The sequence below is a fragment of the Nocardioides sp. cx-173 genome (genome assembly GCF_021117365.1).
In the GTDB taxonomy this organism is placed as follows: domain Bacteria; phylum Actinomycetota; class Actinomycetes; order Propionibacteriales; family Nocardioidaceae; genus Nocardioides.
In genome coordinates, this window is sequence record NZ_CP088262.1 from 3,629,959 (window position 1) to 3,685,065 (window position 55,107).

Annotated in this window: 59 protein-coding genes (2 of these 59 cut by a window edge); 35 read left to right on the forward strand and 24 right to left on the reverse strand. The window is 71.3% G+C overall.

What is annotated here, in order from left to right:
- From LQ940_RS17740 to LQ940_RS17795, 12 genes are all read left to right on the forward strand, one after another.
- Window positions 1–83 carry the 3' portion of a PTS sugar transporter subunit IIB gene (locus tag LQ940_RS17740; protein WP_231244229.1) on the forward strand. 193 nt of this gene lie to the left of the window's left edge, so only the last 83 of its 276 coding nucleotides appear in the window; its start codon lies off the left edge, out of view; its stop codon occupies window positions 81–83.
- Window positions 84–152: 69 nt separating this feature from the next.
- Entirely contained in the window at window positions 153–1,547 is a 1,395-nt protein-coding gene (locus tag LQ940_RS17745) for a PTS galactitol transporter subunit IIC (RefSeq protein ID WP_231244230.1), read from the forward strand.
- Entirely contained in the window at window positions 1,544–2,026 is a 483-nt protein-coding gene (locus LQ940_RS17750) for a PTS sugar transporter subunit IIA (protein ID WP_231244231.1), read from the forward strand. The genes LQ940_RS17745 and LQ940_RS17750 overlap by 4 nt, the downstream gene beginning before the upstream one ends.
- A 149-nt stretch (window positions 2,027–2,175) precedes the next feature.
- Window positions 2,176–3,174: a sugar-binding transcriptional regulator gene (locus tag LQ940_RS17755; RefSeq protein WP_231244232.1), complete on the forward strand. Its 999-nt coding sequence runs from the start codon at window positions 2,176–2,178 to the stop codon at window positions 3,172–3,174.
- The gene (locus LQ940_RS17760) at window positions 3,171–3,575 is read left to right on the forward strand and encodes a transcriptional regulator GutM (protein ID WP_231244233.1); all 405 of its coding nucleotides are present in this window, start codon (window positions 3,171–3,173) and stop codon (window positions 3,573–3,575) included. The genes LQ940_RS17755 and LQ940_RS17760 overlap by 4 nt, the downstream gene beginning before the upstream one ends.
- A 147-nt stretch (window positions 3,576–3,722) precedes the next feature.
- On the forward strand, window positions 3,723–4,343 hold the full coding sequence (srlA, locus tag LQ940_RS17765) for a PTS glucitol/sorbitol transporter subunit IIC (RefSeq protein ID WP_231244234.1): 621 nt from the start codon (window positions 3,723–3,725) through the stop codon (window positions 4,341–4,343).
- Entirely contained in the window at window positions 4,340–4,924 is a 585-nt protein-coding gene (locus LQ940_RS17770) for a protein-N(pi)-phosphohistidine--sugar phosphotransferase (RefSeq protein ID WP_269214945.1), read from the forward strand. Before srlA ends, LQ940_RS17770 begins: the two co-directional genes overlap by 4 nt.
- Window positions 4,925–5,047: 123 nt before the next feature.
- The gene (locus LQ940_RS17775; RefSeq protein WP_231244235.1) at window positions 5,048–5,419 is read left to right on the forward strand and encodes a hypothetical protein; all 372 of its coding nucleotides are present in this window, start codon (window positions 5,048–5,050) and stop codon (window positions 5,417–5,419) included.
- A complete protein-coding gene (locus LQ940_RS17780) occupies window positions 5,416–5,835 on the forward strand; it encodes a PTS glucitol/sorbitol transporter subunit IIA (RefSeq protein ID WP_231244236.1) in 420 nt (139 codons plus the stop codon). The genes LQ940_RS17775 and LQ940_RS17780 overlap by 4 nt, the downstream gene beginning before the upstream one ends.
- Window positions 5,832–7,160 carry an NAD(P)H-dependent oxidoreductase gene (locus tag LQ940_RS17785; protein WP_231244237.1) on the forward strand — a complete coding sequence of 443 codons (1,329 nt, stop codon included), beginning with the start codon at window positions 5,832–5,834 and terminating at the stop codon, window positions 7,158–7,160. Before LQ940_RS17780 ends, LQ940_RS17785 begins: the two co-directional genes overlap by 4 nt.
- 49 nt (window positions 7,161–7,209) lie before the next feature.
- Window positions 7,210–8,016, forward strand: coding sequence for an IspD/TarI family cytidylyltransferase (locus LQ940_RS17790; protein WP_231244238.1), 807 nt, complete (start codon window positions 7,210–7,212; stop codon window positions 8,014–8,016).
- On the forward strand, window positions 8,013–8,321 hold the full coding sequence (locus LQ940_RS17795) for a hypothetical protein (protein ID WP_231244239.1): 309 nt from the start codon (window positions 8,013–8,015) through the stop codon (window positions 8,319–8,321). Before LQ940_RS17790 ends, LQ940_RS17795 begins: the two co-directional genes overlap by 4 nt.
- Here LQ940_RS17795 and LQ940_RS17800 read toward each other — a convergent pair.
- The 3 genes from LQ940_RS17800 to LQ940_RS17810 are packed head-to-tail and all read right to left on the reverse strand — an operon-like array spanning window position 8,308 to window position 10,085.
- Window positions 8,308–8,988 (reverse strand): 2-C-methyl-D-erythritol 4-phosphate cytidylyltransferase, encoded by a 681-nt coding sequence (locus LQ940_RS17800; RefSeq protein ID WP_231244240.1) that lies wholly within the window; start codon window positions 8,986–8,988, stop codon window positions 8,308–8,310. The genes LQ940_RS17795 and LQ940_RS17800 overlap by 14 nt on opposite strands.
- Before the next feature lie 45 nt (window positions 8,989–9,033).
- Complete coding sequence (locus LQ940_RS17805) at window positions 9,034–9,540, reverse strand: hypothetical protein (protein WP_231244241.1); 507 nt, start codon at window positions 9,538–9,540, stop codon at window positions 9,034–9,036.
- Between the two features lie 59 nt (window positions 9,541–9,599).
- A complete protein-coding gene (locus tag LQ940_RS17810) occupies window positions 9,600–10,085 on the reverse strand; it encodes a CarD family transcriptional regulator (RefSeq protein WP_231244242.1) in 486 nt (161 codons plus the stop codon).
- A gap of 208 nt (window positions 10,086–10,293) precedes the next feature.
- Between LQ940_RS17810 and LQ940_RS17815 the strand changes: the two genes are divergently transcribed.
- From LQ940_RS17815 to LQ940_RS17825, 3 genes are all read left to right on the forward strand, one after another.
- A complete protein-coding gene (locus tag LQ940_RS17815) occupies window positions 10,294–11,190 on the forward strand; it encodes a UbiA family prenyltransferase (protein WP_231244243.1) in 897 nt (298 codons plus the stop codon).
- 72 nt (window positions 11,191–11,262) lie between these two features.
- The gene (locus LQ940_RS17820; RefSeq protein ID WP_231244244.1) at window positions 11,263–11,907 is read left to right on the forward strand and encodes a hypothetical protein; all 645 of its coding nucleotides are present in this window, start codon (window positions 11,263–11,265) and stop codon (window positions 11,905–11,907) included.
- Window positions 11,907–12,650, forward strand: a complete 744-nt coding sequence (locus LQ940_RS17825) for a phosphoglyceromutase (protein ID WP_231244245.1) — start codon at window positions 11,907–11,909, stop codon at window positions 12,648–12,650. The genes LQ940_RS17820 and LQ940_RS17825 overlap by 1 nt, the downstream gene beginning before the upstream one ends.
- Window positions 12,651–12,723: 73 nt before the next feature.
- Here the strand turns inward: LQ940_RS17825 and phoU are convergent, their stop codons facing one another.
- Window positions 12,724–13,392, reverse strand: a complete 669-nt coding sequence (gene phoU / locus LQ940_RS17830; RefSeq protein WP_231244246.1) for a phosphate signaling complex protein PhoU — start codon at window positions 13,390–13,392, stop codon at window positions 12,724–12,726.
- A gap of 122 nt (window positions 13,393–13,514) precedes the next feature.
- Between phoU and LQ940_RS17835 the strand changes: the two genes are divergently transcribed.
- The 3 genes from LQ940_RS17835 (at window position 13,515) to LQ940_RS17845 (ending at window position 16,495) form a co-directional block, all read left to right on the forward strand.
- Window positions 13,515–14,672, forward strand: coding sequence for a sensor histidine kinase (locus LQ940_RS17835; protein ID WP_231244247.1), 1,158 nt, complete (start codon window positions 13,515–13,517; stop codon window positions 14,670–14,672).
- The gene (locus LQ940_RS17840; protein ID WP_231244248.1) at window positions 14,669–15,346 is read left to right on the forward strand and encodes a response regulator transcription factor; all 678 of its coding nucleotides are present in this window, start codon (window positions 14,669–14,671) and stop codon (window positions 15,344–15,346) included. Before LQ940_RS17835 ends, LQ940_RS17840 begins: the two co-directional genes overlap by 4 nt.
- Before the next feature lie 201 nt (window positions 15,347–15,547).
- Complete coding sequence (locus tag LQ940_RS17845; protein ID WP_231244249.1) at window positions 15,548–16,495, forward strand: DMT family transporter; 948 nt, start codon at window positions 15,548–15,550, stop codon at window positions 16,493–16,495.
- A 27-nt stretch (window positions 16,496–16,522) separates the two neighbouring features.
- Here the strand turns inward: LQ940_RS17845 and LQ940_RS17850 are convergent, their stop codons facing one another.
- The 3 genes from LQ940_RS17850 to LQ940_RS17860 form a co-directional block, all read right to left on the reverse strand.
- Window positions 16,523–17,080 (reverse strand): YbjN domain-containing protein, encoded by a 558-nt coding sequence (locus LQ940_RS17850; RefSeq protein WP_231244250.1) that lies wholly within the window; start codon window positions 17,078–17,080, stop codon window positions 16,523–16,525.
- Window positions 17,077–18,336 carry a D-inositol-3-phosphate glycosyltransferase gene (gene mshA, locus LQ940_RS17855; RefSeq protein WP_231244251.1) on the reverse strand — a complete coding sequence of 420 codons (1,260 nt, stop codon included), beginning with the start codon at window positions 18,334–18,336 and terminating at the stop codon, window positions 17,077–17,079. Before mshA ends, LQ940_RS17850 begins: the two co-directional genes overlap by 4 nt.
- A 114-nt stretch (window positions 18,337–18,450) precedes the next feature.
- Window positions 18,451–18,798, reverse strand: a complete 348-nt coding sequence (locus tag LQ940_RS17860) for a hypothetical protein (protein ID WP_231244252.1) — start codon at window positions 18,796–18,798, stop codon at window positions 18,451–18,453.
- A gap of 47 nt (window positions 18,799–18,845) precedes the next feature.
- Between LQ940_RS17860 and LQ940_RS17865 the strand changes: the two genes are divergently transcribed.
- Together LQ940_RS17865 and LQ940_RS17870 are read left to right on the forward strand one after the other, a co-directional pair.
- Window positions 18,846–19,598 carry an SDR family oxidoreductase gene (locus LQ940_RS17865; protein WP_231244254.1) on the forward strand — a complete coding sequence of 251 codons (753 nt, stop codon included), beginning with the start codon at window positions 18,846–18,848 and terminating at the stop codon, window positions 19,596–19,598.
- Window positions 19,599–19,643: 45 nt separating this feature from the next.
- Window positions 19,644–20,333, forward strand: coding sequence for an aspartate/glutamate racemase family protein (locus tag LQ940_RS17870; RefSeq protein ID WP_231244255.1), 690 nt, complete (start codon window positions 19,644–19,646; stop codon window positions 20,331–20,333).
- Window positions 20,334–20,339: 6 nt separating this feature from the next.
- Here the strand turns inward: LQ940_RS17870 and LQ940_RS17875 are convergent, their stop codons facing one another.
- The 3 genes from LQ940_RS17875 to LQ940_RS17885 form a co-directional block, all read right to left on the reverse strand.
- Complete coding sequence (locus LQ940_RS17875; RefSeq protein WP_231244256.1) at window positions 20,340–21,674, reverse strand: protealysin inhibitor emfourin; 1,335 nt, start codon at window positions 21,672–21,674, stop codon at window positions 20,340–20,342.
- A 122-nt stretch (window positions 21,675–21,796) separates the two neighbouring features.
- Window positions 21,797–24,187 carry a phosphoenolpyruvate synthase gene (gene ppsA, locus LQ940_RS17880; protein ID WP_231244257.1) on the reverse strand — a complete coding sequence of 797 codons (2,391 nt, stop codon included), beginning with the start codon at window positions 24,185–24,187 and terminating at the stop codon, window positions 21,797–21,799.
- Window positions 24,184–25,068, reverse strand: coding sequence for a pyruvate, water dikinase regulatory protein (locus tag LQ940_RS17885; protein ID WP_231244258.1), 885 nt, complete (start codon window positions 25,066–25,068; stop codon window positions 24,184–24,186). Before LQ940_RS17885 ends, ppsA begins: the two co-directional genes overlap by 4 nt.
- Before the next feature lie 184 nt (window positions 25,069–25,252).
- Between LQ940_RS17885 and typA the strand changes: the two genes are divergently transcribed.
- From typA to LQ940_RS17930, 9 genes are all read left to right on the forward strand, one after another.
- On the forward strand, window positions 25,253–27,139 hold the full coding sequence (gene typA / locus LQ940_RS17890) for a translational GTPase TypA (RefSeq protein WP_231244260.1): 1,887 nt from the start codon (window positions 25,253–25,255) through the stop codon (window positions 27,137–27,139).
- Between the two features lie 21 nt (window positions 27,140–27,160).
- The gene (locus LQ940_RS17895) at window positions 27,161–29,125 is read left to right on the forward strand and encodes an MFS transporter (RefSeq protein ID WP_231244261.1); all 1,965 of its coding nucleotides are present in this window, start codon (window positions 27,161–27,163) and stop codon (window positions 29,123–29,125) included.
- A 151-nt stretch (window positions 29,126–29,276) separates the two neighbouring features.
- The gene (locus LQ940_RS17900) at window positions 29,277–30,704 is read left to right on the forward strand and encodes an MFS transporter (protein ID WP_231244262.1); all 1,428 of its coding nucleotides are present in this window, start codon (window positions 29,277–29,279) and stop codon (window positions 30,702–30,704) included.
- A 519-nt stretch (window positions 30,705–31,223) separates the two neighbouring features.
- Window positions 31,224–32,543, forward strand: a complete 1,320-nt coding sequence (locus tag LQ940_RS17905) for an ABC transporter substrate-binding protein (protein ID WP_231245159.1) — start codon at window positions 31,224–31,226, stop codon at window positions 32,541–32,543.
- Window positions 32,544–32,574: 31 nt separating this feature from the next.
- Window positions 32,575–33,567: a carbohydrate ABC transporter permease gene (locus tag LQ940_RS17910; protein WP_231245158.1), complete on the forward strand. Its 993-nt coding sequence runs from the start codon at window positions 32,575–32,577 to the stop codon at window positions 33,565–33,567.
- The gene (locus LQ940_RS17915; RefSeq protein ID WP_231245157.1) at window positions 33,564–34,382 is read left to right on the forward strand and encodes a carbohydrate ABC transporter permease; all 819 of its coding nucleotides are present in this window, start codon (window positions 33,564–33,566) and stop codon (window positions 34,380–34,382) included. The genes LQ940_RS17910 and LQ940_RS17915 overlap by 4 nt, the downstream gene beginning before the upstream one ends.
- Window positions 34,379–35,845, forward strand: coding sequence for a GH1 family beta-glucosidase (locus tag LQ940_RS17920; RefSeq protein WP_231245156.1), 1,467 nt, complete (start codon window positions 34,379–34,381; stop codon window positions 35,843–35,845). The genes LQ940_RS17915 and LQ940_RS17920 overlap by 4 nt, the downstream gene beginning before the upstream one ends.
- Before the next feature lie 19 nt (window positions 35,846–35,864).
- Window positions 35,865–36,902 (forward strand): LacI family DNA-binding transcriptional regulator, encoded by a 1,038-nt coding sequence (locus tag LQ940_RS17925; RefSeq protein WP_231245155.1) that lies wholly within the window; start codon window positions 35,865–35,867, stop codon window positions 36,900–36,902.
- A 50-nt stretch (window positions 36,903–36,952) separates the two neighbouring features.
- Window positions 36,953–37,957 carry a TIGR03617 family F420-dependent LLM class oxidoreductase gene (locus tag LQ940_RS17930; protein WP_231245154.1) on the forward strand — a complete coding sequence of 335 codons (1,005 nt, stop codon included), beginning with the start codon at window positions 36,953–36,955 and terminating at the stop codon, window positions 37,955–37,957.
- A 16-nt stretch (window positions 37,958–37,973) separates the two neighbouring features.
- On the opposite strand, the gene LQ940_RS17935 is transcribed toward LQ940_RS17930, so the two are convergent.
- Window positions 37,974–38,339: a DUF1622 domain-containing protein gene (locus LQ940_RS17935; protein ID WP_231245153.1), complete on the reverse strand. Its 366-nt coding sequence runs from the start codon at window positions 38,337–38,339 to the stop codon at window positions 37,974–37,976.
- A 115-nt stretch (window positions 38,340–38,454) separates the two neighbouring features.
- Between LQ940_RS17935 and LQ940_RS17940 the strand changes: the two genes are divergently transcribed.
- Window positions 38,455–38,952, forward strand: a complete 498-nt coding sequence (locus LQ940_RS17940) for a thioesterase family protein (protein WP_231245152.1) — start codon at window positions 38,455–38,457, stop codon at window positions 38,950–38,952.
- Here the strand turns inward: LQ940_RS17940 and LQ940_RS17945 are convergent.
- The 5 genes from LQ940_RS17945 to LQ940_RS17965 form a co-directional block, all read right to left on the reverse strand.
- On the reverse strand, window positions 38,949–39,524 hold the full coding sequence (locus LQ940_RS17945; RefSeq protein ID WP_231245151.1) for a rhomboid family intramembrane serine protease: 576 nt from the start codon (window positions 39,522–39,524) through the stop codon (window positions 38,949–38,951). The two genes, LQ940_RS17940 and LQ940_RS17945, sit on opposite strands and share 4 nt — an antisense overlap.
- The gene (locus LQ940_RS17950; protein WP_231245150.1) at window positions 39,521–40,402 is read right to left on the reverse strand and encodes an LLM class flavin-dependent oxidoreductase; all 882 of its coding nucleotides are present in this window, start codon (window positions 40,400–40,402) and stop codon (window positions 39,521–39,523) included. The genes LQ940_RS17945 and LQ940_RS17950 overlap by 4 nt, the downstream gene beginning before the upstream one ends.
- Before the next feature lie 34 nt (window positions 40,403–40,436).
- Window positions 40,437–41,789 carry an MFS transporter gene (locus tag LQ940_RS17955; protein ID WP_231245149.1) on the reverse strand — a complete coding sequence of 451 codons (1,353 nt, stop codon included), beginning with the start codon at window positions 41,787–41,789 and terminating at the stop codon, window positions 40,437–40,439.
- Window positions 41,790–41,810: 21 nt separating this feature from the next.
- Window positions 41,811–42,311 (reverse strand): hypothetical protein, encoded by a 501-nt coding sequence (locus tag LQ940_RS17960; RefSeq protein WP_231245148.1) that lies wholly within the window; start codon window positions 42,309–42,311, stop codon window positions 41,811–41,813.
- Between the two features lie 72 nt (window positions 42,312–42,383).
- Window positions 42,384–43,154, reverse strand: a complete 771-nt coding sequence (locus LQ940_RS17965; protein WP_231245147.1) for an enoyl-CoA hydratase-related protein — start codon at window positions 43,152–43,154, stop codon at window positions 42,384–42,386.
- Between the two features lie 249 nt (window positions 43,155–43,403).
- Here LQ940_RS17965 and LQ940_RS17970 point away from each other — a divergent pair, with 249 nt between their 5' ends.
- Window positions 43,404–43,703, forward strand: coding sequence for a GIY-YIG nuclease family protein (locus LQ940_RS17970; protein WP_231245146.1), 300 nt, complete (start codon window positions 43,404–43,406; stop codon window positions 43,701–43,703).
- 91 nt (window positions 43,704–43,794) lie between these two features.
- Here the strand turns inward: LQ940_RS17970 and LQ940_RS17975 are convergent, their stop codons facing one another.
- From LQ940_RS17975 to LQ940_RS18005, 7 genes are all read right to left on the reverse strand, one after another.
- Entirely contained in the window at window positions 43,795–44,481 is a 687-nt protein-coding gene (locus tag LQ940_RS17975; protein ID WP_231245145.1) for a dihydrofolate reductase family protein, read from the reverse strand.
- Window positions 44,478–44,996, reverse strand: coding sequence for a hypothetical protein (locus tag LQ940_RS17980; RefSeq protein ID WP_231245144.1), 519 nt, complete (start codon window positions 44,994–44,996; stop codon window positions 44,478–44,480). The genes LQ940_RS17975 and LQ940_RS17980 overlap by 4 nt, the downstream gene beginning before the upstream one ends.
- Complete coding sequence (gene folP / locus LQ940_RS17985) at window positions 44,993–45,856, reverse strand: dihydropteroate synthase (protein ID WP_231245143.1); 864 nt, start codon at window positions 45,854–45,856, stop codon at window positions 44,993–44,995. Before folP ends, LQ940_RS17980 begins: the two co-directional genes overlap by 4 nt.
- A complete protein-coding gene (locus LQ940_RS17990) occupies window positions 45,853–46,770 on the reverse strand; it encodes a glucosyl-3-phosphoglycerate synthase (RefSeq protein WP_231245142.1) in 918 nt (305 codons plus the stop codon). The genes folP and LQ940_RS17990 overlap by 4 nt, the downstream gene beginning before the upstream one ends.
- A gap of 295 nt (window positions 46,771–47,065) precedes the next feature.
- Complete coding sequence (gene galE / locus LQ940_RS17995) at window positions 47,066–48,070, reverse strand: UDP-glucose 4-epimerase GalE (RefSeq protein WP_231245141.1); 1,005 nt, start codon at window positions 48,068–48,070, stop codon at window positions 47,066–47,068.
- Window positions 48,071–48,326: 256 nt separating this feature from the next.
- Complete coding sequence (locus LQ940_RS18000; protein WP_231245140.1) at window positions 48,327–49,058, reverse strand: FkbM family methyltransferase; 732 nt, start codon at window positions 49,056–49,058, stop codon at window positions 48,327–48,329.
- Window positions 49,059–49,256: 198 nt separating this feature from the next.
- Window positions 49,257–50,015 (reverse strand): FkbM family methyltransferase, encoded by a 759-nt coding sequence (locus LQ940_RS18005; RefSeq protein ID WP_231245139.1) that lies wholly within the window; start codon window positions 50,013–50,015, stop codon window positions 49,257–49,259.
- Window positions 50,016–50,387: 372 nt separating this feature from the next.
- Here LQ940_RS18005 and LQ940_RS18010 point away from each other — a divergent pair, with 372 nt between their 5' ends.
- The 3 genes from LQ940_RS18010 to LQ940_RS21905 all read left to right on the forward strand — a co-directional run bounded on the left by LQ940_RS18010 (window position 50,388) and on the right by LQ940_RS21905 (window position 53,282).
- Window positions 50,388–51,803: a sugar transferase gene (locus tag LQ940_RS18010; protein WP_231245138.1), complete on the forward strand. Its 1,416-nt coding sequence runs from the start codon at window positions 50,388–50,390 to the stop codon at window positions 51,801–51,803.
- A gap of 265 nt (window positions 51,804–52,068) precedes the next feature.
- Window positions 52,069–52,743 (forward strand): IS110 family transposase, encoded by a 675-nt coding sequence (locus LQ940_RS21900; protein WP_231365044.1) that lies wholly within the window; start codon window positions 52,069–52,071, stop codon window positions 52,741–52,743.
- Complete coding sequence (locus tag LQ940_RS21905; RefSeq protein ID WP_269217217.1) at window positions 52,740–53,282, forward strand: transposase; 543 nt, start codon at window positions 52,740–52,742, stop codon at window positions 53,280–53,282. The genes LQ940_RS21900 and LQ940_RS21905 overlap by 4 nt, the downstream gene beginning before the upstream one ends.
- A 10-nt stretch (window positions 53,283–53,292) precedes the next feature.
- On the opposite strand, the gene rfbA is transcribed toward LQ940_RS21905, so the two are convergent.
- Entirely contained in the window at window positions 53,293–54,171 is an 879-nt protein-coding gene (rfbA, locus tag LQ940_RS18025) for a glucose-1-phosphate thymidylyltransferase RfbA (protein ID WP_231244687.1), read from the reverse strand.
- Between the two features lie 22 nt (window positions 54,172–54,193).
- On the opposite strand from rfbA, the gene rfbB reads away from it, so the two are divergent.
- Window positions 54,194–55,107 carry the 5' portion of a dTDP-glucose 4,6-dehydratase gene (gene rfbB, locus LQ940_RS18030; RefSeq protein WP_231244686.1) on the forward strand. It continues 85 nt past the right edge of the window, so the window shows 914 of its 999 coding nt (coding positions 1–914); it begins with the start codon at window positions 54,194–54,196; the stop codon falls past the right edge of the window.

Here is a 55,107-nt window from a genome sequence, read left to right on the forward strand (position 1 = left end):
TCCCGGTCGTCCCCGGTCTGCCGTTCCTGACCGGGATGGGCAGGGACCAGGCCCTGGCCGACGTCGTCTCCCACCTGCAGTGACCGGACCCCCCCTCCCCCGCCCGCGCTCCGCACCGACCCCGCCGCCCCGACCTCACAGAAGGTGATCCCATGGAAGCCGTCAGCGCCTACATCAACGACCTCGGAGCCGCGGTCGTGCTCCCGGTCCTCATCGCGGTCTTCGCGATGGCCCTCGGGCAGAACTTCTCCCGCTCGGTCCGCTCCGGCGTGCTCATCGGGGTCGGCTTCGTCGGCATCAACCTGGTCATCGGCCTGCTCGGCAACTCGATCAGCCCGGTCGCGCAGGCCCTGGCCGGCCGCCTCAACGTGGACCTCGACATCATCGACGTCGGCTGGCCCTCCAGCGCCGCGATCGCGTTCGGCTCCCAGGTGGGCGCGGTGATCATCCCCTTCTGCCTGGCGCTCAACGTCGTCCTGCTGCTCTGCGGGCTGACCCGCACCTTCGACATCGACCTGTGGAACTACTGGCACTTCGCGCTGGGCGGCGCACTCGTCGCCGTCGTCATGGACAGCTTCTGGTGGGGCCTGTTCGCCGCCGGCGTCGCCATGATCGCCGTCCTCGCCCTGGCCGACCTGGCCGCGCCGATGATCCAGAAGTACTTCGGCTTCCCCGACATCTCCTTCCCGCACGGCACCTCGGCGCCGTACGCCCTGCTGGCGATCCCGCTCAACCGGCTGATGGACAAGATCCCCGGCCTCAACAAGATCGAGGCCGACCCGGTCGCGATCCAGCGGCGCTTCGGCATCTTCGGCGAGACCCTCTTCGTGGGCCTGGTCATCGGGCTGCTGCTGGGCATCGCCGGCTTCGGGTTCGACGACCCCCGCGAGGACTCGATCGGCATCCTGACGCTCGGCATCACCGTGGCCGCGGTGATGGTCATCCTGCCGCGCATGGTCGCCATCCTGATGGAGGGTCTCGTGCCCGTCTCGGAGGCCGCGCGCGACTTCATGGCCAAGCGCTTCCCGGGCCGCAAGTACTACATCGGCCTCGACTCCGCCATCGCCGTCGGCCAGCCCGCCGTGATCGCCACCTCGCTCATCCTGGTGCCCGTCACCCTGCTCGTCGCCATCGCACTGGCTCCCTTGGGCAACCGGGTGCTGCCGCTGGTCGACCTGGCCACGATCCCGTTCATCGTGGCGGTCATGGTGCCGATCTTCCGCGGCAACATCGTGCGCTCGGTCATCGGTGGCGCGATCGCCATCGGTGGCGGGCTGTTCATCGCCACGGCCCTCGCACCCACCTTCACCTCGGTGGCCCTGGCCTCGGGCTTCGAGAACTCCACCGGCTCCAACACCATCTCCTCCCTCGTCGACGGCGCCAACCCCCTCACGGGGGCCCTGGTCGCCTTGAGCGAGCTCGGCCCCGTCGGTCCCGTGGCCGGCCTCGTGATCGCGCTGGCCTTCGCGCTGTTCGTGCGCCGGATCGTCCTCAAGCGCGACGAGGCCGAGGCCCAGGCGCAGAGCGCCGCTCCGGTGGGCCCGTGACCGACGCCCCCCAGCCGGTCCTCGAGGCGTCGCTCTGCTTCGTGGGGTCCTCCGCCGCCGGCATCCGCGACGCCAGCTCGGCGCTGCGGCTGCTGGGGCGGGCGGCCACCGAGCAGGGCTTCGCCGCCCCGACGTACGTCGACGCCCTGCTGGCACGGGAGGCGGCGTACCCGACCGGCCTGCCGCTGCCCGTGCCGGTGGCCATCCCGCACGCGGACGCGACCCACGTGCGGGTCCCGGCCCTCGCGGCGCTGGTGCCGCCCGCACCGCTCACGTTCGGCGAGATGGGCAGCAGGGACCGCACGGTCCAGGCGGAGCTGGTGCTGCTTCTGCTGGTCGACGACCCCGGGCAGCAGGTCGGCCTGCTGGGCCGGCTGATCACGGCGCTGCAGCGCCCGGACCTGCGCGAGCGCCTGCTGGCGGACCTCGACACCCCAGCGGCGCTGGCCGCACGCTTCGCGACGCTGCTGGAGTCGTGACGGCGCACGCACCGGCCGCACCCGAGCGCACGCCGTAAATCATCGCTCTGGCGGAATTAGACCCCCTCGGGGGCTTGACGTGACCTGCTTCACACTCCTATACATGTCGTGACCATATGTGACGAACCATACGCACAAAGGTGACGACCGTGCCGAATCCCCGCGACCCAGCGATGCTGCTGGCTGCCGCGCGCCTGTACTACCTGGCGGGCAAGTCGCAGGCGCAGGTCGCCGACGAGCTGGGCACGAGCCGGTCCAACGTGTCCCGCATGCTCTCGGAGGCGCTGAGCCAGGGCATCGTCGAGATCCGGATCAACGACCCGGCGGGCCGCGTGCACGAGCTCGAGGACGAGCTGCAGCGGGCCTTCGGGCTGCGCGACGTCCGGGTGGCCTCCGCCAGCCTCGGCCCCGCCGCGCGGATCGAGGAGCAGATCGGCACCCAGGCGGCCCGGCTGCTGCTCGACAACCTCAAGGACTCGGTGCGGGTCGCGCTGTCGTGGGGCCACGCGCTGCAGTCGATGGTCTACGCCACGACCAGCGACCAGGAGTTCCACCGGCTCTCGCTGGTACAGCTGGTCGGCGGCCTGTCGTCGGTGCGCAACGAGATCAGCGGCCAGGAGCTGGTGCGTGAGCTCGCCGTCCGCCTGGGGGCGGAGTACCGCTTCCTGCACGCCCCCGCGACCCTCGAGACCCGAGCCTCGCGGGACGCGCTCACCCGCGAGCCCTCGATCGCGGAGGCGCTGGTCGAGGCGGGGCGCGCCGACATCGCGTTCGTCGGGATCGGCACGCCCTCGCACGGCTCGTCGTCGGCCATCTTGGACTCGCTGAGCCTCAGCGAGTCCGACCGTCGCGCGTTCTGGGACGCCGGGCCGGTCGGCGACGTCGCGGCCCGCTACTTCACCGCCGACGGGACTCCCGTGCGGGGCGCGGTCGACGACCGCATCCTCGGGCTCCCTCTGGAGGATCTCGTCGCCATCCCCCAGGTCGTCGGGGTGGCCTACGGGCGCGCGAAGACGCCCGGCGTCCTGGGCGCCCTGCGCGGGCACATCATCGACTCCCTCGTCTGCGACGAGACCCTCGCCCGCAGCATCCTCAGCGAGGTGCGCGGCGGGTCCGCCACCGGCTCTACCGACAGGAAGAACTCATGACCTCCACCGCTCTCTGGCTGTTCGTGGCCGTCGTCGCCGGCTGGCTGGTCCAGCTCTACTTCACCTACCAGCAGTCCATGGCGTTCAACCGGCGCGTGCGCGAGCTGCGCAAGTCGGGCACCGTCACCGTCGGCGTCGCCGGCAAGCGCTACCGCGGCGGACGGGCGTTCGTCGCCCTCGCCGTCGACGACCACCAGATCGTGCGCGACGCCATCTCGCTGCGCGGCTTCACCACCTTCGCCCGCGCCCGACCGGCGCCGGCGCTCTTCGACGTCAAGGTCAGCCACATCCTGGGCGACCGCGACTTCCCCCAGCTCACCCGTCAGGAGCGCGAGGCCGCACGCACGGCCGTCTCGCTGCTGCGCCAAGGGGTGGACACGATCGACCGGGCGCCCGTGTAGCAGCACACCGCTCGCCGATCCGGGGTGGAGCCCAGACAGACGAGCGGTGCAGAAAATCGAGCGGGTCCGCCCGTGGAACAACCATCGATGCCAGGCAAGCATCACCGATCAGGCCTTCACGTGAGGGTCGACTCGACAGGAGCAATCATGCCATTCACCCATCTGGCGGCGAACCTCTCCGCCGCCGAGACCACGGTCGACGAACCGGGGGGTGTGTTCGGCGCCCTCGCCGACGCCGCCGACTGGTTCATCGGCCTCTTCGAAGCCGGCGGCGAGGTGTTCCTCGGGCTCGTCACCGGCATCATCCCCACCCTGATCGTGCTGCTCACCGCGGTCAACGCGCTGATCCGCTGGATCGGGCCGGAGCGGATCGACAAGCTCGGCGAGTACGCCGCGCGGCCGGGCATCCAGTGGTACCCCGTGCGGTACCTGCTCTTCCCCGTCGTGTCGGTCTTCTTCCTGACCAACCCGATGGCCTACACGATGGGGCGGTTCCTGCCGGAGCGCTACAAGCCGGCGTTCTACGACTCGGCCGTGAGCTTCGTGCACCCGATCACCGGGCTCTTCCCGCACGCCAACGCGGGTGAGCTGTTCGTGTACTTCGGGATCGCGGCCGGCATCACCCAGCTCGGCCTGGGCACCAGCGACCTGGCCGTGCGCTACCTGCTCGTGGGCATGCTCGTGATCCTGATCCGCGGCATCGTCACCGAGATCATCACGGCGCGCATGCTGGCCCGTCGCACGACCACCGAGGAGGTCGCAGCATGACCACGACCACCACGAGCACCCCCGGTGGCGGGGGCATGAACGGCCTCAACAAGGCGCTCGTCGGCGTCGGCAAGTCCGTCGGCGGCATCGTCGGCGTCCTCTACCAGGCCGGCCGCGACACGATCGACACCGTCATCCGCAACATCCTGCCGTTCATGGCGTTCGTCGCCGTGCTGATCGGCATCATCAACGAGTCGGGACTCGGCGACAAGCTGGCCCACCTCGTGGAGCCGCTCGCCGGCAACCTGATCGGGCTGCTCGCGATCAGCATCTTCTGCTCGATCCCGATCCTGTCCCCGGTGCTCGGCCCCGGCGCCGTCATCGCGCAGGTCGTCGGCGTCATCCTCGGCACCCGGATCGGCGAGGGCGACATCCCGCCCCAGTACGCGCTGCCGGCGCTGTTCGCGATCGACCCCCAGGTCGGCTGCGACTTCATCCCGGTCGGGCTCGCACTCGGGGAGGCAGAGGCGGAGACAGTCGAGGTCGGCGTGCCGGCCGTGCTGATCTCGCGGCTCATCACCGGTCCGCTGTCCGTGGTCATCGCCTACCTGGCGAGCTTCGGGCTCTACTCGACGGACTGAACGACCCGCGCCGGGTGGGTGGATCCCCCCCCCCCCCCCCCCCCCCCCCGGCGCGACCCCTCCGGCCGATCTCCGGCCATCGCCAACGACGCCGACCTCGGGTCGGCAGCTAGGAGCACCACCATGAGCGACTACAAGCCGGTCCAGGTCACCAAGGGACGTGGCGGCTGGGGCGGACCCCTCACCATCTGCCCCACCTCCGAGCGCCCGCTGATCGCCTCCATCACCGGAGGCGGGATCCACCCCGTCGCGCAGAAGATCGCCGACCTCACGGGCGGCGAGGCCTTCGACGGGTTCAAGAGCTCGGCGCCGTTCGACAAGATCGCCGTCGCCGTCATCGACTGCGGCGGCACGGCCCGCGTCGGCGTGTACCCCATGAAGAAGGTCAAGACCGTCGACGTGCACGCGACCAGCCCCGCGGGCCCCCTCGCGCAGTTCATCACCGAGGACCTGTTCGTGTCCGGCGTGAAGCTCGAGGACGTGTCCGAGGGATGAGCGGCGCGGAGAGCCCGACGAGCACCGCCACGGTCTACCAGTCGACCGTCACCCAGGTCGGCGACCAGGTGGAGGCCTTCCTCTCGCACGGGCTGCTGATCCTCTTCGCGGCGGGCTCGCCCGCCGAGCTCCACGACATCTCCGTCCTCCACGAGGCCGACGTCGCCGACGACGGCCCGCGCCCCGGCGACACGGTCCAGGTCGGCGACACCTCGTTCGAGGTGCTCGCGGTCGGCGACGTCGTCCGGGACAACCTCCTCAACCTGGGCCACCTGGACCTCAAGGCCGACGGCCGCACCGAGCCCAAGCTGCCCGGAGACGTCTGCGTCCGCAAGGGCGACCTGCCGCTGCTCGCGGTGGGCGACACCTTCCGGATCAGCCGCTCCCCCGACACCCAGAAAGCAGTGACCCCATGAGCTACCGAGACCGGCTCCAGCACAGGCTCGACGAGACCGGACGCCCCCTGCGCGTCGGCCTCGTGGGAGCCGGACAGATGGGCCGCGGGCTCGCCGCCCAGCTGCTCCGCATGCCGGGCATCTCCCTGTCCGCCGTGCTCGACGTCCAGCTCGACCGTGCACAGGAGGCCCTGACCCAGGCCGGCATCCAGGCCGTGGACGTCGCCGGCCCGCAGGAGGCCGCCGCGGCGGTCGAGGCCGGCCACAGCGTGGCCCTCGAGCGGATCGAGGACCTCGCCGGGCTCCCGCTCGACATCGTCGTGGAGGCCACGGGAGTCCCGGAGGTCGCCGTCCGCGTCGCCGTCGCCGCCCTCTCGGCCGGCATCTCGGTCGCGACGCTGACCGTCGAGGCCGACGTGACCATCGGGCGCTACATGGCCCGCCTGGCGCAGGAGTCGGGCGCGGTCTACTCCGTGTGCCGCGGCGACGAGCCCGTCGAGACCAAGATCCTGGTCGACTACGCCCGCGACCTGAACTTCGAGGTGATCTGCGCGGGCAAGGGGAAGAACAACCCGCTCGACCCCTACGCGACTCCCGAGTCCCTCGCCGAGCGGGCCGCGGGCAAGCAGATGAACCCCAAGATGCTGACCAGCTTCGTCGATGGGTCCAAGGCCATGATCGAGATGGCCTCCCTGGCCAACACGACCGGGCTCGAGGTGAGCACGCCGGGGATGCACGGCCCCGCCTCGACGGTCGAGACGCTGCACGAGACGTTCGCGTTGAAGGAGGACGGCGGCATCCTGGACCGGCCCGGCGTGGTGGACTACTGCACCGGCCCGGTGGCCCCCGGGGTCTTCGTGGTGATCCGCACCGAGGACCCGTACGTGCACCACGAGATGACCTACCTCCAGATGGGCGACGGGCCCTACTTCGCCTTGTACCGGCCCTACCACCTTGCCAGCATCGAGGCGCCGCTCACGGTCTACGAGATGGCCCTGGACAAGCGGCCCAGCCTCATCTCGGAGCACTGGACGGCCGAGGTCGGCGCGCAGACGAAGCGGCCCATGAAGGCCGGGGAGCGGATCGACGGCATCGGTGGCTCGACCGTGCGCGGCCACATCGAGTCGTCGTCGGGCTTCGCAGCGGCGGGCCGCGTCCCACTCGGCGTCCTGGCCGGGGCCACCCTGGTCCGCGACGTCCCGGTCGACCACACGCTCACCTACGACGACGTGCAGGTCGACGAGTCGCTGCTGATCGTGCGGATGCGCCGGATCCAGGAGTCGATGGACGACGCCGGGGCCGACGTCCCGGACCTGGCGGCCCTCCGCTCGGCTCTGGTCGCCTGAGCGCGGTCCGACATGCTCGACGGTCCGCGGGGACGGCTAGGCTCGGAGGGTGGCCACGCCCCTCTCCGACCCAGCCTCCCCGCGGGCCGCGCTGGTGATGCTGGCGGCCGGGGAGGGCCGCCGTACCGGCCACCACACCAACAAGGTGCTGTTGCCGCTGGCCGGCAGGCGGGTCTTCACCTGGTCGCTCGACTGGGCCCGGCGGCTGCCGTCGGTCACCCGGACGCTGCTGGTCATCCGGGAGCAGGACCGCGAGCAGGTGCTGGCCACGGTCGACCGCGAGGTCGAGCCGCCGGACGTCACGGTCGTCACGGGTGGCGACAGCCGCCACGGCTCCGAGTGGGAGGCCCTGCAGAGCCTCGCCCCCGCCATCGAGAGCGGTGAGGTCGACGTGGTCGTGATCCATGACGCCGCCCGGCCCCTGGCCGGGACGGCGCTCTTCGCCGCCGTCATCGCGGCGGCGGCGGAGCACGGCGGCGCCATCCCGGTCCGGGACCAGGGCCACCTCACCTCCCTCGACGGCGCCGAGTCGGCGCCGGACCGGGTCGTGGCCGTGCAGACTCCGCAGGCCTTCGCCGCGCGGCCGCTCCTGGCCGCCTACCGCCAGGCCGCGGCGGACGGCTTCGTCGGGACCGACACCGCGAGCTGCATGGAGCGCTACACCGACGTCCCCGTCCGCTGCGTGCCCGGCGACGCGGGCAACATCAAGATCACCTTCCCCGAGGACCTGTTCCTGGCGGAGCGGCTGCTCGCCAAGGCGTCGTGGGACCTGTCCGGCGGCCTCGAGCGCGCGCCCGCGCCGGCGCGGGGCCGCCGGCACCTGGGCGACCTGTGGCACACCGGGGAGCTCGCATGAGCGTCGAGCACGCGGACCTGCGCTGCGACAGCTGCGAGACCGTCACCGACCACGAGTTCCACTACGCCGGCCGACTGCTGGAGTCGGTGCGCTGCACCCGCTGCGGCAGCCACCTCGAGCTCTCGCACCGGGCGCTGCTGCCGGCCTACGCCCTCGACCTCGAGCATCGCCTCACGAGCAAGCCGCGCCGGATGTGGCACCGCGCGGCCCGCAACCCGCGCGGCTTCCTGGTCGGGCTGCCGGCGGCGGTGCTGCGGCAGCCGGCCAAGTTCCTGCACGAGCTGCGCGAGCTCATCCGTCGCTGAGGGGGGCGTGGTCCTCGGCGCGCACCTGCCGGCGCAGCTCGTCGACGCACTCCAGCAGGTTGACCGCCGAGGTGTCGTCGACCCGGCGCGCCAGCGAGGGCCCCTTGACCAAGGAGACCTCGCCCCGCGCGCGCATCCAGGTGACCAGCTCGCCGAAGTCGCCGAGCGGCGGCGGACCGTCGGCGGACTCGACCACCCCCCGGGCCACGACCGCCGGCGCGATCAGGCCGGCCAGCCCCTCCCGGTCGATGGTGCCCTGGATCCGGTCCTCGACGACGGTCTTGACCGTGTCGGTGACCGGCCGGAACGCCACCGCGGAGATCCCGGTGCGCTCGGCCTCGTCGGCGACCGAGGCCAGGAAGCCGGGCGAGGCAAGCGGGCAAAGCGGGTCATGGACGAGCAGACCGGTGGGCGCCGCGACCACCTCGGTCCACCACTCGTCCACCTCGAGGACACGGGCCATCGGGGCCGCGCGGGCGACCTCACGGCGTACCTGCTCGCGCTGGTGCGGCTCGACGAGCACCGAGATGGCGCGCGAGCCGAGCTCCACGAGGGCACGCACCGCATGGACGTGCAGCGGCCGCCGGTGCAGGAGCGCGAACGGGACGTCCCCCCGGCCGACCAACGGCAGCACCGCGTGGTCGGGGCGGGCGACGGGCGTACTCATGGCGCCCCCACCGTAGGCGGTGGCCGAGTCGCGGTCACGAGCCGGTCAGGCGCGAGTGGGCCGGGTGAGGGCCTCGAGCTCGGCGACGTCGGCCACCGACCGGACTCGCCGGGCCGTGGCCGGCGCCGGCACCGTCACCACCTCGAAGTCGCGACGCAGCCACGTCACCAGGGCCTCGAAGTCCGCAGCCGGCGGCTCCTCGATGGCCCGCACCACGGAGGCGGGGAGCACCACGGGCGAGGCGACCACCTCGGCGCCGTCCGCGCCGGGAAGCACGCCGACGACCACGCGGTCCCGCTCGACGGCGAGCCGAACGCAGGAGGCGATGAACTCCGCGGGCGTCATCGGGCACAGGCTGTCGTGGAGCACGAAGGGCTCCTCGGCGTCGACGACGCCGGCCCACTCGGTCCCGAGGTCCACGGGCGTGACCCCGGCCTCGCCCAGCGCCCACACGGCACAGGTCACCAGCGCCTCACCGTGGATCAGCGCGAACGGCAGCGAGCCGCGGTCCTGCTCGATGATCGCGCCGAGCGCGGTGAGGTCGTCGTCCACGTGGCCCAAGGTACGTCGAAGGCCCCCGGCGGGTGCCGGGGGCCTTCGAAGAGCTCAGCTCAGGAGGCGAGGACCTCGTCGAGGATGGCCTCGGCCTTGTCCTCGTTGGTGTGCTCGGCCAGGGCCAGCTCGGAGACCAGGATCTGGCGCGCCTTGGCGAGCATCCGCTTCTCGCCCGCGGACAGGCCGCGGTCGCGCTCGCGGCGCCACAGGTCCCGCACGACCTCGGCAACCTTCATGACGTCGCCGCTGTGCAGCTTCTCCAGGTTGGCCTTGTAGCGGCGCGACCAGTTGGTCGGCTCCTCCACATGGGCAGCACGCAGGACATCGAAGACGCGGTCGAGCCCCGCCTTGTCCACGACGTCACGGACGCCGACCAGGTCCAGGTTGCACGCAGGCACGCGCACGACCAGATCCTGCTGGGCGACGATCCGGAGAACGAGGTACTCACGATCCTCGCCCTTGATGGTCCGCATCTCGATGTCCTCGATGACTGCAGCCCCGTGATTTGGGTAAACAACCGTTTCGCCGACGGTGAAAGTCATATGTGATGAACCCCTTCCTAGGGGTCCATTCTAACACGCCCGCGTGTCGGCGCCGTTGGCGTTTGCGCAGGTCAGAGGCTTGAAGCAGGCTTGACGAAATCGAATTCCTGTGGTCGAGCCCTTCTCCATCCGTGCCCGGAGGCCCCGAATATGGCGCGTTCGGCGGCATTTCTCCCACCCTGTGCACGTCGTGGTCGATACTGCACGGATGGCGAAGACCCAGCGCTGGAGGCGACGCAGCTCCGCCGGGGAGACACCGGCCGAGGAGACCGTCGAGACGGTCGAGGAGCCCCGGGCGACCCTCACCCGCACCCCGGATGAGGACGTCGACCGGGACCCCTCGGGGCCATCGGAGCCCTCGGAGCCCGCGCCGCCGCGGCGGGGGGCGGGACGGCTGCGCCTGGCCGAGCGCGGCCCGGTCCTGCTGGTCCAGGCCGCCCACCCGCGCCAGGCGATCCTGACCGCCCTGTTCGTGGCGGCCGCGGCCGCCCTGTCGGGTCGCCCGACGCGCGAGGTGCTCGTGGTGGGCGCGACCGTCCTCGTCGGCCAGGCGATCATCGGCTGGCACAACGACCTCGTCGACCGGCAGCGCGACGCGCGCCACGACGTACCCGGCAAGCCCCTGGCACGCGAGCAGCTGGACCCCGGCACCGTGTGGTTCGCCCTCACGTGCGCCGTCCTGCTGGTCGTGCCGCTGGCCGTCACCTCCGGGATCACGGCCGGCAGCGCCTACCTGGTGTCCTTGGTCGTCGCGATCATGGGCAACGTCGTCCTGCGCACCGGCTTCCTCTCCTGGCTGCCCTGGGCCGTCTCGTGGGGCCTGTTGCCGGCCTACCTGTCCTACGGCGGATGGGGCGGGCAGTTCGAGGGCGACCCGCCCAGCACACTGATGGTCGTCCTGTTCGCCCTGCTCGGCATCGGGGTGCACTTCCTGCGTGCTCTCTGGGGTCTGGTGCCCGACAACGACGACGGCTGGACCTATCTGCCGCTCAAGCTGGGGCTCCGGGTGGGCGCCACCCGACTGCTGGTCCTGTCGGGGGTCTACACCATGGCCGTGCTCGTGGCGATCGCCTTCGCGGCGACGTACTCCGGCCTGGCCCGCTGACCCCTCGGCGAGGGCACTAGGCTGAGCCCCATCCTCGCCGTGCGGCGCCCGATCGAACCGAAGGCTCTGACGATGCATCACCGCAGCAAGCTCCTGCTCGCCTCAGGAGCGCTCCTGCTCGCCACCCCCGCCCTCAGCTCCTGCGGGTTCAACCTTTCGACCGACCGCATCAACACCGTCCAGCACGGAGGCACCAACCGCGACGGCGACGTCGACGTGCTCGGCGCGGTCATCATCTCCGGCAGCGAGGGCACCGGCACGCTGAGCGGCACCCTGGCCAACAACACCGACGACGAGGCCCAGCTGGCCAGCGTCACCAGCGGTGGCGAGGTCGAGCTGAGCGCCGGCGAGATCGAGCCGGCCGAGATCACCGGGCGCGGCGCCGTCAAGCTTGCCGACATCGGGGACGGCATCCGCGTCGAGGGCGACTTCCGACCCGGCGACGTCGTGGACGTGGTGTTCGAGTTCGACAGCGGGGAGCGCGTCGACGTCGAGGTCCCGGTCGTGCGCGAGTGCGGCTTCTACGAGGAGCTCGACAGCGCCCCGTCGGCGTCCTCGTCCGGCTCCCCGTCCGCGAGCAGCAGCGAGACCAGCGAGACCAGCGATCCCAGCGAGACCGCGAGCGCCGGCGACGAGCCGTCGACCGAGCCCACCGACGAGGCGGCCGAGAAGACCACGGCCTGGTCGTGCGACACCGAAGTGGACGAGGCGCACTGATGAGCCACACCCTGATCCTGCTCCGCCACGGCGAGAGCGAGTGGAACGCCAAGAACCTCTTCACCGGCTGGGTCGACGTCGCGCTGACCGAGAAGGGCCGCGCGGAGGCCGTCCGCGGCGGCGAGCTGATGCGCGAGGCCGGCGTCCTGCCCGACATCGTCCACACCTCGCTGCAGCGTCGCGCCATCAACACCGCCTACCTCGCCCTCGACGCCGCCGACCGCCACTGGATCCCGGTCAAGCGGTCCTGGCGCCTCAACGAGCGCCACTACGGGGCGCTGCAGGGCAAGAACAAGAAGCAGACGCTCGAGGAGTACGGCGAGGAGCAGTTCATGCTCTGGCGCCGCAGCTTCGACACGCCCCCGCCGCCCCTCGCCGACAACGACGAGTGGTCGCAGGTGGGCCTGCCGCAGTACGCCGACCTCGGCGACGAGATGCCCCGTACCGAGTGCCTCAAGGACGTCATCGCCCGGATGCTGCCGTACTGGGAGTCCGACATCACCGCCGATCTGACGGCCGGTCGCACGGTGCTGGTCGCCGCCCACGGCAACAGCCTGCGCGGCATCGTCAAGCACCTCGACGGCATCAGCGACGAGGACATCGCCGGCCTCAACATCCCCACCGGCATGCCCCTGGTCTACGAGCTCGACGACACCTTCACCCCGCTCACCGCAGGCGGCACCTACCTCGACCCCGAGGCCGCTGCTGCTGCCGCCGCCGCCGTCGCCAACCAGGGTCGCTGACAGATCGACGTTCGGGGTAGTCCCTGACGATTGTGTTGCCCCAGAGGGTTTTCAACAGCACAAACGTCCGGGACTATCCCACCGGTGACGCATCGACCGAGCTCGGGTTGACGCCGGTGACGACGAAGACGACGCGGTGGGCGACCGAGACGGCATGGTCGGCGATGCGCTCGTAGTAGCGGCCGAGCAGCGCGATGTCGACGGCGGCCTCGACGCCGTACGGCCAGTCGGCGGAGAGCAGCTCGGTGAAGCTCTGACGCCGCAGCTGGTCCATCACCTCGTCGTCGCGTCCGAGCTCGATCGCGGCCTCGACGTCGCGGCCGGTGATGATCTGCGAGACCCGGCGCACCATGTCCTCGGCGACGGCGGCCATGCGGCTGACGGTCGGCTCGATCTCCCTCGGTACGGCGACCTGGGGCACCCGCAGCCGGGCGATCTTGGCCACGTGGACCGACAGGTCCCCCATCCGCTCCAGCTCGGTCACCATCCGCAGCGCGGCGACGACCGTGCGCAGGTCGCCGGCCACCGGCTGCTGCAGCGACAGCAGCGCGAAGGCGTCGTCCTCGACCTTCTCGCGGGCCCGGTCGATCTCGACGTCGCCGCTGATCACCTGCTCGGCGACGGCGGCGTCGCCGGTCAGCAGGGCCTCGGTGGCCTGGCCGACGGCCGTCTCGACCTGGCCGCAGATGCCGGCGAGGTCGGCGAACATCGCGTCCAGCTGGTCATGGAAGAGCTCGCGCATGGCCCGGACCCTAGGAGGCGGAGGTGTCCAGCCGGAGCGGACGCATGAACGCCGGGTGAACACTGCGAGGCCTGGCTCCCGCGGGCCGATCAGGGGATGGACGCGGCCGTACGATTCACCTCGTGGACCCGACGACGCAGGCGTTCCTCGCCGCACTGGCGGGGGCCCTCGTCGCGGGCGGCGGCGTTCTCGCCTGGGCGGTCAGCGAGCGCCAGCAGCAGCGCTCGCCCGCCGCGGAGGAGCCGGTGGTCCCGCCCGGGGTCGCCGCCGTCCTCTCGGTCCTGCGCAGCAGCGCCCTCGTCGTCGACGAGGCCGATGTCGTGCTGAAGGCGTCCGCGCCGGCGTACTCGTTCGGGCTCGTCCGCGGCACGCAGCTGGTCTCGCACGAGCTGGCCGACCTGGTGCGCCAGGTACGCCGCGACGGGCAGATCCGCGAGTCGGAGCTGGTGATGGCGCGCGCCGTCGGACCGGACCGCCACCTCACGGCCCGGGTGGCGCCGCTGGGGTCGCGCCTGGTGCTCGCGCTGGTGGAGGACCGCACCCGGGAGCGGCGCGTCGAGGCCGTACGCCGCGACTTCGTGGCCAACGTGAGCCACGAGCTGAAGACGCCGGTGGGCGCCATCCGGCTGCTCGCCGAGGCGGTGCACGAGGCGGCCGACGACCCGGTCGCGGTGACGCGGTTCGCAGACCGGATGCTCCACGAGAGCGACCGGCTCTCGCAGCTGGTGCACCAGGTGATCGAGCTGTCGCGGCTGCAGGGCGACGACCCGCTCGACTCCCCCGTGCCGGTGTCCCTGGACCACGTGATCGAGGTGGCCATGGACACCAGCGCCATCGACGCCTCCGCCAAGCGCATCCGCATCGTCAACAGCGGTCCGTCGGGGCTGACCGTGCTCGGCAACGACGAGCAGATCACCGCCGCCGTCGCCAACCTGGTCGCCAACGCGGTGGCGTACTCCGAGCCGGAGTCCACGGTGCTGGTCACCACCCGACGCGCGGACGAGATCGTCGAGGTCTCCGTGGTCGACCAGGGCATCGGAATCCCCACCACGGAGATCGACCGGATCTTCGAGCGCTTCTACCGGGTCGACCCGGCGCGACACCGCTCCACCGGCGGCACCGGCCTCGGCCTGTCCATCGTCAAGCACGTCGCCGCCACCCACGGCGGCGAGATCCGGGTCTGGTCCGCCGAAGGACAGGGCTCGACGTTCACCCTCTCGCTGCCCCACCATGCCGGAAGCGGGGCATCCGATCGGCAGCTCCAGGAGGAGGTTCAATGACGCGGGTACTCGTCGTCGAGGACGAAGAGAGCTACAGCGACGCACTCGCCTACATGCTCCGCAAGGAGGGCTTCGAGGTCGCCATCGCCGCCGACGGCCACGCGGCGCTGAGCGAGTTCGACCGCCACGGCGCCGACATCGTGCTGCTCGACCTGATGCTCCCGGGCATCCCCGGCACCGAGGTCTGCCGGACCATCCGCCAGACCTCCAAGGTGCCGGTGATCATGGTCAGCGCCAAGGACGACGAGGTCGACAAGGTGGTCGGCCTCGAGCTCGGTGCCGACGACTACGTCACCAAGCCCTACTCGCCGCGCGAGCTCGTCGCCCGGATCCGCGCCGTCCTGCGCCGCGGCCAGGACGCCGAGGTCTCCCCCGACACGCTCGAGGCCGGCCCGGTGCGCATGGACGTCGAGCGCCACGTCGTCACCGTCCAGGGCCACGAGCAGCGGCTGCCGCTGAAGGAGTTCGAGCTCCTCGAGATGTTCCTGCGCAACGCCGGCCGGGTGCTCACCCGCGGCCAGCTCATCGACCGCGTCTGGGGCTCCGACTACGTCGGCGACACCAAGACCCTCGACGTCCATGTGAAGCGTCTGCGCGCCAAGCTGGAGCCGGAGCCCAGCGAGCCGAGGTACCTGGTCACCGTCCGCGGGTTGGGGTACAAGCTCGACTTGTAGCGGCGGGGTGCGCGCGCCGAGTCACAAGATTCACCGGGCCCCCGGTGAATCTCCTGCCTCCCGTACGAAGTTTCGTGCGGGAGGATCCAGTTTCACCGGGCACCCGGTGAAACTCACCGCGTCGGACGACTGTCCGCATCTCGCGCATCCCCGTCCGAAAACCGCGTGTCTGCGACGGGAGGGGGTCAATAGGCTGGGGCGGTGACGAGCACGACGGCGCCCGAGCCGCGCACCCAGGATCTCACCTCGCCGGCGAGCTGGCTGCCGGTGGCCGCGGTCGCGACGACGCTGGTGCTGTGGGCCTCGGCGTTCGTGGCGATCCGCCACCTCGGCCCGGACTTCTCGGCCGGCCCCCTCTCCCTCGGGCGTACGGCGGTCGGCGCGCTGGCGCTGGGCGCGCTGGCGCTCAGCCGCGGCCTGCCGCGACCGACCGGACGCGAGTGGGTCTCGCTGGTGACGATCGGCGTGCTGTGGTTCGGCGTCTACAACGTCGCGCTCAACGAGGGCGAGCAGCGCGTCGACGCCGGCACCGCGGCGATGCTGATCCAGGTCTCCCCCGTGCTGATCGCGCTCCTGGCGGCGGTCTTCCTCTCCGAGCGCTTCACCGTCTACCTCGGCCTCGGCCTGGCGCTGGCGTTCGGCGGCGTCGCCGTGATCGGTCTCAGCACGTCGCCGAGCGGCGGCGGCGACCGCGACCTGCTCGGCGTCGGGCTGTGCCTGGTCTCGGCCGTGGTCTACTCCATCAGCCTGATCCTGCAGAAGCCGCTCGTCGCCCGCCTCTCGGCACTGCACGTGACGTGGCTGGCGTGCACCGTCGGCGCCCTCGCCTGCCTGCCGTTCGCGCCCGCGCTCGCGAGCGAGGTGGCCGCCGCGCCCACCTCGTCGATCCTGTGGGTGGTCTACCTCGGGTTGTTCCCCACGGCCATCGCGTTCACCACCTACGCCTACGCGCTGCAGCACATGACGGCCAGCAGCCTGGGCGTCACGACGTACCTGGTCCCCCCGATCACCATCGTGATGGGGCTGGTCTTCCTCGACGAGGTCCCGCCGGCCATGGCGTACGTCGGCGGCGCGCTCGCGCTGGTCGGTGTCGCCGTGGCGCGGCGCAAGCCCCGCACCCCCGCCCGGGACGCCCCCGCGCCGGCCTGAGCGCCGCGACCCCTGAGCGCCGCCGCGCTAGGGCCGGTCGGCGTCCCCTGCGACCGACTCCTCAGTCCCCGAAGTGCCCGCCAGGGCCTGCGCGTCCTCCGCCTCGAGCCACCCGCGGAACGCCTCGAGGTTGTGGGTGGGCTCCCCGCGCAGCTTGCGCCACTCCCACTCCTTGCGGATCGACCCCGCGAAGCCGAGCTCGAGGATCGAGTTGAACGAGTCGTCGGCGTAGGTCAGGACCGAGCCGAGCAGCCGGTCCAGCTCGTCCGGGCTGACCGAGGCGAGCGGCAGCCGGGCGTCGAGGTAGATGTCGCCCAGCCGGTCGACGGCGAACGCGACGGCGTACATCTTCAGGTTGCGCTCGAGCAGCCAGCGATAGACCCGCTCGTGGTTCTCGTCGGGCTTGCGGCAGACGAACGCGTGCACGCCGAGGGCGTGCGGTCCCACGTCGAGCCGTACGGCGGTCTGGAGCTTCTTCTCACCGGGCAGGGTGAGCGAGAAGACGCCCTCGTCGCTCTCCTCGAACTCGATCTCGTTGTCGCGCAGGTAGTCACGGACCAGGTCGGCCGGGGGGTAGCTGCTCACGACACCGACTCTCGCATGAGGCTGTGGGCGCGCTCGTAGACGGCCAGGGTCTGCGCGGCGGTGGCCTCCCAGGAGAACTGCCGGGCCTGCTCGAGCGCCCCGGCCTGCAGCCGCAGCAGGAGCTCGTGGTCCGCGAGGGGGCGGGCCAGCACGGTGGCCCAGTCGCCGGCGTCGTGGCCGTCGACGAGGAAGCCGCTGTGCTGGTCGCGGACGACGGTCGTCAGGCCGCCCACGGCCGCGGCGACCACGGGTGTGCCGGTGGCCTGCGCCTCGGCGGCGACCAGGCCGAACGACTCGTTGTAGGAGGGGACGGCGACCAGGGTCGCGGCGGCGTACCAGCGCGCCAGCTCGCCCTGCGAGACCGGCGGCACGAACCGCACCACGTCGTCGATGCCGAGCTCACAGGCCAGGGCAGCCAGCGACTCCGGTCGGTCGAGCCCGGAGCCGGAGGGGCCGCCGACGACGGGCACCACCAGGCGCGAGCGCAGCAGCGGGTCGCGCTCGAGCAGCACGGCCACGGCGCGCAGAAGCACGTCGGGCGCCTTGAGCGGCTGGATGCGGCCCGCGAAGAGCAGCACCTGGGCGTCGGCGGGCAGCCCCAGCGAGGCGCGCACCTCGCCCTGGTCGAGGGGGCGGAAGACGGTCAGGTCGACGCCGGGGTGCACCACCTCGACGCGGGCCGGCTCCGCGTCGTACAGGTCGATGAGCTGCCGGGCCTCGAGGGCGGTGTTGGCCAGGAGTACGTCGGACGCCTCGACCACCTGCTCCTCGCCGATGATCCGCGCGACCGGCTCCGGCTTGTCGCCCTCGGCGAGCGCGGCGTTCTTGACCTTGGCCATGGTGTGCATCGAGTGCACGAGCGGCACCCCCCAGCGATCGCGGGCGAGCGCGCCGACCTGGCCGGAGAGCCAGTAGTGGGAGTGCACGGCGTCGTAGTGGCCCAGCGGCTGGGCGGCCTCGGCGCGCAGCACCTCGCGGGCGAAGACGCAGAGCTGGCCGGGCAGCTCGTCCTTGGTGAGGCCCTCGAAGGGGCCGGCGTGGATGTGGTGGACCGCGACCCCGTCGGCCGCCTGGACGAGCGGCGGCAGCGCCGAGTTGGTGGCGCGCGTGAAGATGTCGACCTCGATGCCTTGGCGTGCGAGCCGCGTGGCGAGCTCCATCACGTAGACGTTCATGCCGCCCGCGTCGCCGGTGCCCGGCTGGTCGAGCGGCGAGGTGTGCAGGCTGACCATCGCCACCCGCCGGATCGGCTGCATCTCGCTCCTCGTCTGTCCCCATTGCAGGGCCCGGTGTCGGGGCACCGGTGCCCAACGTCCCCCGCTCAACCAACCACGAAGGGGCGCCGCTGATTCCCGCGGGGCCGCAGTCGGTCAGGCGGCGTGCGCGCCGGCCGGCTGGCGGGCGGCCCGCGCACGCACCATCCCGGCCAGGCTCACCAGCGCGACCGCCGCGCCGGTCACGGCGTCCACGAGCGAGTCGTCACCGGAGCCGTGGGCCACCTCGACCACCGACCAGACCAGCAGCGGAAGGCAGAGCGCCACGATCGCCCGCAGCCACGTGGCGCTGCGGCTCACCAGCCCGGCGCCGTACGCCGCCAGGGCCACGGCGAGCAGGATCAGCCCCGGCCAGCGCAGCGCCTCGACGTCCGCGACGTGGCGGACGACCCAGGCCAGGCCGCCCAGGACGCCGGCGACACGGGCCACGAGCATGAGGTGCACGGGGGGAGTCTGCCACCCCCGCCGGGCCGGCGGCCACAATGACGCCCATGACCTCCTCACCTACCGCCGTCGTCACCGGCGCCAGCAGCGGCATCGGCGCCGCCACCGCCCGCACGCTCGCCGACGCGGGCTTCCACGTCTACTGCGCCGCCCGGCGTGCCGACCGGGTCGAGGCGCTCGCCGCCGAGATCGGGGGTACGCCGGTCGTGTGCGACGTGACCTCCGAGGAGCAGGTCGCGGCGCTGGCCGCGCGGGTCGGCGACCGGCTCGACGTACTCGTCAACAACGCCGGCGGAGCCTTCGGCTCCTCTCCGGTGGCGCAGGCCGACAGCGACGAGTGGCGCCGGATGTACGAGGTCAACGTGATCGGCCTGATGCAGGTCACCCGGGCGCTGCTGCCGGCACTGGTCGCCTCGGGCGCCGGTGTGATCCTCAACGTGGGCTCGACGGCCGGCCGCATCGCCTACGAGGGCGGCGCCGGCTACACCGCCGCCAAGCACGGCACCCAGGTGGTCACCGAGACCCTGCGCCTGGAGCTCTGGGACCAGCCCGTGCGGGTGTGCGAGATCGCCCCGGGCATGGTGAAGACCGACGAGTTCGCGCTGGTGCGCTTCGAGGGCGACCGGGAGCGGGCCGAGGCCGTCTACGACGGCGTGGCGGAGCCGCTGACGGCGCAGGACGTCGCGGACGCGATCGGGTGGATGGTCACCCGTCCCCCGCACGTCAACATCGACGAGCTGGTCATCCGGCCGCGGGCCCAGGCCGCGCAGCACAAGGTGCACCGGGTGCCGCGCGACTGAGCGCCCCGGTCCCCGCCCAGGCGAGTTGGTGGCAGACTTCAGCGCGTGCAGACCATCGGACTCGTCGGCGGCATGAGCTGGGAGAGCAGCGCCGTCTACTACCAGGCTCTCAACCTCGGCGTAGAGCAGCGGGTCGGCGGGCTGAGCTCGGCGCGCACGGTGCTCGCGAGCGTGGACTTCGCGGAGGTCACCGCCCTGCAGGAGCAGGAGCGCTGGGACGACGTCGCGCAGATCCTGATCACCGCCGCCCAGGGGGTCGAGCGCGCCGGCGCCGACTTCCTGATGCTCTGCACCACGACCTTCCATCGCGTCGCCGAGCAGGTGGCGGCCGCCGTGGACATCCCCCTGCTCCACCTCGCCGACGTGGTCGCGGAGGCCTGCCGGGCCCAGCAGGTCACCTCGGTCGGCTTCCTCGGCACCACGTTCGCGATGTCGCGCTCCTTCTTCACCGACCGCCTCGCCGCCCACGGGCTCGAGGTGCACGTGCCCGACGCCCGCCACCACGCGGCCCTCAACCGGGTCATCTATGACGAGCTGGTGCACGGCAAGGTGCTCGACAGCTCCCGCCGCCAGGTCGTCGGGCTCATCGAGGAGCTCTGGGACGCCGGCGCCGGCGGCCTCGTGCTGGGCTGCACCGAGCTCGAGCTGCTCGTGCACCAGCCCGACTCCGAGCTGCCGCTGTTCCCCTGTACGACGCTGCACGTCGCGGCGGCACTCGACCGCGCGCTCGGCTGATCCGGCTCAGCTCTCGAGCACCAGCCGGACGACCCGGCGCAGGTCGTCGGTGAGGTCCTGCTCGAGCACCCGCGCGGTGCTGCCGGCCAGGTCGAGGTCGTAGACGAACCGGTCCGGCTGCGGCCGGCTCGCTCGTAGCCCGGCCAGGTCGATGCGCGACACCAGGTCGCGCAGCTCGCCGGCGCGCTCGTCGTCGCCGTCCAGGTCCACCTCCGCCTCGGTGCTCCGGCCCGCGAAGCCGCCGCCCCGGCGCACCCGCACGCGCCGCGGCTCCCCCACCGGTGCCGGGACCCCGGGCGCGGCCTCGGAGGCCGCCGGCGTGACCCCGACTTCCGCCCAGGCCCCCTCGACCTGCTCGGCCTGCTCGTCGCCGCCGAGCCCGCGGGCGGCCACCACCGTCGCTGCGGCGAACGCGCCGAAGCCGGTGCGTGCGGTGACCCGCCCGCCGGTCAGCGCGGCGTACCAGACCCGGCCCGCCCCCTCCCAGCTCGTGCCGCCGATCGCGAGCGCGGCGAGGTGGAAGGCACGGTTGGGGATGCCGGAGTTGAGGTGCACCCCGCCGTAGTCCTCGGTGGTCTCGACGTAGTCGTCCAGGTGCGCCGGCTGCGGGTCGCGCCCCAGCGCCGGGTCGTCGTAGGCCGTGCCGGGGTTGGCCATGTCCCGCAGGCCACGCGCCTGCACACCGGGCAGGAACAGCCCTTCCCCGATCAGCCAGTCGGCCTCCACCGGGCGCTGCCCGAGCAGCCGCTGCTTGAGGCAGGCGGCGAAGACGTCGCTGACCGACTCGTTGAGCGCGCCCGACTGGCCCTCGTACTCCAGCGCCGCGGTGTACTCGGTGACGGCATGCGTGAACTCGTGGGCGAGGACGTCGACCGGCTTGGTGAACCGCTCGAACACCTCCCCGTCGCCGTCGCCGAAGACCAGCTGGGTGCCGTCCCAGAACGCGTTGGCGTAGTCGCGGCCGTAGTGGACGGTGAGCGACACGCGCGCGCCCGCGTCGTCGTACGACGAGCGTCCGTAGACCTCCTCGAACAGCGCCAGCGAGCCCGCCGCCCCGGCCGCCGCCTCGTCGACCGCGGCGTCCCCGCTGGCGGCCTCGCCGGCCGAGCGCACGACCTCGCCGGGCAGCGAGGTCTCGTTGCCGGCGGTGTGCACCACCCAGGCCGGACCACCGGCGGCCGCCTCGCCCGGCCGCGGCGCCCCGACCCGCAGCAGCCGCTGCGAGCGCAGCCGCTCGTCCTCGGCCAGCGTCGCCGCCGCCCACCGCTCCCCCAGGTCGGGGCGGGCCTCGATCAGTCGGTGGAGCAGGTAGGGCGGCACGAAGCAGTGGTTCCGAGACATCCCCTCACGAAACCCCACGCCGCCGACACCCACAACCCTTCGATCCCCGCCGACCCGTCACCAACTGCACGAAATCACCGCTGACCCGTCAGAAAGTTTCTGACGGGTCAGCGGTGGGAGGGTCAGGAGAGCTTGGCGAGGCGCAGCCAGGTGTCCACGACGGTGTCGGGGTTGAGCGACATGGACTCGATGCCCTGGCCCAGGAGCCACTCGGCGAGCTCGGGGTGGTCCGAGGGGCCCTGGCCGCAGATGCCGACGTACTTGCCCTGCTTCTTGCAGGCCGTGATCGCCAGCTCGAGCATGTGCAGCACGGCGGGGTCGCGCTCGTCGAAGCCCTCCGCCACCAGTGCCGAGTCGCGGTCCAGGCCCAGAGTCAGCTGGGTCATGTCGTTGGAGCCGATCGAGAAGCCGTCGAAGTACTCCAGGAACTGCTCGGCGATCACCGCGTTGGAGGGCACCTCGCACATCATCACGACCTTGAGCCCGTTCTCGCCGCGGACCAGGCCGTGCTTGCCGAGCAGCTCGATGACCCCGCGCGCCTCGGCGAGGGTGCGCACGAACGGGATCATCACCCAGACGTTGCTCAGCCCCATCTCGTCGCGCACGTGGCGCAGCGCCTCGCACTCCATCGCGAAGCAGTCGGCGAACTCGGCGGACAGGTAGCGCGAGGCACCCCGGTAGCCGAGCATGGGGTTCTCCTCGTGCGGCTCGTAGGCCTCGCCGCCCACGAGGTTGGCGTACTCGTTGGACTTGAAGTCCGACATCCGCACGATGACCGGCTCGGGGGCGAACGCCGCCGCCAGCATGCTGATCCCCTCGGCGACGCGCTGCACGAAGAACTCGCGCGGGCCGGGGTACGCCGCGATGGTCTCGGTGATCCGCTCCCGCAGCGCGGGGTCGAGGCTCTCGGGATCGGCCGCCAGGTCGAGCAGGGCCTTGGGGTGGATCCCGATCTGGCGGTTGATGATGAACTCCAGCCGCGCCAGCCCGACGCCCTTGTGGGGCAGCTGCGCGAACGAGAACGCCTGCTCGGGCGTGCCGACGTTCATCATGATCTTGACGGGGACGTCGGGCATGGCGTCCAGCTCGGTGCGCTCCACCGAGAAGTCGAGCAGGCCCTCGTAGACCAGGCCGGTGTCGCCCTCGGCGCACGAGACCGTGACCTCGCGGCCGTCGGCGAGATCACGCGTGCCCGAGCCGCTGCCGACGACCGCCGGGATGCCGAGCTCGCGCGCGATGATCGCCGCGTGGCAGGTGCGGCCGCCGCGGTTGGTGACGATGGCCGAGGCCCGCTTCATGATCGGCTCCCAGTCGGGGTCGGTCATGTCGGCGACCAGGACCTCGCCCTCCTGGAACTCGTGCATGTCCTCGATCGAGGTCATCACGCGTACGGCGCCGGCGCCGATCTTCTGCCCGATCGCGCGCCCCTCGACGAGCACCGGCCCGGAGCCCTGCATCCGGAACCGCTCCTGAGCGCCCGTGCGGCGCGACTCGACGGTCTCCGGGCGGGCCTGGAGCACGTAGAGCTGCCCGTCGACGCCGTCCTTGCCCCACTCGATGTCCATGGGCCGGCCGTAGTGCTCCTCGATCACCAGCGCGTGACGGGCGAGCTCCTGGACCTCCTCGTCGGTGAGGCTCAGCAGCCGCCGGTCGGCGGGGTCGACGTCGACGAACTCCGTGGTGCGGCCGACCGTCGTGTCGGAGGTGTAGACCATCTTGGTGGCCTTGTCCCCGACGCCGCGCTTCAGCACGGCCGGCCGGCCGGCGCGCAGCGCGGGCTTGTAGACGTACCACTCGTCGGGGTTGACCGCGCCCTGCACGACGCCCTCGCCGAGCCCGTAGGCCGAGGTGATGAAGACCGCGTCCTGGAAGCCCGACTCGGTGTCCATCGTGAACATCACGCCCGAGGAGCCGATGTCGGAGCGCACCATACGCTGGACGCCGGCGGACAGGCCGACGTCGGCGTGGGCGAAGCCGTGGTGCACGCGGTAGGCGATCGCGCGGTCGTTGTAGAGCGAGGCGAACACCTCGCGGATCGCCAGCAGCACGGCGTCGATGCCGCGGACGTTGAGGAAGGTCTCCTGCTGCCCCGCGAACGACGCGTCGGGGAGGTCCTCGGCGGTGGCCGACGAGCGGACGGCGAACGACGCCTCCTCCCCGCCGCTCTCGGCCGCGAGCCGCTCGTACGCCGCCCGCACCTCGGCCTCGAGGTCCTCGGGGAAGGGCTGGCCGACGACCGCCTCGCGGATCTCCCGGCCGACCTCGGCCAGGCGGCGTACGTCGTCGGTGTCCAGGCCGTCGAGCAGGCCGGCGATCCGCTCGGCCAGCCCGGTGTCCCCGATGAAGCGGTGGAAGGCCTCGGCCGTCGTCGCGAAGCCGTCGGGCACCCGCACCCCGAGGTCGGTCAGGTGGGAGACCATCTCGCCGAGTGAGGCGTTCTTGCCGCCGACCTGCTCGAGGTCACCGAGGCCCAGCTCGGAGAACCAGCGGACGTTGCGGGAGGGAGTGGTCATGGCTGCTCACTTCGGTGGTTGTCCCGGGCCTTGAAGCGCTGACGGCTCGGGACGCCGCCGTTCTTCTTCAGGGTCTGCAGGATGAGGGTGGAGATCTCCTCGACCGACTTGGCCGAGGAGTCGATGACAGGCACCCCGTGCGCCGCGAAGATGTCGTTCGCGCGGCGCAGCTCCCAGCGGCACTGCTCGGGGGTGGCGTAACGGGAGCCGGGGCGCCGCTCATTGCGGATCCGGCTGAGGCGGTCGACGCTGGTGGTGATGCCGAAGCACCGCTCCTTCAGGTCGCGCACCGGGCGGGGCAGCTCGGAGGACTCCAGGTCCTCGTCGACGAGGGGGTAGTTGGCGACGAACAGCCCGTGCTGCAGCGCGAGGTACATGCTGGTCGGCGTCTTGCCGCAGCGTGAGGGCGCCAGCAGAATCACGTCGGACTTGTCGAGGGCGCGCACGCTCTGGCCGTCGTCGTGCTCGATCGTGAACTCGACCGCGGCCATGCGGGTGTTGTAGCGCTTGATATCGCCGACGCCGTGCAGCCGGGACGGCTGGCGGATGCCGCGCTGGCCGAGGATCGCCTCCACGGCGTCCATGTGCATCCCGAAGAAGTCGATCAGCGGCGCCTTGGTCTTGAGCAGCTCGTTGCGGATGACGTCCTCGGCGGCGGTGGTGAACGCCAACGGGGTCACCGGCCCGTTCATCGCCTCGTCCAGGATGTCCACCACCCGCCGGGCATCCTCCACGGAGGAGATGAACGGGATCACGGTGCGCTCGAACACCTGGTCGGGGAACTGGATGAGCAGCGCGTTGCCCATCGTCTCCGCGCTGATGCCCGTGCTGTCGGACAGAAAGAACACCGGGACCACGCGCTCGGGCGACGGACTGCTCACGTGTGCATCCTCCCATTGGTGACGCGTGATGGAGCATCGTCCCAAACCCGGCGCCTGCACGAGACACCGCCCGGATCACGTACGGCGCACGCTCGCCGATGCAGGCACCGACCCCGACCCCGACTAGACTCCCTGAGGCCCATCGGGCCCCCTGAACCTCCACTGGAAGAGTCGCCGTACACCCATGTCTGCCACCAAGACCGCCAACCTGCGCAACGTCGCCATCGTCGCGCACGTCGACCACGGCAAGACCACCCTCGTCGACGCGATGCTGCGCCAGGCCGGCGCCTTCACCGCCCACGAGGCGGAGAGCGTCGCCGAGCGGGTCATGGACTCCGGCGACCTGGAGCGCGAGAAGGGGATCACGATCCTCGCGAAGAACACCGCGATCCACTACAACGGCCCCTCGGCGCCCGAGGGCATGACGATCAACATCATCGACACCCCCGGCCACGCCGACTTCGGCGGCGAGGTCGAGCGCGGCCTGTCGATGGTCGACGGCATCGTGCTGCTCGTCGACGCCTCCGAGGGCCCGCTCCCCCAGACCCGCTTCGTGCTGCGCAAGGCGCTCAACGCCGACATGCCGGTCGTGCTCGTGGTCAACAAGGTCGACCGCCCCGACGCCCGCATCGAGGAGGTCGTCGACGAGACCTACGAGCTCTTCATGGACCTGCTCGACGAGTCGCACGGCCAGGACGCCCTCGACTTCCCCGTCGTCTACGCGAGCGGCAAGGCCGGCATCGCCTCCCTCGAGCAGCCCGCCAACGGCACGCTGCCCGACGCCAAGGACCTCGAGCCGCTCTTCAAGACCATCGTCGACACCATCCCGGCGCCGGAGTACACCGAGGGCGCGCCGCTGCAGGCGCACGTCACCAACCTCGACGCCTCGCCGTTCCTGGGCCGCCTCGCGCTGGTCCGCATCCACGAGGGCCGGCTCAAGAAGGGCCAGCAGGTCGCCTGGATGCGCCGCAACGGCGACGTCAAGACCGTCAAGATCACCGAGCTCCTCGTCACCGAGGGCCTCGAGCGCAAGCCCGGCACCGAGGCCGGGCCCGGCGACATCGTCGCCATCGCCGGCATCCCGGAGATCACCATCGGCGAGACCCTCGCCGACCCGGAGAACCCGGTCGCGCTGCCGCTCATCCACGTCGACGAGCCGGCGATCTCCATGACCATCGGCACCAACACCTCGCCGCTGGTCGGCCGGGTCAAGGGCTCGAAGGTCACCGCCCGCCTGGTCAAGGACCGCCTCGACCAGGAGCTCATCGGCAACGTCTCGCTCAAGATCCTCAACACCGAGCGCCCCGACGCCTGGGAGGTCCAGGGCCGCGGCGAGCTCGCCCTGGCGATCCTGGTCGAGCAGATGCGCCGCGAGGGCTACGAGCTCACCGTCGGCAAGCCGCAGGTGGTCACCAAGGACATCGACGGCAAGGTCCACGAGCCGGTCGAGCGCCTGACCATCGACGCCCCCGAGGAGTACCTCGGCACGATCACCGAGCTCCTCGCCACCCGCAAGGGCCGCATGGAGTCGATGACCAACCACGGCACCGGCTGGGTGCGCATGGAGTTCCTGGTCCCGGCGCGCGGCCTGATCGGCTTCCGCACGGAGTTCCTCACCGACACCCGCGGCACGGGCATCGCCCACCACATCTTCGAGAAGTACGAGCCGTGGGCCGGAGAGATCCGCTCGCGCAACAACGGCTCCCTCGTCGCCGACCGCAAGGGTGCGGCCACGGCGTACGCCATGACCTCCCTGCAGGAGCGCGGCGTGATGTTCGTCGAGCCCACCACCGAGGTCTACGAGGGCATGATCATCGGCGAGAACTCCCGCGCCGACGACATGGACGTCAACATCACCAAGGAGAAGCAGCAGACCAACATCCGCTCCGCCACCTCCGACAACTTCGAGAAGCTCATCCCGCCCAAGAAGCTCTCGCTCGAGCAGTGCCTGGAGTTCTGCCGCGAGGACGAGTGCGTCGAGGTCACCCCGGAGTCGGTGCGCATCCGCAAGGTGATCCTCGACGCCAACGAGCGGGCCAAGATCGCGAGCCGCGCGCGCAAGAGCAAGTAGCCGGTCGGTAGTCGCGACCGGATGAGCGCTCCCACAGCGTCGCTCGAGACACGCCCCCGGAGCAGCCCGGCGGTCGTCGTCGCCACCCTGTCGCTGTGCGGCATCGTGGTGTCGTTGCAGCAGACCCTGCTGCTGCCGCTCCTGCCGCTGCTGCCCGAGTACCTCGACACCACGGCGGACTCCGCGTCCTGGCTGGTGACCGCGACCCTGCTGACCGGGGCGGTCGCCACGCCGACCATCTCCCGGCTGGCCGACATGTACGGCAAGCGCCGGATGATGGCCCTGACGCTGGCGATCACCGTGCTGGGCTCGCTGCTCGGCGCCCTCAGTGACGTCCTGCCGCTGCTGATCGGCGCCCGCGCGCTCCAGGGCGTCGGCATGGCGGTGGTCCCGGTCGGCATCGCGATCATGCGCGACGAGCTGCCGCGCGAGAGGGTCCCGCTCGGCGTCGCGCTGATGAGCGCCACCCTCGCGATCGGCGCCGGCGTCGGCCTGCCGCTCTCGGGCCTGCTCGTCGAGCACCTGGACTGGCACGCCATCTTCTGGGTGACCGGCGTGGTGGGCAGCGCCCTGCTGGTGGCCGCGCTCGTCCTGCTGCCGGAGTCCCCCGTCCGCACGCGGGGCGCGTTCGACGTACGCGGCGCCGTGTTGCTCACCACGGCGCTGACCGCGATGCTGCTCGCGCTGTCCAAGGGCGCGCAGTGGGGCTGGGGCTCGCCGACCACCCTCGGCCTGGCCGTAGTCGGCCTCGCGGTGCTCGCGTTCTGGATCCCGCTCCAGCTGCGGACGCCCAGCCCCCTGGTCGACATCCGGGTCGCGCGCCGCCCCGCGGTGCTGCTGGTCAACGTCGTCTCGGTCATGGCCGGGTTCGCGATGTTCGTCAACATGCTCCTCACCACCCAGTTCCTGCAGGTCCCGAAGGAGTCCGGGTACGGCCTGGGCCTCGACACGCTGCACACCGGGCTGTGGATGGTGCCGAACGCCGCGGCGTTCGGCCTGATGGCTCCCGCCTCGGCGTGGCTGATCCGCCGGGTCGGCCCCCAGGTCACGATGATCGCCGGCGCGGCCATCATGGCGGTGACCTACGCCGCCCGGGTGTTCCTCAGCGAGAACCTCACCCAGGTCGTCATCGGCTCGGTGGTCGTCGGCGTCGGCACCGCGATGATGTACGGCGCACTGCCGACGCTGCTCATGCGCGCCGTACCCGTGACCGAGACGGCCTCGGCCAACGGCCTCAACGTGCTGCTGCGCGCCTTCGGGACCTCGACCGCCAGCGCCACGACCGCGGCGGTCACGAGCGCGTCGGTGATCACGGTCGGAGCTCAGGTGCTGCCCAGCCAGAGCGGCCTGAACACGCTGCTGTGGCTGGCCGCCGTCGCGTCGCTCTGCGCCACGCTGATCGGCGTCCCGATGCTCCGCATGCAGGACTACGCCGAGGAGGGCGACCGCTCCGGCACGGCGGGCGCGGGACGTCCCGTGCAGGTCGTGCGCGGCCAGGTGCTCGACGCGAGCGCCCGTCCCATCCGGACCGCCGTCGTCACCGTCCTGACCCCGCAGGGAGAGCCGGTGGACTGGGGCCAGGCCGACTCCGACGGCTGGTTCAACGCCGCGATCCCCACCGCCGCGGACTACCTGGTCGTGACCACCGCCGACGGCTGGCAGCCCCGGTCCCGGATGATGCACCTCGACCGCGAGACTCCGGTGCCGCCGATCGTCCTGCGCGACCGCCTGCGCCTCGCGGGCGTGGTCACCGACGGCGAGGGCGCGCCGGTGGTCGACGCCCTGGTCGTGCTGACCCGCCACTCGGGTGAGGCCGTGGCCACCATCCGCACCGACCACGAGGGCCGCTACGAGATCCCTCGGCCGCCGAGCGGACGCTACGTGCTGACGGTCGCCTCCCGCGACGGCGCCATCGGCGCCCGGCCGATCACGGTCTGGGAGGCCGCGCGCGACGTGGACCTGGTCCTGGGCACCCCGCTCGCCTGAGCGGCACGCGGCATCCCCTCCCCCACCTCCGGCCCCCGCTCGCCCCGCCTCGCCCCGCCCGGAGTGACGCATCTCCCATGGAGGGACGGTTGTCGTCGGCAACTAATTAGTTAAGGTGAGCGTTCTGCCAGCCGCAACCCCGAGGACCTTCGTGACCAGCGTCTCCACCTCCGCCACGCACGCCGTGCCGGACACCGCAGGCCGCCCGGTCCTGACCGTCGCGGTCCTGTGCTTCGGCGGCATGATCACCTCGCTCACCCAGACGTTCGTGATCCCACTCCAGGGGGAGCTGCCGGTACTCCTGTCGACGTCTGCGGCCAACGCGTCCTGGGTGGTCACGGCGACCCTGCTGGCCGGCGCGGTGGCGATGCCGATCGCGGGCAGCCTGGGCGACCTGTTCGGCAAGCAGCGTGTGCTGCTGGTCAGCACCCTCATCCTGCTCGTGGGCTCGCTCGTCTGCGCCCTCTCGGACACGCTCCTGCCCATGCTGGCCGGCCGCACGCTGCAGGGGCTGTCCATGGGCTTCGTACCGGTCGGCATCAGCCTGATCCGCGACGTCGTGCCGCCGGGGCGCACCGGCACGGCCATGGCCGCCGTGAGCGCCACCCTCGGGGTGGGCGGCTCGATCGGCCTCCCGCTGGCGGCGTGGATCGCCGACAGCTACGACTTCCACGCGCTCTTCTGGTTCTCGACCGTCCTGGCCGTCCTCGCGGCGCTGCCCGTCGCGCTCCTCATCCCGCGCGTGCCGGCCGCCCGGCGAGCCCGGCTGGACCTCGTGGGCGCGCTGGGCATCGCCGTCGGGCTGGTGGCCGTGCTCGTGGCCGTCACCAAGGGCCGCGAGTGGGGCTGGGACACCGCACGCCCGTGGTCGTTCCTCGTCGTCGGGCTCGTCGTGCTGGTGGCCTGGGGCCGATACGAGCTCGCCCACCCGGCCCCGCTCTGCGACCTCCGCGTCACCGCGCGCCGCCCGGTCCTCCTCACCAACATCGCCGCCGTGGCGATCGGCTTCGGGATGATGGCCCAGGCGATCATCGTGCCGCAGCTGCTGCAGCTGCCCGAGCTCACCGGCCACGGCCTCGGTCAGTCGATGGTCGCCGCCGGCCTCTGGACGGCCCCCGCCGGGCTGGTCATGATGGCCTTCGCCCCGCTCTCCAGCGCCCTGATCGCGCGCTACGGCCCCCGCGTCACGCTCGCCGTCGGCGCCGCCGTGCTCGGCAGCGGCTACCTGGTCGCCGTCGCCATCCACGGCGCCCCCTGGCACCTGCTCGTCGTCTCGTGCGTGACCTCGGCCGGCGTCGGCATCGGCTACGCCGCGATGCCCGCGCTGATCATGGACGCCGTGCCCGCCTCCGACTCCGGCGCCGCCGTCGGCGTCAACGCCCTGATGCGCTCGATCGGCACCACCACCGCCGCCGCGCTCGTCGCCAGCATCCTGGCGGCCTCGGTCACCGACGTCCACGGCTTCCCGGTGCCCTCGGAGGACGCCATGGTGGTCGGCTTCCTCATCGGCGCCGGCGCCGCCTTCCTCGGCATGGCCCTCACCCTCGCCATCCCCCGCCGCGCCGCCGCTGCGGCCTGAGGCCGGCCGGCGCGTGCGGGCGCGGCGGGCGCGGCGGCGCGGCGCGGGCCGGCGGCGCGGCGCGGGCCGGCGGCGCGGCGCGAGCGCGGCAGCCGCGGCGTACCACCCGTCACGCGACCCGCGCGAAACTCACGGCTCCCGTACAAAGGTTCGTCGGGGAGCCGTGAGTTTCACCGGGCACCCGGTGAAACTCGCTCCCCCCGCAGGCGGCGTACCACCCGTCACGCGACCCGCGCGAAACTCACGGCTCCCCCACAAAGGTTCGTCGGGGAGGCGTGAGTTTCACCGGGCACCCGGTGAAACTCACTTCCCCCGTGCCCCGCAGCGCGGCATCCCCATGGAAGCGCTCCCACACCCCAATCAGCCTAATTACGCCGGGGCCAGGCAGAAGGTTGTGGCGCCGGTGTGACGCATGTCATGTTGTGGACACCAAGAACATGGAAGCGCTCTCACGCCGAGGTCGCGTCCTCCCGGGTCACCCCCGATCCGCAGTCCGCACAACGGCAGGAGCGTTCCCCCGTGCACATCTCACCCTTCGGGCCCCGCCAGGAGCCCCGCCTACCATTCACGACCAGCACCAAGCGACGCCGGCGCCTCGCGCTCGCCGCCGCCGGTGCCCTGGTCCTCAGCCTGGGCCTCGCCGCGTGCGGCGGGGACGACGAGGCCGAGGACGGCAAGACCACCCTCACCGTCGCCACCTTCAACGAGTTCGGGTACGAGGGCCTCATCGAGGAGTACATGGACCTCAACCCCGACATCAAGGTCGTCCAGAAGAAGCTGGGCACCTGGGAGGAGCACCGCGACAACCTCTACACCAAGCTCGCGGCGGGGTCGGGACTCTCCGACATCGAGGCGATCGAGGGCGACGGGATGCCGGCGATCCTCGAGGAGAAGGGCGCGTTCATCGACCTCAGCGACGAGAGCGTCGAGGGCCGGTGGCTGGACTGGAAGGTCAAGGCCGGCACCAACGCCGACGGCGAGCTCATCGGCTACGGCACGGACATCGGGCCGGAGGGCATCTGCTACCGCGCCGACCTCTTCAAGAAGGCCGGGCTGCCGACCGACCGCGAGGAGGTCGCCGCCCTGTTCGCCGACTGGGACACCTACTTCCAGACCGGCAAGGACTTCGTGGAGAAGATGCCGGACACCGCCTGGTACGACTCGTCGAAGGGCACCAGCCAGGCGATGATCAACCAGCTCGCCTACCCGTTCGAGGACGAGGACAACAACGTCGTCGCCACCTCCAACCCCGAGGTGCGCGAGGTGTTCGACACCGTGACGTCGATGCAGGCGGACGGGCTGGCCACCAACCTCGACCAGTGGTCCCCCGACTGGGTCGCCGCCTTCCAGAACGACGGCTTCGCCACGATGGCCTGCCCCGGCTGGATGCTCGGCATCATCGAGGGCAACGCCGCGGGCGTGAAGGGCTGGGACATCGCCGACGCCTTCCCCGGCGGCGGCGGCAACTGGGGCGGCTCGTTCCTGACCGTGCCCGCCATGGGCGAGCACCAGGAGGAGGCCAAGAAGCTGGCCGAGTGGCTGACCGCCCCCGAGCAGCAGATCAAGGCCTTCGACGCCAAGTTCACCTACCCGAGCCAGGTGGACGCCCAGGAGGATCCGGTGCTGCTCGCGGCCAAGCAGCCGTTCTTCAACGACGCCCCGGTCGGGCAGATCCTGTCCAACCGCGCCGCGGCCGTGGAGCTGCAGCCCTACAAGGGTCCCAAGTACGCCGACATCATCACGGCGTTCCAGGCGGCCATCCTCCGGGTCGACCAGGGCCAGGAGTCGCCGGACGAGGCGTGGGACTCCTTCACCGCGGACGTCGAGCGGATCGGCTGAGCCCGCGTCGATGAGCCCCCACCCACCAGTCGTGTCCGCCGGGGAGGTCTCCTCCTCGACCTCCCCGGCCGGGCCGGCCCTTCAGGCGGGGCCGCTGCCGCAGGACCCACCCCCACTGACCCTGCGGCAGCGGCTCTCCCGCTGGGACGTCCGCTTCTCGCCGTACCTCTACGTGTCGCCGTTCTTCATCCTGTTCCTGGTCATCGGGATGTTCCCGCTCGCCTACACCGCCTACGTCTCGGTGCACGAGTGGAGCCTCATCGGCGGCCAGGGCGACTATGTCGGCCTCGACAACTACCGCTCGGTGTTCGGGGACCGCTACTTCTGGCGGGCGCTGCGCAACACCGTCAGCATCTTCCTGCTGTCCTCGATCCCGCAGGTGCTGCTGGCCCTCGCGATCGCGGGCCTGCTCGACACCCAGCTGCGCGCCCGGACGTTCTGGCGGATGAGCGTGCTCATCCCCTTCGTGGTCGCCCCCGCCGCGGCCACCTTGATCTTCGGCAACCTGTTCGGTGACCGCTACGGCCTCATCAACGGCGCTCTCGGCCTCATCGGCATCGACCCGATCGCCTGGCACGTCGACACCCTGCCGAGCCACATCGCGATCGCGTCCATGGTCAACTGGCGATGGACCGGCTACAACGCGCTGATCCTGCTCGCCGCCATGCAGGCGGTGCCGCGTGACCTGTACGAGTCCGCGGCCATGGACGGAGCCGGCAAGGTGCGCCAGTTCCGGTCGATCACGATCCCGATGATCCGCCCGACGATGATCTTCGTGGTCATCACCTCCACCATCGGCGGGCTGCAGATCTTCACCGAGGCCCGGCTCTTCGACAACGTCGGGCTCGGCGGCTCGGACCGGCAGTGGCAGACCGTGACGCTGTACCTGTGGGAGCTGGGCTGGCGCCTGCGCGACCTCGGCATGGCCTCGGCGGTCGCCTGGCTGCTGTTTCTCTTCATCGTGATCTTCGCGCTGGTCAACCTGGCGGTGGCGCAGCGCCTCGGAGCAGGGGGCCGCAAGTGAGCCGCCGTCCGGGATTCCTCGTCTACGGCCTGCTGTCGGCCTTCGTCCTCGCCTCGGCGCTGCCGCTGTACTGGTCGCTGATCGTCGGCTCGCACACCAAGGAGGTCGTGACCCGCCAGGTACCGCCCCTGCTGCCGGGAGGTCACTTCTTCAGCAACGCCCAGCGCGTCTTCGAGACCGTCGACTTCTGGAAGGCCCTCGGCAACAGCCTCGTCGTCTCGACCGTGTGTGCCACGTCGGTGGTGTTCTTTTGCACGCTGGCCGGCTACGCGTTCGCCAAGCTGAGGTTCCGCGGCAGCAAGGGGCTCATGGTCTTCGTCGTCGGGACGCTGGCCGTCCCCACCCAGCTCGGGGTCATCCCGCTGTTCATCCAGATGGCCAAGCTCGGCTGGACCGGGCACATCTGGGCGATCATGGTGCCGACCCTGGTGACCGCGTTCGGCGTCTTCTTCATGCGTCAGTACCTCGTCGACGCGATCCCCGACGAGCTGATCGAGGCGGCGCGCGTCGACGGGTGCTCGATGTTCAGCACCTTCTGGAACGTCGCCGTGCCGGCCGCCCGTCCGGCCGCCGCGATCTTGTGGCTGTTCACGTTCATGACGGTCTGGACCGACTTCTTCTGGCCGATGATCGTGCTCCCCTCCACCAACCCCACCGTGCAGATCGCACTCGCTCAGCTCCAGAGCAGCTACTACGTCGACTACAGCCTGGTGCTCTCCGCCGCGGTGCTGTCGACCATCCCGCTGCTGGTCCTGTTCGTCCTCACCGGCCGCCAACTGGTCGCCGGCATCATGCAAGGAGCAGTCAAGGGATGACCCACTCACTCGACACCCGCATCGACACCGGCCAGGGCGCGGAGCTCCGCTTCCCGCCGGACTTCCTCTGGGGCGCCGCGACCGCGTCGTTCCAGATCGAGGGCGCCACCGGCGAGGACGGCCGCACGCCGTCCATCTGGGACACCTTCGCGCGGGTGCCCGGCGCCGTGGTCAACGGCGACACCGGCGACGTCGCCTGCGACCACTACCACCGGATGCCGCAGGACGTGGCGCTCATGAAGAGCCTGCACCTGCGCAGCTACCGGTTCTCCGTGGCCTGGCCGCGGGTCCGGCCGGACGCCGGCCCGCTCAACCCGGCCGGGCTCGACTTCTACGCCCGCCTCGTCGACGAGCTCCTGGCCCACGACATCCGTCCCTGGATGACGCTCTACCACTGGGACCTGCCCCAGACCCTCGAGGACGCGGGCGGCTGGACCAACCGCGACACGGCGTACCGCTTCGCCGACTATGCGCTCTCCGTCTACGACGCGCTCGGCGACCGGGTGCCGGTCTGGACGACGCTCAACGAGCCGTGGTGTTCGGCGTTCCTGGGCTACACCGGGGGCCAGCACGCCCCCGGTCGCCAGGAGGGCGTGGCCGGGCTCGTGGCCGCGCACCACCTGATGCTCGGGCACGGCCTGGTCGTCGACGAGCTGCGCCGCCGCGGCACCACCGCCGAGCTGGGGATCACCCTCAACTGCACGGTCGCGGACGCCCACGACCCCGACGACGAGGCCGACCGGGACGCCGCCCGGCGCATCGACGCGCTGCACAACCGGGTGTTCCTCGACCCGATCCTCACCGGCCGCTACCCCACCGACCTGCTGGCCGACACCGCCGGGCTCGCGTGGGCGGGCCGGCCCTGGACCGAGGTGGTGCACGACGGCGACCTCGCACTCATCGGCACCCCGCTGGACCTGCTCGGGATCAACTACTACAAGGGCGACGCCGTCTCGGGCCACCCGCATCCGGACACGACGGGCGTCGACGGCGCCCACGCCGAGCGGCCGACCCGCACGCCGTTCGTCGGCTGCGAGGACGTCACCTTCCCGAGCCGTGGCCTTCCGCGGACGGCCATGGGGTGGGAGGTGCAGCCGGAGGGACTCACGCGGCTGTTGAAGCGGATCGACGCCGACTACGACGCGCCCCCGCTCTACGTCACGGAGAACGGCGCCGCCTACGACGACGAGGTGGACGCGGAGGGACGCGTGCACGACCCCGAGCGTGTCGCCTACGTCGTCGCGCATCTCGCCGCAGTGCACGCCGCGATCGCGGACGGGGTGGACGTGCGGGGCTTCTTCCAGTGGTCGCTGCTCGACAACTACGAGTGGGCCTTCGGCTACGAGAAGCGGTTCGGCATCGTCCACGTCGACTACGAGACGCAGGTGCGCACGCCCAAGTCGAGCGCCCTGCTCTACGCGGAGACCGCGCGTACCGGAAACCTCCAGGCGCCGGAGAGCTGAGGTCGCTACGGTGGCGCGCGTGGACGGAAGCCGCAGCATCGCGGGGCCGGGGGGCTCGCCGACGCTCGACGAGGTCGCGCGCCTGGCCGGGGTCTCGCGCGCCACCGCGTCGCGCGCGATCAACGGCGGCAACCGCGTGAGCGCGCAGGCCCGCAGCGCCGTCGACGACGCCGTACGGGCGCTGGGCTACACCCCCAACCACGCCGCCCGCAGCCTGGTCACCCGGCGTACCGACTCGGTGGGCCTGGTGGTCCCCGAGCCCGACGAGCGGGTCTTCTCCGACCCGTTCTTCGCGCGCACGCTGCGCGGGGTCACGCGGGTGCTGGCCGAGCGCGACCTGCAGCTGGTCCTGCTGCTCACGCGCCCAGGCGAGGAGGAGGCGCGGATGCTGCGCTACCTGCGCAACCGGCACATCGACGGGGCGCTCGTCGTCTCCCACCACCGCAGCGACAGCCTGGCCGACCACCTGGCCGCGCTCGACCTGCCCTGCGCCTTCGTCGGGCGGCCGTGGACCAGCGCCGACAAGGTCGCCTACGTCGACACCGACAACGTCGCCGGCGGTCGTGAGGCCACCCAGGCGCTCATCTCGCGCGGCTGCACCCGGATCGCGACCATCGCCGGACCCGACGACATGAGCGCCGGCGTGGACCGGCTGGAGGGCTGGCGGGGCGCCATGCGGGAGGCCGGCCTGCGCGACGACGCGGTCGAGCACGGCGACTTCACCGAGCGCGGTGGCGAGCGCGCCGCGACCGCCCTGCTGGCGCGCCATCCCGACCTTGACGGGATCGTGGCGGCCTCCGACCTCATGGCCGCCGGCGCTCTGCGGGTGCTGGCCGCCACCGGCTGCGCGGTCCCCGACGACGTCGCCCTCATCGGCTACGACGACCTCGGCGTCGCCGAGCGCACCGACCCGCAGCTCACCACCATCCGCAACCCCATCGTCGACATGGCCGAGCAGGCCACCCGCCTGCTGCTCCAGCAGGTCGACGGCGACAGCAGCGTCCGCGCGATGCGGGTCATCTTCCCGCCCACGCTCGTGCGCCGCGCCAGCGCGTGACATCCGCCCAACCTGCAACGTGTTCTAGTCGCCACCGGTAGCGTCGGCACATGCTCCTCGACGTGCAGCTCGACGGCCGGCCCGACGAGGCGGCGCAGCGCGCACGGGACCTGGCAGGCACCGGGGTCGCGGGGCTGTTCACCTTCGAGGGGCCACACGACGTGTTCCTCCCGCTGGCGAGCGCGGCCGGCGCGGTCGAGACCGACCTGATGACCAACGTCGCGATCGCGATGCCGCGCAGCCCGCTGCACCTCGCGCATGCGGCCTACGACCTGCAGCTGCTGTCGCGCGGTCGCTTCCGGCTCGGGCTGGGCTCGCAGATCAGGCCGCACATCGAGAAGCGGTACGGCGCACGGTGGAGCCCGCCGGCGGCGCGGATGCGCGAGATCGTGCTCGCGGTCAAGGCGATCCTGGGCTCGTGGCAGGACGGCACCCGGCTGGACTTCCGGGGCGAGCACACCCAGCACACGCTGATGCCGCCGACGTTCGTGCCCGGGCCCAACCCCTACGGCGTCGCGCCGGTCCTGCTCGGCGCGCTCGGCCCCGTGATGACGCGTACGGCGGCCGAGGTCGCCGACGGCCTGCTGGTCATGCCCTTCCACAGCGAGCGGCACTTCCGCGAGCGCACCCTGCAGGCGGTCGAGGAAGGGCTGGCCCGCTCGGGCCGCGCGCGCGAGTCGTTCGCCGTACTCCCCCAGGCGATCCTCGCGATGGGCCGCACGCCCGCCGAGCAGGAGGCCGCGGCGCTGGGGGTGCGAGGGCTGCTGGCGTTCTACGCCTCCACGCCGGCGTACCTGCCGGTGCTCGAGGTCGAGGGCTGGGCCGACCTGCAGCCCGAGCTCAACGCACTGTCCAAGACCGGCGACGTCGCGGCGATGCTGGCGCGGGTCGACGACGCGATGCTGGAGACGCTCGCCGTCCGCGGCACCCCGCAGGAGTGCGCCGCCGAGCTCCGGCGGCGCTTCGGCGAGCACGCCACCCGGGTCTGCGGCTACTTCCCCGGCTACCGCCCACCGCTCGACCAGGTCGCCGCCCTGGCCGCCTCGCTCAGGTGAGCTGACGGATGAGGGACTACCCCGCCGGCGGCTCGCTCGCGGCCGGCCGCTTCCGCCACGGCAGCGTGCCCTCGAGCTCCACCTCGAGCGAGAAGCTCAGAAAGGTCCGCACGAGCACGATCAGCCCGAGCGCCAGGGCGCTGTCGAGCGTGGGGTCGACGGTGATGGTCAAGACGATGTCGGCGATGATCAGGAACTCCAGGCCCAGCAGGATCGCGCGGCCCACGTTGCGGCGGGCGCGCTCGTAGGCGCCGGCACCGCCGACGCGCCGGTACGACGCCGCCGCGGCGACCAGGCCCACCAGGGACCCGACCACCAGGATCGTCACGCCGCCGACCTCGAACCCGTGCACGACGAGCTCCATCACCTCGTCGAAGCTCATCCCCATCACCCTCGCCGCCCCTCGCTGGCCCGGGCACAGGGTATGCACGGCCCCGGCCCGCGTCCACCGCCGACCCGCCGCAGAGCCTCGGGCCGCCCGCAGGTACGGTCTGCGCGTGACCGCACAGCCCAGCTACGACCAGATCGCCGCGCTTCCGGCGTACTCCCAACAGGGCATCCCGGCCGCGTTCGAGGACTTCAACGGCCACCTCAACGTGCGCCACTACCTCGGCATCGCGAGCGAGGGCCTGGACGAGTCGCTCGTCGAGGTGGGCATCCCCCAGAACTGGCCGCACACGGCCGGCCAGGCGGTCTTCTCCGCCGAGCACCACCTCACCTACTTCTCCGAGCTGCGCACCGGCGACAAGATCTCCGTCCGCGTGCGGCTGGTCGGCCGCTCGCGCCGCGCGGCGCACGTCGTGGTCTACCTGCTCGACGACTCGCACTCGCGCGTGAGCTACGTGATGGAGGAGATCCTGCTCCACATGGACATGGAGACCCGCAAGACCTCCGACTGGCCCGAGGACGTCGCCCGGCAGATCGACGCGCGCCTCGCCGAGGAGAAGCAGCTGGGCTGGGAGCCGATGCTCTCGGGCTCCATGAGCCTGCGCTAGGGCGCCTTCCGCTCGCTCGTCAGGTACGCCGCCAGCGCGCCGCCGACGGCCCCGAACAGGTGTCCCTGCCAGGAGATCCCCGCCTGGCCCGGGAGCACGCCGAGCAGCAGGCCGCCGTACAGCAGGAACAGCAGCACCCCGAGGGCGATCTCGCCGAGCCGACGGGTGAAGACGCCGCGGATCATCAGGTAGACCAACCAGCCGAAGATCAGCACCGAGGCACCGAGGTGCACGGTGTGGGTGGGCGCGACCAGCCACACCCCGAGCCCGCCGACGACCCAGATGATCGCGGTGACCTGCACCCCGCGGAGCACGCCGGAGGCCAGCACCAGGAACAGCAGCACCAGCACCGGCACGGTGTTGGCCGCGAGGTGTCCCCACCCGGCATGCAGGAGCGGCGCGAAGAGGATGCCGAGCAGCCCCTCGTCCTCGCGCGGCTGCACGCCGTACTGATCGAGGCGGTGGGAGAGCGCCGTGTCGAGGAGCTCGAGGCCCCACAGCACGGCGACGAAGACGGCGGCGCCGACGGCGGCCTGCCGCCAGGCACTGCGAGTCTCGCGCCGCGGGCTCATCGGAGCAGCTCCGCGACGCGCTCGACCTGGGTGGGGTCGGAGCCGGTGGGGATCAGGTGCACCTCGTCGGCGCCGACGTCCTCGAAGCGGCGCAGGGTGTCGCGCAGACCGTCGGGGGTGCCGGCGAAGCCTGTCGTCGGGGCCATCGCGTCGACCAGGGACGCGGGCAGCCAGCTCAGGTAGTGGCGCAGGTGGCGGTGCACCTGCTCGCGCGCGGAGCCGTCGCCGTCGTCGAGTGCGAACCAGAACGACGTGGTCAGCCGCGGGGCCGCCTTGCCGGCCTCGGACCAGGCGACCCGGGCCTGCTCGAAGAGCACCGAGGCCGCGTCGGCGTCGAGGTCGAGGCTCACGCCGGCGAGCCCGTCGGCCCAGGCCGAGCCGCTGCGGACCGTCCTGGGGCCGGTCGTCCCGACCAGCAGCTCGGGGCCGCCGTCCTGCACCGGCGGCGGGCCCACCGGGCGGGTGACGTCGCGGATCTCCTCGCCCGCCCACACCCGGCGCATCGTCGCGACCCGCGCCGCCATGCCGCGCATGGTCCGGGTGTTCGGGTTGGCGCCGACGGCGCCGTAGTCCTCCGCGCGGCCCCCGACGCCCAGGCCCACGGTCAGCCGTCCGCCGCTCAGCCGGTCACCGGTGGCGAGGGCCTTGGCGAGCCAGACCGGGTCGTGGAGCTGCGGTACGACGACGGTCGTCGCGATGCGCACGCGCGAGGTCCACGCCGCCACGGCGCCCAGGAGCGTGAGGGTCTCGGGGTTGTCGAAGGCCACCCGCTCCCCGAAGCACAGCGACGAGAACGGGCCCTCGTCCACGGCGCGCGCCCAGGCCTCGAGGGTCCCGGCGCCGTGCCACAGGTCGGGCTCCATCACCGGCAGGGTCATGCCCACATCCATGCAGCCACTGTGACAGACCCGGTCACACCGGCTCGGGTGCGCGCCTCAGCTCGGGGACGAGGGCCAGCAGGCCCAGCACCGGCAGCACGGCGAGCAGAGCCAGCGAGGCCGGGATCCCGACCACCTCGCCGAGGCCGCCCACCATCGCGGACCCGACGGAGCCGCCGACCAGGAACAGCAGCGTCGCCACGCCCAGGGCCACGCCGCGCACGTCAAGCGCCACGGATTCCCCGACCGCCGCCATCAGCGCCGGCTGGCCGAGCCCGAAGGCCACCGTCACCAGGGACACGGCCACCGCGAGGACGGCCGGCGCGACGAGCCAGGTGCCGAGTGCGGCCAGCAGCAGCGCGGTCGTCGCGACCACCCCGGCCAGCCCGAGCGAGACGGCCGGACCGACCCGGTCGAGGAGCGTCCCGGCGGCCCTCGGCATCGCCATCGCCAGCACCGCGCTGGGCACGAGCAGCAGCCCCACCTGCCACGCCTCCCAGCCCTCGTGCACGAGGACGGCCGGTACGGCGACCAGGTGCGCGAACCACGCGGCCGGGACGGCCGCAGCCGCGAGCGAGCTGCGCACGACCGTGGCGTCGCGGATCACCGAGGCGGGCAGGAAGCCGTGCGGGCGACGACGCACCCGCCAGGCGACCGCGGGGACGCCCAGCAGGACCAGGACTCCGCCGAGCGCGGCGATGAGCACGCCCGTGGCCGGCGACTGGACGACCAGCACCAGGCCGGCGGCCGTCGCGGCGACCAGCACGGCGCCGAGGACGTCGAGACCGGCCCCGGAGCCCTCAGGGCTCAGCGCCCGCCACAGGAACGGCAGGACCAGCACGCCGAGGATCGGCAGGGCCATGACGAAGCGCCAGCCGAGCGCGTGCTCCACCACGCCGCCGATCAGCGGACCCAGGCAGCTCACCGCGGCGGCCATGCCGGCCAGCCGGCCCATCGCCACGTCGCGCACCTGACCGTCGTACCGCTTGCTCAGGACGGCGACGCCCAGCGTCGGGACGGCGGCGGCGCCGGCGCCCTGGAGGAGCCGGCCCAGGAGGAGCACCTCGAACGTCGGCGCGAACGCCGCGACCAGCGCGCCGGAGGTCATCAGGCCGATGCCGACCAGCAGCGGGATCCGCACCCCGACCAGGTCCGAGACCCGGCCGTAGACGGCGGTGGTCACCGCGAGCATCAGGACGTAGAGGCTGATCGTCCAGGTGGCGTCGCCGACGCCGACCCCGAGGTCGGAGCCCAGCAGCGGCAGCGCCATCGCCGCCGACGACGAGCCCATGCCGGCCACGCCGAACAGCGCCCCGAGCAGCAGGGAGACGCGCCGAGAGTCGTCCGAGGTCATGTCCTCGCCCAACAGCCCGGGGGGAGCCGACATTCCCTCCGACGCTCCCGGCGACTAGCTCGTCGGCGAGGCGCAGGCCCCGTCGGTGGCCTGCAGCCGGCGCTCCAGCTCGGAGAGCGTGTCACCGACCTCGCTCGGGGTGTCGGTCCGCAGCCCGAGCCGCAGGTCCCAGGTCGCGGCGTGCGAGTCGGCGAATGAGCGGATCAGCTCCCGGTCCCGAGGGGTGGTGTCACCTGTGTTCCACAGGGTCTCGATGACCGCCTGGACGTCGACTAGCCAGCGATCGATCGCCTCGTCGAGGGCGTCCGGGTCCTCGACGTGGGCATCGACGAGCTCGGCCCGCGCGGCGGCGGCGGCTTCGGCGGCGTCCTCGGACTCGGCGATCGCGGCGGTCAGGGAGGCCCGGTTCTCGTCCCAGCTCTCGCAGGCCGCGACCAGGCGGCGCTCGTCCGCGCCGCTTCGCCACCACAGGGTGCCGGCCACGGCCAGGACGACCGCGAGCGCTGCGAGGAGGAGCAGGGCGCGCCGGCCAGGGCGCAGCGCGTCGTACCCCATGCAGTGCCCTCCCGACGTCCCCCAGTGGTCCTCCAGTGATGCCCTGGGCGACACCGGTCAAACGTCAGGTGCCTAGCGGCCGAACGCCGGCCGCTCCTTGGCCAGGAACGCCCGCACACCCTCGGCGAAGTCCGGCCCGGTGTAGACCTCGCGCAGCACCTCCGCGTCGCCCTCGGGGCTCGCCTCGAGACGCCGCGCCCGGTCGAGCAGCTGGTGCTTGGTGGCGCGCACGGTCACCGGCGACAGCGCCAGCACCCCCTCGACGAGCGTGGCCAGCTCGGCGTCCAGCGCCTCGGTGTCGGCGGCCACCGACATGACCGCGCCGACGGCGTACGCGCGCTCCGCGTCGACCAGCCGCGCCGCCAGCAGCATCTCCCGGGTCAGCGACTCCCCGAACACCGCGGCGCAGCGGTAGACGATCGAGCCGGCCAGCGCGTTGCCGAGCGTGCGCGCGATCGGGTACCCGAACCGGCTGCCGGCCGTCGCGATCCTCAGGTCGCAGTGGGTCGCCACCGCCAGCCCGCCGCCGACGCATACGCCCGACACGGCCGCCACGGTCACCTGCGGCAGCGCGTGCAGCGACTCCAGCAGCTCGCGGATCCAGTCCTCGTAGGCCACCGCGTCGGCCTCGAGGAAGTCGGAGATCTCGTTGCCGGCCGCGAAGGCCCGCCCACCCGCGCCACGCAGCACCAGCACCCGCACCGACGTGTCGTCGCGCAGCTCGGCGCACAGCTCCCGCATCCCCGCGTACATCTCCCGCGTGAACGCGTTGTGCCGCTGCGGCCGGTTGAACGTCACCTCCACGACCCCGTCGGTACGCCGTACCTCCAGCTCCTCACCCATGCCGCGGAGCCTAGGGCCTCCCCCACCCCCACGGCAGTCGAGGTGCGCCGAGCGCGAGCCCCACGGTGGTTGAGGTGCGACGAGCGCCAGCGAGGAGCCTCGAAACCACCGCGCGAGAGGGGCCCTTCGGTGGTTGAGGTGCGAGGGCCGCCGGGCCCGAGCCCCGAAACCACCCCCGCGACACGCTCCCCTCCACAGCCCACCTCGAGCCGCGGGCGCACAGAGGTCACCGCGGCCGAACCTATGGCCATGCCCCACACCTACATCGTGCGCTGCGACGACGGCAGCTACTACGTCGGCAGCACCTGGGACCTCGAGGCGCGACTCTGGCAGCACAACCACGAAGGCGGCGCGGCCTACACGCGCAGCCGGCGGCCCGTGGTGCTGGTCTGGAACGCCGAGTTCGACTCCATCGAGCAGGCCTTCGCCTACGAGAAGCAGGTCCAGGGCTGGAGCCGGGCCAAGCGCGAGGCGCTGATCCGCGGCGACTTCGACGCCCTCCCCGACCTCGCCCGCCGTCCGTCAGCCCGCAGACCGGCGAGCGAATAGAGCGCGGCGCGGGAGACGGGTGGTTTCGAGGCTCGCTTCGCTCGCACCTCAACCACCGTGCAGCCCCACGGTGGTTGAGGTGCGAGGGCCGCTAGGCCCGAGCCTCGAAACCACCCGGGCGCTCGACGAGCCAGCGCGCGAGGAGGGTGCCGTCGTGCTCGAGGAGGGTGTGCAGGCTCAGGGGGACGTCGAGGGCCGGCGCGGCCACGATGCGGGGGTGGTCGCCGCCGACCAGGCGCGGTACGACGGTCGTCGTCAGCTCGTCCACGACGCCCTGCGCGAGCAACGCACCCAGCAGGGACGGCCCGCCCTCGGAGAGCAGGTCGACCAGGCCGCGGGCGACGAGCGTCTGCTTGAGCAGCGCCAGGTCGACCCGGTCGTCGCCGAGCGTCAGGACGTGGTCGTGGCCCAGGACGTCGCGCGCCTCGCCCAGCCCGGGAGCCGTGGCGGTCGTCGCCAGCAGCACCGAGCCCGCCGGCGCCCCCCGCAGCCCTTCGGGTACGTCGCCGCGCCGGCTGACCAGCACGATCGGCGTGTCCGCCGGCCGGTAGCCCTCGATGCGCGCGGTTCCGGCGCCGACCACGATCGCGTCGGCCAGGGCGCGCAGCGTGTCGAAGACCTGCTTGTCGGCGGCGTTGTTGATGGAGCCGCTCTTGCCCGACTCCCCCGTGGCCGCGCCGTCCACGGTCGACACCATGTTGACCCGCAGCCACGGGGTTCGCGGCGCGGCGTAGATCCGCGTGAGGTCGTCGGTCTCCGGGCCGACGAGCACCCTCATCGCCACATCCCGTCCATGCGCATGACCCAGTACTGCACGCCGTACGGGTCGTCGTCGTAGTCCACACGCACCGAGTCCGGGTCGACCTCGATCTCCCGGCCGAGCCACACGAGGGCGGCCACGTCGGCCCAGAGCTCGCGGGCGAGGCGCTCGTCGACGTCGCCGGTCCGGCCGGCCAACAGCGCCGCCCGCAGCCCCTCGTCGAAGCCGGCGGCACGCTCGTCCAGGTGACCCGGCGCCTTCTCCGAGCGCGTGGCGCTCCCGTTGGCCACCACGAGCACGCTGCCGGGATGCTCCCGCGTCAGGTCCACCGCGACGCCGGCCTCCTCCGCGAGGCACCGAGCGACGTTCAGTCCCTGCAGGGACCCGTGCACGCCGAAGCCCGGCCCGAGCCAGCGCACCGCGTCCAGGCACGCGGCCCGCAGGTCGGCGACCGGGTCCTCGATCCCGCGGTACGACGGCAGCAGGGCCGGCACGCCGGGCACCAGCGCCACGCGCACCGGCGCGCCGCTCACTGCAGCCCCCGGATCGCCCGGCGGGGCGGGCGCCGGCCGGCGATCGTCCACACCATGTCCACCGTCTGCCGGGTCTCGACCACCTCGTGCACGCGGTAGAGGCGCGCGCCGGCGAGGGCGCAGACGGCGGTGGCCGCCAGCGTGCCCGTGAGGCGCTCGCCGACCGGGAGCCCCAGGGTCTCGCCCACGAAGTCCTTGTTGGACAGCGAGACGAGCACCGGCCAGCCGGTCGCGACCATCTCGCCCAGTCGCCGGGTCAGCTCCAGGGAGTGGAAGGTGTTCTTCCCGAAGTCGTGGGCCGGGTCGATGACGATCGACTCCCGGGCGACACCGGCGGCCAGGGCACGCTCGGCGTAGGCGGTGGTGTCGTCGATCGCGGCGCGCACGACGTCGTCGTACTCGACGCGGTAGGGGCGCGTGCGCGGGGTCGCGCCGCCGGTGTGGGTGCAGATGAGGCCGGCGCCGAACTCGGCGGCCGCGTCGACCAGCTCGGGGTCCGCACCGCCCCAGGCGTCGTTGAGGACGTCCGCTCCGGCTTCGCAGGCGGCCCGGCCGACCTCGGCCCGCCAGGTGTCGACGGAGATCACCAGGCCCGGGAAGCTCTCCCGCACGCGGGCGACGAAGTCCACCACCCGTGCCTTCTCCTCGGCGGCATCGATCTCGACGCCGGGCGCGGCCTTGATGCCCCCGATGTCGACGATCTCGGCGCCCTGCTCGACCACGAGCCGGACCCGCTCGAAGGCCTTGTCCTCCGCCCAGGTGGCGCCCCGGTCGTAGAAGGAGTCGGGGGTGCGGTTGACGATCGCCATCATCAAGGTGGCGTCGTCGGCGAAGGAATGACGTCCCAGACGCAGTGTCATGCGCTCACCGCAGGTGGCCGCTCACCGACGTGGACCACCCTCTCGATCGGCACGATCACACCCTCCTCGGAGCGGTACTGCCGCAGCTGCACGACCTGGTCCCCCTCGGTGGTCAAGGCGTGCGCCTCGACACCAGCCCGGCGCTTCGCCACGGCCGCGAGGATCTGGGTCGCCATCGCGCCGAGGTCCAGCAGCTCCTGGTGGGCGTGCGCGCGTCGCCCGAGGTCGACCTGCGCGATCGCGTCCGGCCCGCGCGCGGCGAGGGTGTCGATCAGCGCGGCGAGCTCGACGGCGTACCCGGTCGGCACCCAGAGCGTCTCGAAGAGCGAGCGCCGTACCGCCCACTCACCGGCGAGGGGCTGCACGACCCCGGCGAGCTCGGGGTACTCCAGCGCCAGCACCGGCCGCGCCACCAGCTCGGTCACGCGCCCCCCGTCGAGCGGTCCGCCCTCCCCGGCGAGCAGCGGCCGCTCGTAGAACCCCTTCACCAGCGCCACGTCCGGGACCGTCAGCAGCGGCCCCAGCAGGCCCGGCACGAAGTGGGTGTCCCAGTCGAGCAGGTCGGCGTCCATGAACACGATCACGTCGCCGGTCGTGACGAACAGCGACTTCCACATCGCCTCGCCCTTCCCGCCGACGCTGCCGAGGTCCGGGCGGATCTCCGACGAGCGATGGACGACCGCCCCGGCGTCGGTCGCCACGTCGTACGTCGCATCGGTGGAGTCGGAGTCGATCACGACCACCTCGTCCAGCAGCGCCACCGTGTCCACCAGCGCGCTGCGCACCCGGGTCACGACGTCGCCCACCGTGGCCGCCTCGTTGCGAGCCGGCACCACCAGGCTCACACGGGTCTCCCCCTTGGCGGCCAGCAGGTCGTCGAGGGACCAGTCATCCCAATGAGCGGTCCGAAGCACGCTGTGCAGGGTAGCCGTGGCCCATCCGCCCGGGCGGAGAGAGCACCGCTGGTCGGGACGCTGGCCGCGACCGTGGCGGATGGCCGCCCACGGCCACTGGGGCGTGGCAGGTTTGGCCAGCCGGCCGAGGGGCACCTACTGACCATGACGGCCCTGGAGATCTCCCTCATCGTGATGATGGTGCTGGCGCTGCGCTCGGTGGTCGACACCATTCGTCACTCGCGCTGACCCGGACGGCGCCTCGCCGATCGGCGACCTCCGCTCCTCGACCTGCTGTCACTCCCTCACGGGCGGGTCACTCGTAGCCCAGGATCTCCCGGCGCTTCTCGCCCCAGGCGAGGGCGGACGCGATCGCCTCGTCCAGGCTCAGCTCGGTGCGCCACTGGAGCAGCTCGGCGGCCTTGTCGACGTTCGCGTAGGCACCGACGGCGTCCCCGGGCCGCGGCGGCGCCTCCTTCAGCGGCACCTGCTGGCCGAAGACCCGCTCGAACGACGCCACGAGCTCGCGCACCGTCACGCCCTCGCCGGTGCCGACGTTGATGACCGTGCTGGGCGCCTCGACGGCGGCGATGACCTCGTCGAACCGCTCGATCGCGCGCACGTGGGCTCTCGCGAGGTCCCACACGTGGATGTAGTCGCGGATGCCCGTGCCGTCGCGGGTGGGGTGCTCGGTCCCGGTGATCGTGAAGGCGTCCTTCTGGCCGCGGGCGGCCATCACCAGCTGTCCGAGCACGTGCGAGGGCTCCTTGGCGTAGATCCCGGACTCGAGGCCGGGGTCGGAGCCGATCGGGTTGAAGTAGCGCAGGATGACCGCGCTGAGGTCGGTCGCGGCCGCCATGTCCTGCAGGACCTGCTCCATCATCCGCTTGGTGCGCGCGTACGGCGAGGTCGGCTCCAGCGGGTCCTCCTCGGTCACCTCGAAGTCGTCCTTGATGGCGTAGAGGGACGCCGAGGACGAGAACAGCACGCGGGTCTTGCCCAGCGTGTTGAGCTCGTCGAAGAGCTCCAGCGACTTGGCGACGTTGTCGCGGTAGTAGAGGTAGGGCAGCTCCATGGACTCGGGTACGACGATGCGCGCGGCCATGTGGATCGTCGCGTCGAGGTCGGGGTGCTCCGCGACGATGCGGCGCAGCAGGTCACGGTCGGCGACGTCGCCCTCGTAGAAGATCCGGTCGCGCACGAACGCCTTGGGGCCGGAGAGCAGCGAGTCGAGGATGACGGGCGTGTGCCCGGCCTCCTCCAGCGCCTTGGCGGTGGTCGATCCGATGTAGCCGGCGCCGCCGGTGACGAGAACCTTCATGGCCGGCAGCCTAGCGACGCACCGCGCACGGACGCGAAGACGTGACGGAGTGACGGCTCAGGGCGTTGACCCCGCGGACCTGGCTAAAGAAGTGCTCACCACCGACGGACTCCGGCACCACTCTGGCGGAAACCCGGGGTGATGCACCCCCTTAGGTGGAGCGTTCCTGCACGATCAGACTGCCCTGCCGAGCCGCGTCTCCCGTGGCGCGTGAAGCGGCCTATCGCCGCCTCACGACGGAAAACCTGGAATACGGCTACAAGCCGGGGCGGAACACGAAGTTGTTCGCGTACTCACTGGACGCGGGATCGATGGCGGTCTGATCGCGCGCGATGTCGAAGGAGTCGAACGGAAGGATCCGACCTGCCTGCATATACGCGATTCGTCGGTATCCCCAGCCGCTCAGCTGTTTGACGATCCGCTCGATTCCGCCAGGGTTGTGTCGCTCCTCGATCTCCATGAAGAGCACAGGCTGATGGCGCCGAATAGTCTCGGCGGCGCCACGCAAGAGCTCCTCCTCATGGCCCTCGACGTCGACCTTGAGAAAGCCGATGTCATCGAGGTTGTACGAGTCCAAGGTTCGCAGCTCCACAGTCACCTCGGTCGTCAACCGACCTCCACCTAGGGCGTGGAGGCTCGCCTCGCCGTTTCCGGTCTCGGGAACGTGGAGCGTCGCAGTGCCCGGAGTGTCCGAAAGCGCGACACGGTGCGCCGTCACATTGCTGGGAGCCGACGCCTTCAGCCGGTCGAAGATTGCGGGCTGCGGCTCGAAGGCATGGACATGACTTGCCGAGGTCGCGATCCAGTACGTGTAGAGACCCGCGTTGGCTCCGGCGTCCACCGCGACCTGGTCGCGAGGGACAAGGTCAGCGAGGACGCGAGCAGGCGCGTGCAGACCGAAGAGATCACGCCGGTTCTTCTCTGCCCGGAGCCGCATCGCCACCTTGGGCGAGAGAATCCTCTTCAGGGAACTGGTCACCGGTGTCATTCCTTGACCCTACCGGCGCAGGTGGCCTCAGGATCGCCCATTGCCTCGAAGACTCGGCTGATCGCGTGCAACCGTGTCCGCAAGGCCGCACGCCGGAGCAGGCTTCGGAGGACGCAAATGCTCAGCTCCCACACGATCTCGTCCTAGGACCTGCCTGCACCCTTGAATCGCAAGGACGTCCACGAGGGCCTCGCGCGGTCAACCCGTCCACTCGGCATCGGCCCGGTGCATCACGCAGTCCATTTCGAGCATCGCAGGAAAGTTCCCGCCGTTGTTCGGGAACAGCGCGCTCAAGACAAACCCGAGGTCTTCGTACGCTTTCAGCACGACATCGAAGCGCGGCGCCCCTTCATACAGCGCCTGAACCGACAGTTCACTCTGGAGCCCGACGATCCGCGAAAGCCATGGCCCGGCTCCTGCGACAACCTCCATGTCGTGGCCTTGCGTGTCCATCTTGAGGAATGCGTTCTCGAAGCCGAGGCGCTCGTGATAGGTGGACAAGACGTCGGCGGCCGTCATGAGTCGAACCTGAACTTGGCGGCTCACCCTGTTCGCCTCGCCAGTGATGTGCTCGGCGCCGCCCGCCGGCGCCATCAAAGAACTAAACTGATCGCTGTTCATGACGTTGAAAGCGGCCTCCCCCGAAGCCGAACTCAGCGCCGCTTCTTCGACGAACCAGAGGGGATCAGACTCCGCTCTCTGTCGAAGGGTCGCGGCCACCTCCGGGATGGGTTCACACGAAACGATCGCACCCGTGTAGCCCGCCCTCTCGCGCAACATGGTCGCGTACTGACCACTGTTGGCACCCACGTCGAGGACCATGTCGACGCGAAATCGTCGAAGAAAGGTGCTGAGGAACTCCTGCTCATACAAGACTCCCAGCCGCCCCGGGCGAACAACACGGGCTCCGACAACCTTTTCCATTGCGTCCGCAGCACGACGCTTCAAAGTGGCCATGTGGAGACTCTGTCATGCAGCATCTCGAGTGGCTCGAATGTCGACCAAAGTCTGACGCCGCAGTTTAGAGAAGCATGCTCCTCAGCTGCGAGGGCAGCGGCGCTATCTCTGGCGACGAGTGCCTCGCTGGCGGCATCAGATGGCCTGCACCTCACAAGCATGTGACGATCACGCGTCGGAGTCCGCGCACAACGTGAACATTCATGACGACTATGGCCTTTTGGATGCGCGAAACCCGTCCAGCCCCTAGATTGCTCTCGGGTCCATGGGGGCCCAGCTCGTGGTAACGCCGCCACTCTGCATCTACACAGTGCTCCGTTTGGAAGTCGTATGACCCTCTTGTGGGACCGCGATACAAGGCGTCAGAGGTCGGTGACCTCGCGGGCGCTGCGCTACCTTCCGACCTCCGCCTTCGCACTGGACACGACGGTCATCACCGTCGCCACCATGCTCGGGGTCCTGGGCCGCGAGCGCCTGTCTCTCTTCGCCACCAGCACCGACGTCGCCGAGCGGCTCGGGATCGTCGGCCCGCTCCTGGTCCTGGGCTGGATCGCGACGATCCTGCTGAGCGGCGGCTACGCGAAGAACGTGTTCGACGCCGGCACCGACGAGTACAGGCGCGTCGTCCAGTCCAGCTTCGTCACCGCGGGTCTGGTGGGCGTCGGGTGCTTCCTGGTGAAGTTCCCGCTCTCGCGCGGGTTCTTCCTTCTCACCTTCGCGATCGGTATCCCCGGACTGGTCCTGGGCCGACTGCTCCTGCGACGCTTCGTGCACGCGGCGCGCCGTCGTGGCTCCCTGCTTCACCGCGTCCTCATCGCCGGGTCGCCCAGCCACGTCGACGAGATCGCCGCCGTCCTCCGCCGAGAGACCTGGCTCGGCTACCAGGTGATCGGCGCCCTTACTCCCGCCCACTACCTCGACGAAGAGACGCGCCGCGGCATCCCTGTCCTGGGCAACAGCGACGACGCCACCTCGGCGGTGCTGGAGCACGAAGCCGACATCGTCTTCTTCGCCAGCGGCGCGCTGGGGTCGTCCACCCAGATGCGGCGGATCGCCTGGGACCTGGAGCACAAGGACGTCCAGGTGGTCGTCGCACCCTCGGTCATGGACGTGTCGGCCGAACGCGTCCGCATCCGTCCCGTCGGCGGCCTGCCCCTCATGCACATCGACCCACCCCGGGCCACGGACGCCTCCCGCTGGGGCAAGCGACTGTTCGACATCATCGGCTCGGCCTCCCTGATGATCCTGCTCAGCCCTGTGTTCGTGATCGCCGCCCTGAGCATCAAGCTGTACGACCGCGGGCCGGTGCTCTTCCGTCAGACGCGGGTCAGCAGACACGGTGGCGAGTTCCCATGTCTCAAGTTCCGCAGCATGGTGACGGACGCGGAAGCGCAGCTTCAGCGGCTACACGCAGCCGTCGACGCCGACCATGTGTTGTTCAAAATGCCTGAGGACCCTCGCATCACTCTCCCCGGCCGTTGGCTGCGCCGCTTCTCCATCGACGAGCTGCCTCAACTCTTCAACGTGCTGCGAGGCGAGATGAGCCTGGTCGGCCCTCGCCCGCCGCTGCCCAGCGAGGTCGCCCGCTACCAGGGTGACGTCGGCCGGCGGATGCACGTCCGCCCCGGCCTGACCGGGCTGTGGCAGGTCTCTGGGCGCTCCGACCTCTCCTGGGACGAGACGGTCCGCCTCGACCTCTACTACGTCGACAACTGGTCGATGCTCCAGGACCTCTCGATCCTGGCCAAGACGGTCGGCGCCGTCTTCAGCTCCCGCGGCGCCTACTGAGCCGGTCACTGGTGGACCGTCACTGGTGGACCGTAGGTCTCAGACAGGCGTATGCCTTGTCTGCACCCCGGTGCTGCTAGGTCACTGCCGAACTGACGCAGTCCCGCCTTGGTGAGGACCTGGCTGACAGTTGCAGGGCCTGGTGGCCCGGGACGTGCAGACCGGCCATAGGGCTTTGCACCGCGAGTGCCGCAGTGACCAACCGGCCGTCACGTCCCGGGGCCGGAGTGCTGATTCCGTGGGCTATACGGAAGGAGCACTAATCATGGAGGCTACGCCCACTTTCGCTGGGATCGACTGGTCCTGGCAGCACCACGCGTTGTGCATCGTCGATGACGATGGGCAGCGCATCGAGGAAGTCACGCTCCCGCACTCGAAGCCGGGACTGGGCAAGATCACGACCTTGCTGCGCCGTCACGGCGTGGCCCAGGTCGGGATCGAACGTGGCGACGGGCCGGTGGTCGAGCATCTGATCCGCGACGGATTCGAGGTCGTGGTGATCTCGGCGCGTCAAGTGAAGTCGCTACGTGCGCGCTACGGCAGTGCAGGCAACAAGGACGACCGGTTCGACGCGTTTGTCCTGGCCGACGCCTTACGCACCGACACCGCACGCTGGGCGGTTGTACAACCCGATACCGAGGAGACGATCGCGTTGCGGATGCTGGTGCGTTCGCGTCACGACTTGATCGATCACCGGATTGCGGTGCATAACCAGCTGTTGGCGGTGTTGCAGCACAACTTCCCCGGAGCGATCGGACTGTTCAGCCAGCTCGACATCGGTATCAGCCTGGCGTTCTTGCGCCGGTTCCCGACCGAAGCCAAGGCCGCGTGGCTGTCCCAGCTTCGAATGGCGCACTGGCTCAAGGCCAATGGCTACTGCGGTCGCCAGAGCGCGCCGATCTCGTCGACCACCTGCGCAACGCAGCCACCGGACGCGTGAGCGGCCCAGCAGCCGAAGCCAGCGAACTCGTCGTACTCACCCTGGTCGACCTGCTCAGCAAGCTCCGCGAACAGCAATCGATCCTCGAGACCCGGATCAAGGAAGCGCTCCTCGCGCACCCCGACGGCCCGATCTTCCAGTCCCTCCCACGCGCTGGAACCGTGCGCGCCGCAACCCTCCTGGCCGAGATTGGCGACTGCCGCGCCCGCTTCCCAGATGCCGCCGCGCTCGCCGCAGCCGCCGGGGTCGCACCCTCAACCAGACAGTCCGGCAAACACCTCAACGTCGCCTACCGACGCGGCTGCAACAAGACTCTCCGCGCCGCGCTCATCGACTGGGCTCAAGACACCCCGCGCGCCAACGCCTGGGCCCGCGATACCTACGACCGCGCCCGCCAGCGCGGCTGCCGCCACCCCCACGCGGCAAGGATCCTGGCCCAAGCCTGGACCAGGATCCTCTGGCGCTGCTGGCACGACCAAGTGCCCTACAACCCCGACCTACACGGCCGGCTCAGCCTCATCACCAAGGAGGCTGCTTGACATAGGGCTGTCAGCCCTCCTGACGGTCCTCGACCAGCAGGTCGAGCAGGTACGCGCCGTACCCGCTCTTCTCGAGCGGCCGGGCGAGCTCCTCGAGGCGCGCGTCGTCGATGAAGCCCATCCGCCAGGCCACCTCCTCGGGAGCGCCGATCTTGGTGTCCTGGCGCTTCTCGATCGCGCGGACGAAGTTGCTGGCGTCGTTCAGGTCGTCGAAGGTCCCGGTGTCCAGCCACGCCGAGCCGCGCGGCAGCACCTCGACCTGGAGTCGGCCCTGCTCGAGGTAGATCCGGTTGAGGTCGGTGATCTCGAGCTCGCCGCGCGCCGACGGCTCCAGCTGCTTGGCCAGCTCGACCACGCCATTGTCGTAGAAGTACAGGCCAGGCACCGCGAAGTGGCTGCGTGGCTTCTCGGGCTTCTCCTCGAGGGAGAGCGCGCGACGGTTCTCGTCGAACTCCACCACCCCGTACGCCGACGGGTCCGCCACGCGGTAGCCGAACACCGCAGCGCCGTCGATGTCGGCGAAGCGCCGCAGTTGGGTGCCCAGGCCGGCGCCGTGGAAGATGTTGTCGCCGAGGACCAGGCCCGCAGGCTCCGAGCCGAGGTGCTCCTCCCCGATGACGAACGCCTGGGCCAGGCCGTCGGGCGAGGGCTGCACCGCATAGCTGATCTCGATCCCGAACTGCGAGCCGTCGCCCAGCAGCCGCCGGAACTGCTCCGCCTCATGGGGCGTCGTGATCACCAGGATCTCCCGGATGCCCGCCAGCATCAGCGTCGACATCGGGTAGTAGATCATCGGCTTGTCGTAGATCGGCATGAGCTGCTTGCTCACGGCGTGCGTGATCGGATGCAGTCGCGACCCAGTGCCGCCGGCCAAGATGATTCCGCGCATGCGCAGACTCTAGGGTGAGGGCGTGGAACACGTACTCGTGACCGGCGGCGCCGGCTTCATCGGCTCCAACTTCGTCCATCACCTGGTGCGGGAGACCGACGCCCGGGTGACCGTGCTCGACAAGCTGACCTACGCCGCGTCGCGGGAGTCCCTAGAAGGCCTGCCGGCAGACCGGGTGGACCTCGTCGTCGGTGACGTCGCCGACGGGGAGCTGGTCGACCGCCTGGTCGCGGATGCGGACGCGGTGGTCCACTTCGCCGCGGAATCGCACAACGACAACTCACTGACCGAGCCGGGGCCGTTCATCCAGACCAACATCGTCGGGACCTTCCAGATCCTCGAGGCGGCCCGCCGCCACGACACCCGCCTGCACCACATCTCGACCGACGAGGTCTACGGCGACCTGGAGCTCGACGACCCGCAGCGCTTCACCGAGGCCACGCCGTACAACCCGAGCAGCCCCTACTCCGCCGCCAAGGCGGGCTCGGACCACCTGGTGCGCGCCTGGGTCCGGAGCTTCGGCGTCCGGGCGACCATCAGCAACTGCTCCAACAACTACGGCCCCTGGCAGCACATCGAGAAGTTCATCCCGCGCCAGATCACCAACGTGATCGACGGGGACCGCCCGAAGGTCTACGGCAACGGGACCAACGTCCGCGACTGGATCCACGCCCAGGACCACTCGGCCGCCGTGTGGCTGATCCTGCAGCAGGGTCGCATCGGCGAGACCTACCTGATCGGCGCCGACGGCGAGCGCAACAACCTGCAGGTCGTGCGCAGCATCCTCGAGTACTTCGGCCGCCCGGCCGACGACTTCGACCTGGTCACCGACCGCGCCGGCCACGACCTGCGCTACGCCATCGACTCGAGCAAGCTGCGCGACGAGCTCGGCTGGCGGCCGGTCTACTCCGACTTCGAGGGCGGCCTCGCCCGCAC

What these genes read in the sequence shown, in the direction of transcription:
- LQ940_RS17785 (WP_231244237.1), top strand. Translation starts at nt 5,832, where the DNA reads ATGAGCTACCGAGACCGGCTCCAGCACAGGCTCGACGAGACCGGACGC.
- mshA (WP_231244251.1), bottom strand. Translation starts at nt 18,336, where the DNA reads ATGCAGCCGATCCGGCGGGTGGCGATGGTCAGCCTGCACACCTCGCCG.
- LQ940_RS17815 (WP_231244243.1), top strand. Translation starts at nt 10,294, where the DNA reads ATGGCGAAGACCCAGCGCTGGAGGCGACGCAGCTCCGCCGGGGAGACA.
- LQ940_RS17825 (WP_231244245.1), top strand. Translation starts at nt 11,907, where the DNA reads ATGAGCCACACCCTGATCCTGCTCCGCCACGGCGAGAGCGAGTGGAAC.
- LQ940_RS21900 (WP_231365044.1), top strand. Translation starts at nt 52,069, where the DNA reads ATGGAGGCTACGCCCACTTTCGCTGGGATCGACTGGTCCTGGCAGCAC.
- LQ940_RS17935 (WP_231245153.1), bottom strand. Translation starts at nt 38,339, where the DNA reads ATGAGCTTCGACGAGGTGATGGAGCTCGTCGTGCACGGGTTCGAGGTC.
- ppsA (WP_231244257.1), bottom strand. Translation starts at nt 24,187, where the DNA reads ATGACCACTCCCTCCCGCAACGTCCGCTGGTTCTCCGAGCTGGGCCTC.
- LQ940_RS17920 (WP_231245156.1), top strand. Translation starts at nt 34,379, where the DNA reads ATGACCCACTCACTCGACACCCGCATCGACACCGGCCAGGGCGCGGAG.
- LQ940_RS17955 (WP_231245149.1), bottom strand. Translation starts at nt 41,789, where the DNA reads ATGTCGGCTCCCCCCGGGCTGTTGGGCGAGGACATGACCTCGGACGAC.
- phoU (WP_231244246.1), bottom strand. Translation starts at nt 13,392, where the DNA reads ATGCGCGAGCTCTTCCATGACCAGCTGGACGCGATGTTCGCCGACCTC.
- typA (WP_231244260.1), top strand. Translation starts at nt 25,253, where the DNA reads ATGTCTGCCACCAAGACCGCCAACCTGCGCAACGTCGCCATCGTCGCG.
- galE (WP_231245141.1), bottom strand. Translation starts at nt 48,070, where the DNA reads ATGAAGGTTCTCGTCACCGGCGGCGCCGGCTACATCGGATCGACCACC.
- LQ940_RS17795 (WP_231244239.1), top strand. Translation starts at nt 8,013, where the DNA reads ATGAGCGTCGAGCACGCGGACCTGCGCTGCGACAGCTGCGAGACCGTC.
- LQ940_RS17770 (WP_269214945.1), top strand. Translation starts at nt 4,340, where the DNA reads ATGACCACGACCACCACGAGCACCCCCGGTGGCGGGGGCATGAACGGC.
- LQ940_RS17840 (WP_231244248.1), top strand. Translation starts at nt 14,669, where the DNA reads ATGACGCGGGTACTCGTCGTCGAGGACGAAGAGAGCTACAGCGACGCA.
- folP (WP_231245143.1), bottom strand. Translation starts at nt 45,856, where the DNA reads ATGACACTGCGTCTGGGACGTCATTCCTTCGCCGACGACGCCACCTTG.
- LQ940_RS17930 (WP_231245154.1), top strand. Translation starts at nt 36,953, where the DNA reads ATGCTCCTCGACGTGCAGCTCGACGGCCGGCCCGACGAGGCGGCGCAG.
- srlA (WP_231244234.1), top strand. Translation starts at nt 3,723, where the DNA reads ATGCCATTCACCCATCTGGCGGCGAACCTCTCCGCCGCCGAGACCACG.
- LQ940_RS17800 (WP_231244240.1), bottom strand. Translation starts at nt 8,988, where the DNA reads ATGAGTACGCCCGTCGCCCGCCCCGACCACGCGGTGCTGCCGTTGGTC.
- LQ940_RS17820 (WP_231244244.1), top strand. Translation starts at nt 11,263, where the DNA reads ATGCATCACCGCAGCAAGCTCCTGCTCGCCTCAGGAGCGCTCCTGCTC.
- LQ940_RS17760 (WP_231244233.1), top strand. Translation starts at nt 3,171, where the DNA reads ATGACCTCCACCGCTCTCTGGCTGTTCGTGGCCGTCGTCGCCGGCTGG.
- LQ940_RS17780 (WP_231244236.1), top strand. Translation starts at nt 5,416, where the DNA reads ATGAGCGGCGCGGAGAGCCCGACGAGCACCGCCACGGTCTACCAGTCG.
- LQ940_RS17865 (WP_231244254.1), top strand. Translation starts at nt 18,846, where the DNA reads ATGACCTCCTCACCTACCGCCGTCGTCACCGGCGCCAGCAGCGGCATC.
- LQ940_RS17960 (WP_231245148.1), bottom strand. Translation starts at nt 42,311, where the DNA reads ATGGGGTACGACGCGCTGCGCCCTGGCCGGCGCGCCCTGCTCCTCCTC.
- LQ940_RS17775 (WP_231244235.1), top strand. Translation starts at nt 5,048, where the DNA reads ATGAGCGACTACAAGCCGGTCCAGGTCACCAAGGGACGTGGCGGCTGG.
- LQ940_RS17895 (WP_231244261.1), top strand. Translation starts at nt 27,161, where the DNA reads ATGAGCGCTCCCACAGCGTCGCTCGAGACACGCCCCCGGAGCAGCCCG.
- LQ940_RS17745 (WP_231244230.1), top strand. Translation starts at nt 153, where the DNA reads ATGGAAGCCGTCAGCGCCTACATCAACGACCTCGGAGCCGCGGTCGTG.
- LQ940_RS17970 (WP_231245146.1), top strand. Translation starts at nt 43,404, where the DNA reads ATGCCCCACACCTACATCGTGCGCTGCGACGACGGCAGCTACTACGTC.
- LQ940_RS17810 (WP_231244242.1), bottom strand. Translation starts at nt 10,085, where the DNA reads ATGACTTTCACCGTCGGCGAAACGGTTGTTTACCCAAATCACGGGGCT.
- LQ940_RS17875 (WP_231244256.1), bottom strand. Translation starts at nt 21,674, where the DNA reads ATGTCTCGGAACCACTGCTTCGTGCCGCCCTACCTGCTCCACCGACTG.
- LQ940_RS17965 (WP_231245147.1), bottom strand. Translation starts at nt 43,154, where the DNA reads ATGGGTGAGGAGCTGGAGGTACGGCGTACCGACGGGGTCGTGGAGGTG.
- LQ940_RS18000 (WP_231245140.1), bottom strand. Translation starts at nt 49,058, where the DNA reads ATGACACCGGTGACCAGTTCCCTGAAGAGGATTCTCTCGCCCAAGGTG.
- rfbA (WP_231244687.1), bottom strand. Translation starts at nt 54,171, where the DNA reads ATGCGCGGAATCATCTTGGCCGGCGGCACTGGGTCGCGACTGCATCCG.
- LQ940_RS18005 (WP_231245139.1), bottom strand. Translation starts at nt 50,015, where the DNA reads ATGGCCACTTTGAAGCGTCGTGCTGCGGACGCAATGGAAAAGGTTGTC.
- LQ940_RS17945 (WP_231245151.1), bottom strand. Translation starts at nt 39,524, where the DNA reads ATGAGCCCGCGGCGCGAGACTCGCAGTGCCTGGCGGCAGGCCGCCGTC.
- LQ940_RS17950 (WP_231245150.1), bottom strand. Translation starts at nt 40,402, where the DNA reads ATGACCCTGCCGGTGATGGAGCCCGACCTGTGGCACGGCGCCGGGACC.
- LQ940_RS17975 (WP_231245145.1), bottom strand. Translation starts at nt 44,481, where the DNA reads ATGAGGGTGCTCGTCGGCCCGGAGACCGACGACCTCACGCGGATCTAC.